Source organism: Bradyrhizobium sp. RP6 (assembly GCF_003837805.1).
Lineage (GTDB): Bacteria > Pseudomonadota > Alphaproteobacteria > Rhizobiales > Xanthobacteraceae > Bradyrhizobium.
This window is the reverse complement of record NZ_RQIT01000016.1, coordinates 1-55,983: the sequence shown is the minus strand read 5'-3', so window position 1 is coordinate 55,983 and position 55,983 is coordinate 1. Positions and strand designations below refer to the sequence as shown.

Annotated in this window: 56 protein-coding genes and 1 pseudogene (1 of these 57 only partly in view); 25 read left to right on the top strand and 32 right to left on the bottom strand. The window is 64.8% G+C overall.

The genetic code is table 11. The features are described 5' to 3' along the window. Window positions 1-134, top strand: the final stretch of a protein-coding gene (locus EHH60_RS25245) for a DUF1272 domain-containing protein (protein WP_124162119.1). 178 nt of this gene lie to the left of the window's left edge; only the last 134 of its 312 coding nucleotides appear in the window; its start codon lies off the left edge, out of view; the stop codon is at window positions 132-134. A 9-nt stretch (window positions 135-143) separates the two neighbouring features. Here EHH60_RS25245 and fahA read toward each other — a convergent pair whose 3' ends face one another. The 5 genes from fahA to EHH60_RS25220 form a co-directional block, all read right to left on the bottom strand. After that, the gene (fahA, locus tag EHH60_RS25240; RefSeq protein WP_124162118.1) at window positions 144-1,415 is read right to left on the bottom strand and encodes a fumarylacetoacetase; all 1,272 of its coding nucleotides are present in this window, start codon (window positions 1,413-1,415) and stop codon (window positions 144-146) included. 109 nt (window positions 1,416-1,524) lie between these two features. Then, on the bottom strand, window positions 1,525-2,871 hold the full coding sequence (gene hmgA, locus EHH60_RS25235; protein WP_199751981.1) for a homogentisate 1,2-dioxygenase: 1,347 nt from the start codon (window positions 2,869-2,871) through the stop codon (window positions 1,525-1,527). 2 nt (window positions 2,872-2,873) lie between these two features. Then, window positions 2,874-3,830 (bottom strand): MBL fold metallo-hydrolase, encoded by a 957-nt coding sequence (locus EHH60_RS25230; RefSeq protein ID WP_124162116.1) that lies wholly within the window; start codon window positions 3,828-3,830, stop codon window positions 2,874-2,876. Window positions 3,831-3,848: 18 nt separating this feature from the next. Further along, window positions 3,849-4,073 carry a DUF2783 domain-containing protein gene (locus EHH60_RS25225; RefSeq protein ID WP_124162115.1) on the bottom strand — a complete coding sequence of 75 codons (225 nt, stop codon included), beginning with the start codon at window positions 4,071-4,073 and terminating at the stop codon, window positions 3,849-3,851. A gap of 8 nt (window positions 4,074-4,081) precedes the next feature. Then, entirely contained in the window at window positions 4,082-5,695 is a 1,614-nt protein-coding gene (locus tag EHH60_RS25220) for an FAD-dependent oxidoreductase (protein ID WP_124162114.1), read from the bottom strand. 110 nt (window positions 5,696-5,805) lie between these two features. Here EHH60_RS25220 and EHH60_RS25215 point away from each other — a divergent pair, with 110 nt between their 5' ends. Beyond that, a complete protein-coding gene (locus EHH60_RS25215) occupies window positions 5,806-6,348 on the top strand; it encodes a MarR family winged helix-turn-helix transcriptional regulator (RefSeq protein ID WP_124162113.1) in 543 nt (180 codons plus the stop codon). Window positions 6,349-6,456: 108 nt separating this feature from the next. On the opposite strand, the gene EHH60_RS25210 is transcribed toward EHH60_RS25215, so the two are convergent. Beyond that, window positions 6,457-7,263, bottom strand: a complete 807-nt coding sequence (locus tag EHH60_RS25210) for an N-acyl homoserine lactonase family protein (protein ID WP_124162112.1) — start codon at window positions 7,261-7,263, stop codon at window positions 6,457-6,459. Window positions 7,264-7,629: 366 nt separating this feature from the next. Between EHH60_RS25210 and EHH60_RS25205 the strand changes: the two genes are divergently transcribed. The 4 genes from EHH60_RS25205 (at window position 7,630) to EHH60_RS25190 (ending at window position 14,201) form a co-directional block, all read left to right on the top strand. Beyond that, complete coding sequence (locus EHH60_RS25205) at window positions 7,630-9,156, top strand: caspase family protein (protein ID WP_124162111.1); 1,527 nt, start codon at window positions 7,630-7,632, stop codon at window positions 9,154-9,156. Window positions 9,157-9,300: 144 nt separating this feature from the next. Then, complete coding sequence (locus EHH60_RS25200; RefSeq protein WP_199751978.1) at window positions 9,301-9,966, top strand: OmpA family protein; 666 nt, start codon at window positions 9,301-9,303, stop codon at window positions 9,964-9,966. 156 nt (window positions 9,967-10,122) lie between these two features. Further along, window positions 10,123-11,052 carry an RND family efflux transporter gene (locus tag EHH60_RS25195; protein WP_124162109.1) on the top strand — a complete coding sequence of 310 codons (930 nt, stop codon included), beginning with the start codon at window positions 10,123-10,125 and terminating at the stop codon, window positions 11,050-11,052. Further along, entirely contained in the window at window positions 11,052-14,201 is a 3,150-nt protein-coding gene (locus tag EHH60_RS25190; protein WP_124162108.1) for an efflux RND transporter permease subunit, read from the top strand. The genes EHH60_RS25195 and EHH60_RS25190 overlap by 1 nt, the downstream gene beginning before the upstream one ends. 95 nt (window positions 14,202-14,296) lie before the next feature. Here the strand turns inward: EHH60_RS25190 and EHH60_RS25185 are convergent, their stop codons facing one another. Further along, window positions 14,297-14,971 carry a Crp/Fnr family transcriptional regulator gene (locus EHH60_RS25185; RefSeq protein ID WP_124162107.1) on the bottom strand — a complete coding sequence of 225 codons (675 nt, stop codon included), beginning with the start codon at window positions 14,969-14,971 and terminating at the stop codon, window positions 14,297-14,299. A 234-nt stretch (window positions 14,972-15,205) separates the two neighbouring features. On the opposite strand from EHH60_RS25185, the gene EHH60_RS25180 reads away from it, so the two are divergent. The 10 genes from EHH60_RS25180 (at window position 15,206) to EHH60_RS25135 (ending at window position 27,003) form a co-directional block, all read left to right on the top strand. Next, window positions 15,206-17,269: an AsmA family protein gene (locus tag EHH60_RS25180; RefSeq protein WP_124162106.1), complete on the top strand. Its 2,064-nt coding sequence runs from the start codon at window positions 15,206-15,208 to the stop codon at window positions 17,267-17,269. Window positions 17,270-17,517: 248 nt separating this feature from the next. Further along, entirely contained in the window at window positions 17,518-19,965 is a 2,448-nt protein-coding gene (locus tag EHH60_RS25175) for an adenylate/guanylate cyclase domain-containing protein (RefSeq protein ID WP_124162105.1), read from the top strand. Window positions 19,966-20,283: 318 nt separating this feature from the next. Then, window positions 20,284-20,991 (top strand): GntR family transcriptional regulator, encoded by a 708-nt coding sequence (locus EHH60_RS25170; protein WP_245454584.1) that lies wholly within the window; start codon window positions 20,284-20,286, stop codon window positions 20,989-20,991. Between the two features lie 48 nt (window positions 20,992-21,039). Continuing rightward, a complete protein-coding gene (locus tag EHH60_RS25165; protein ID WP_124162103.1) occupies window positions 21,040-22,002 on the top strand; it encodes an ABC transporter substrate-binding protein in 963 nt (320 codons plus the stop codon). 6 nt (window positions 22,003-22,008) lie between these two features. Further along, the gene (locus EHH60_RS25160; RefSeq protein ID WP_124162102.1) at window positions 22,009-22,764 is read left to right on the top strand and encodes an ABC transporter permease; all 756 of its coding nucleotides are present in this window, start codon (window positions 22,009-22,011) and stop codon (window positions 22,762-22,764) included. After that, window positions 22,743-23,549, top strand: coding sequence for an ABC transporter ATP-binding protein (locus EHH60_RS25155; RefSeq protein ID WP_245454583.1), 807 nt, complete (start codon window positions 22,743-22,745; stop codon window positions 23,547-23,549). The genes EHH60_RS25160 and EHH60_RS25155 overlap by 22 nt, the downstream gene beginning before the upstream one ends. Window positions 23,550-23,556: 7 nt before the next feature. Next, window positions 23,557-24,366 carry an ABC transporter permease gene (locus tag EHH60_RS25150; protein ID WP_124162100.1) on the top strand — a complete coding sequence of 270 codons (810 nt, stop codon included), beginning with the start codon at window positions 23,557-23,559 and terminating at the stop codon, window positions 24,364-24,366. 9 nt (window positions 24,367-24,375) lie between these two features. Next, window positions 24,376-25,035: a polysaccharide deacetylase family protein gene (locus EHH60_RS25145; RefSeq protein WP_124162099.1), complete on the top strand. Its 660-nt coding sequence runs from the start codon at window positions 24,376-24,378 to the stop codon at window positions 25,033-25,035. A 3-nt stretch (window positions 25,036-25,038) separates the two neighbouring features. Beyond that, window positions 25,039-25,908: a fumarylacetoacetate hydrolase family protein gene (locus EHH60_RS25140; protein ID WP_124162098.1), complete on the top strand. Its 870-nt coding sequence runs from the start codon at window positions 25,039-25,041 to the stop codon at window positions 25,906-25,908. 51 nt (window positions 25,909-25,959) lie between these two features. Beyond that, a complete protein-coding gene (locus EHH60_RS25135; RefSeq protein WP_199751975.1) occupies window positions 25,960-27,003 on the top strand; it encodes a uroporphyrinogen decarboxylase family protein in 1,044 nt (347 codons plus the stop codon). Window positions 27,004-27,135: 132 nt separating this feature from the next. Here the strand turns inward: EHH60_RS25135 and EHH60_RS25130 are convergent, their stop codons facing one another. Both EHH60_RS25130 and EHH60_RS25125 read right to left on the bottom strand, forming a co-directional pair. Further along, entirely contained in the window at window positions 27,136-28,404 is a 1,269-nt protein-coding gene (locus tag EHH60_RS25130; RefSeq protein WP_124162097.1) for a Spy/CpxP family protein refolding chaperone, read from the bottom strand. A gap of 190 nt (window positions 28,405-28,594) precedes the next feature. Further along, window positions 28,595-29,623 carry a LysM peptidoglycan-binding domain-containing protein gene (locus EHH60_RS25125; protein ID WP_124162096.1) on the bottom strand — a complete coding sequence of 343 codons (1,029 nt, stop codon included), beginning with the start codon at window positions 29,621-29,623 and terminating at the stop codon, window positions 28,595-28,597. Between the two features lie 360 nt (window positions 29,624-29,983). Here EHH60_RS25125 and EHH60_RS25120 point away from each other — a divergent pair, with 360 nt between their 5' ends. Then, a complete protein-coding gene (locus EHH60_RS25120) occupies window positions 29,984-32,647 on the top strand; it encodes a bifunctional diguanylate cyclase/phosphodiesterase (protein WP_124162095.1) in 2,664 nt (887 codons plus the stop codon). Between the two features lie 335 nt (window positions 32,648-32,982). Here EHH60_RS25120 and EHH60_RS25115 read toward each other — a convergent pair whose 3' ends face one another. Continuing rightward, on the bottom strand, window positions 32,983-34,029 hold the full coding sequence (locus EHH60_RS25115; protein WP_124162094.1) for a class I SAM-dependent methyltransferase: 1,047 nt from the start codon (window positions 34,027-34,029) through the stop codon (window positions 32,983-32,985). Between the two features lie 139 nt (window positions 34,030-34,168). Here EHH60_RS25115 and EHH60_RS25110 point away from each other — a divergent pair, with 139 nt between their 5' ends. Together EHH60_RS25110 and EHH60_RS25105 are read left to right on the top strand one after the other, a co-directional pair. Continuing rightward, window positions 34,169-35,218, top strand: a complete 1,050-nt coding sequence (locus tag EHH60_RS25110) for a GlxA family transcriptional regulator (RefSeq protein ID WP_245454582.1) — start codon at window positions 34,169-34,171, stop codon at window positions 35,216-35,218. 191 nt (window positions 35,219-35,409) lie between these two features. Further along, a complete protein-coding gene (locus tag EHH60_RS25105) occupies window positions 35,410-35,781 on the top strand; it encodes a hypothetical protein (protein ID WP_124162092.1) in 372 nt (123 codons plus the stop codon). 30 nt (window positions 35,782-35,811) lie between these two features. Here the strand turns inward: EHH60_RS25105 and EHH60_RS38590 are convergent, their stop codons facing one another. The 3 genes from EHH60_RS38590 to EHH60_RS25100 all read right to left on the bottom strand — a co-directional run bounded on the left by EHH60_RS38590 (window position 35,812) and on the right by EHH60_RS25100 (window position 37,133). Then, a complete protein-coding gene (locus tag EHH60_RS38590; RefSeq protein ID WP_283811846.1) occupies window positions 35,812-35,934 on the bottom strand; it encodes a hypothetical protein in 123 nt (40 codons plus the stop codon). A 111-nt stretch (window positions 35,935-36,045) separates the two neighbouring features. Beyond that, on the bottom strand, window positions 36,046-36,222 hold the full coding sequence (locus EHH60_RS37200; RefSeq protein ID WP_158626767.1) for a hypothetical protein: 177 nt from the start codon (window positions 36,220-36,222) through the stop codon (window positions 36,046-36,048). A gap of 299 nt (window positions 36,223-36,521) precedes the next feature. Further along, the gene (locus EHH60_RS25100; RefSeq protein ID WP_124162091.1) at window positions 36,522-37,133 is read right to left on the bottom strand and encodes a PAS domain-containing protein; all 612 of its coding nucleotides are present in this window, start codon (window positions 37,131-37,133) and stop codon (window positions 36,522-36,524) included. A 286-nt stretch (window positions 37,134-37,419) separates the two neighbouring features. On the opposite strand from EHH60_RS25100, the gene EHH60_RS25095 reads away from it, so the two are divergent. Next, window positions 37,420-38,313 (top strand): efflux RND transporter periplasmic adaptor subunit, encoded by an 894-nt coding sequence (locus EHH60_RS25095; RefSeq protein WP_199751972.1) that lies wholly within the window; start codon window positions 37,420-37,422, stop codon window positions 38,311-38,313. Between the two features lie 159 nt (window positions 38,314-38,472). On the opposite strand, the gene EHH60_RS25090 is transcribed toward EHH60_RS25095, so the two are convergent. Next, window positions 38,473-39,321, bottom strand: coding sequence for a caspase family protein (locus EHH60_RS25090; RefSeq protein WP_124162089.1), 849 nt, complete (start codon window positions 39,319-39,321; stop codon window positions 38,473-38,475). A 420-nt stretch (window positions 39,322-39,741) separates the two neighbouring features. On the opposite strand from EHH60_RS25090, the gene EHH60_RS25085 reads away from it, so the two are divergent. From EHH60_RS25085 to EHH60_RS25075, 3 genes are all read left to right on the top strand, one after another. Beyond that, on the top strand, window positions 39,742-41,472 hold the full coding sequence (locus EHH60_RS25085) for a hypothetical protein (RefSeq protein ID WP_124162088.1): 1,731 nt from the start codon (window positions 39,742-39,744) through the stop codon (window positions 41,470-41,472). Window positions 41,473-41,732: 260 nt separating this feature from the next. Continuing rightward, window positions 41,733-42,458 carry a thermonuclease family protein gene (locus EHH60_RS25080; RefSeq protein WP_124162087.1) on the top strand — a complete coding sequence of 242 codons (726 nt, stop codon included), beginning with the start codon at window positions 41,733-41,735 and terminating at the stop codon, window positions 42,456-42,458. A gap of 102 nt (window positions 42,459-42,560) precedes the next feature. Beyond that, window positions 42,561-43,748, top strand: coding sequence for a pyridoxal-phosphate-dependent aminotransferase family protein (locus tag EHH60_RS25075; protein WP_124162086.1), 1,188 nt, complete (start codon window positions 42,561-42,563; stop codon window positions 43,746-43,748). A gap of 169 nt (window positions 43,749-43,917) precedes the next feature. Here EHH60_RS25075 and EHH60_RS25070 read toward each other — a convergent pair whose 3' ends face one another. Together EHH60_RS25070 and EHH60_RS25065 are read right to left on the bottom strand one after the other, a co-directional pair. Further along, window positions 43,918-44,439 (bottom strand): hypothetical protein, encoded by a 522-nt coding sequence (locus tag EHH60_RS25070; protein ID WP_124162085.1) that lies wholly within the window; start codon window positions 44,437-44,439, stop codon window positions 43,918-43,920. 56 nt (window positions 44,440-44,495) lie between these two features. Beyond that, window positions 44,496-44,882 carry a hypothetical protein gene (locus EHH60_RS25065; protein ID WP_124162084.1) on the bottom strand — a complete coding sequence of 129 codons (387 nt, stop codon included), beginning with the start codon at window positions 44,880-44,882 and terminating at the stop codon, window positions 44,496-44,498. Between the two features lie 358 nt (window positions 44,883-45,240). On the opposite strand from EHH60_RS25065, the gene EHH60_RS25060 reads away from it, so the two are divergent. Next, window positions 45,241-45,423, top strand: coding sequence for a hypothetical protein (locus EHH60_RS25060; protein WP_027575685.1), 183 nt, complete (start codon window positions 45,241-45,243; stop codon window positions 45,421-45,423). Window positions 45,424-45,467: 44 nt separating this feature from the next. On the opposite strand, the pseudogene EHH60_RS25055 reads toward EHH60_RS25060, so the two are convergent. The 3 genes and pseudogenes from EHH60_RS25055 to EHH60_RS25045 all read right to left on the bottom strand — a co-directional run. Next, window positions 45,468-45,884: pseudogene (locus EHH60_RS25055) on the bottom strand (helix-turn-helix domain-containing protein); the annotation flags it as partial. 340 nt (window positions 45,885-46,224) lie between these two features. After that, entirely contained in the window at window positions 46,225-46,602 is a 378-nt protein-coding gene (locus EHH60_RS25050) for a hypothetical protein (RefSeq protein ID WP_124162083.1), read from the bottom strand. Beyond that, window positions 46,595-46,999 (bottom strand): P27 family phage terminase small subunit, encoded by a 405-nt coding sequence (locus EHH60_RS25045; protein WP_124162082.1) that lies wholly within the window; start codon window positions 46,997-46,999, stop codon window positions 46,595-46,597. The genes EHH60_RS25050 and EHH60_RS25045 overlap by 8 nt, the downstream gene beginning before the upstream one ends. Window positions 47,000-47,481: 482 nt before the next feature. On the opposite strand from EHH60_RS25045, the gene EHH60_RS25040 reads away from it, so the two are divergent. Then, window positions 47,482-47,931: a MaoC/PaaZ C-terminal domain-containing protein gene (locus EHH60_RS25040; RefSeq protein ID WP_124162081.1), complete on the top strand. Its 450-nt coding sequence runs from the start codon at window positions 47,482-47,484 to the stop codon at window positions 47,929-47,931. Between the two features lie 54 nt (window positions 47,932-47,985). On the opposite strand, the gene EHH60_RS25035 is transcribed toward EHH60_RS25040, so the two are convergent. From EHH60_RS25035 to EHH60_RS24980, 13 genes are all read right to left on the bottom strand, one after another. After that, window positions 47,986-48,216 carry a hypothetical protein gene (locus tag EHH60_RS25035; protein ID WP_124162080.1) on the bottom strand — a complete coding sequence of 77 codons (231 nt, stop codon included), beginning with the start codon at window positions 48,214-48,216 and terminating at the stop codon, window positions 47,986-47,988. After that, entirely contained in the window at window positions 48,209-48,682 is a 474-nt protein-coding gene (locus EHH60_RS25030; RefSeq protein ID WP_124162079.1) for a hypothetical protein, read from the bottom strand. The genes EHH60_RS25035 and EHH60_RS25030 overlap by 8 nt, the downstream gene beginning before the upstream one ends. Next, window positions 48,679-49,695, bottom strand: a complete 1,017-nt coding sequence (locus tag EHH60_RS25025; protein ID WP_124162078.1) for a hypothetical protein — start codon at window positions 49,693-49,695, stop codon at window positions 48,679-48,681. Before EHH60_RS25025 ends, EHH60_RS25030 begins: the two co-directional genes overlap by 4 nt. Before the next feature lie 67 nt (window positions 49,696-49,762). Then, window positions 49,763-49,936 (bottom strand): hypothetical protein, encoded by a 174-nt coding sequence (locus EHH60_RS37190; protein ID WP_158626765.1) that lies wholly within the window; start codon window positions 49,934-49,936, stop codon window positions 49,763-49,765. A gap of 100 nt (window positions 49,937-50,036) precedes the next feature. Then, a complete protein-coding gene (locus EHH60_RS25020; protein ID WP_245454580.1) occupies window positions 50,037-50,690 on the bottom strand; it encodes a hypothetical protein in 654 nt (217 codons plus the stop codon). 28 nt (window positions 50,691-50,718) lie between these two features. After that, the gene (locus EHH60_RS25015; RefSeq protein WP_124162077.1) at window positions 50,719-50,997 is read right to left on the bottom strand and encodes a hypothetical protein; all 279 of its coding nucleotides are present in this window, start codon (window positions 50,995-50,997) and stop codon (window positions 50,719-50,721) included. Window positions 50,998-51,014: 17 nt separating this feature from the next. Next, on the bottom strand, window positions 51,015-51,293 hold the full coding sequence (locus EHH60_RS25010) for a hypothetical protein (RefSeq protein ID WP_124162076.1): 279 nt from the start codon (window positions 51,291-51,293) through the stop codon (window positions 51,015-51,017). Further along, window positions 51,290-51,571 (bottom strand): hypothetical protein, encoded by a 282-nt coding sequence (locus tag EHH60_RS25005; protein WP_124162075.1) that lies wholly within the window; start codon window positions 51,569-51,571, stop codon window positions 51,290-51,292. The genes EHH60_RS25010 and EHH60_RS25005 overlap by 4 nt, the downstream gene beginning before the upstream one ends. Beyond that, complete coding sequence (locus EHH60_RS25000) at window positions 51,552-52,367, bottom strand: hypothetical protein (RefSeq protein ID WP_124162074.1); 816 nt, start codon at window positions 52,365-52,367, stop codon at window positions 51,552-51,554. The genes EHH60_RS25005 and EHH60_RS25000 overlap by 20 nt, the downstream gene beginning before the upstream one ends. Further along, window positions 52,364-53,302, bottom strand: coding sequence for a helix-turn-helix domain-containing protein (locus EHH60_RS24995; protein ID WP_124162073.1), 939 nt, complete (start codon window positions 53,300-53,302; stop codon window positions 52,364-52,366). The genes EHH60_RS25000 and EHH60_RS24995 overlap by 4 nt, the downstream gene beginning before the upstream one ends. Window positions 53,303-53,418: 116 nt before the next feature. Beyond that, a complete protein-coding gene (locus tag EHH60_RS24990; RefSeq protein ID WP_124162072.1) occupies window positions 53,419-53,673 on the bottom strand; it encodes a hypothetical protein in 255 nt (84 codons plus the stop codon). Window positions 53,674-53,814: 141 nt separating this feature from the next. Then, a complete protein-coding gene (locus tag EHH60_RS24985; RefSeq protein ID WP_124162071.1) occupies window positions 53,815-54,261 on the bottom strand; it encodes a hypothetical protein in 447 nt (148 codons plus the stop codon). A 67-nt stretch (window positions 54,262-54,328) separates the two neighbouring features. After that, window positions 54,329-55,561, bottom strand: a complete 1,233-nt coding sequence (locus EHH60_RS24980) for a site-specific integrase (RefSeq protein ID WP_124162070.1) — start codon at window positions 55,559-55,561, stop codon at window positions 54,329-54,331. Window positions 55,562-55,983 lie beyond the last annotated feature (422 nt).

Here is a 55,983-nt window from a genome sequence, read left to right as displayed (position 1 = left end):
CGCAGGAGTGGCGCCCCGGCGTTTGCACAGCGAAGCAGGCGCCGTCCGACAATCGGGTGCATCTGAAGTACAGTATGGAGGATATCGCGGCGCATTGTGCGCGGGTGCGCGACGTGCCGCCGGAGAGACGGTGATTTGGCCCGTCATTCCGCCGCCACGATCGTCCCCTCGACCTCGCCGAAGCCGACACGATAACCATTGCCCTGGCACCAGCCGCGCATCACGAGACTGTCGCCGTCTTCGAGGAACGAGCGCTTGGCGCCGCCGGGCAATTCCACCGGCTCGGTGCCGTTCCAACTGATCTCGAGCAAGCTGCCGCGCTGGTTCTTCTCCGGCCCAGAGATCGTGCCGCTGCCCAGGAGATCCCCGACATTCATGGCGCAGCCGCTGGAGGCGTGGTGCATCAGCTGCTGCACCGAGGACCAGTACATGTACTTGAAATTGGTGCGGCTGATGCTGGCGGGTGCATTGGCACCGGCAGCACGTAAGGAGACGTCCAGCGCGACATCGTAGTTCTGCGGCTTCGTCTGCTTGAGATAGTCGAGCGGCACCGGCTCCTGCTCCGGCCCCTTCAGCCGGAACGGCTCCAGCGCCTCGCGCGTCACCACCCAGGGGCTGATCGAGGTCGCAAACGCCTTGGCGAGAAACGGCCCGAGCGGCACATATTCCCATTGCTGGATGTCGCGCGCACTCCAGTCGTTGAGCAGCACGAAGCCGAAGATCATCTCCTCGGCCTGTTGCTCTGTGAGCATTCCGCCCATCGGCGAGGGCTGGCCGATGACGACGCCCATCTCCAGCTCGAAATCGAGCCGCTTGCACGGCCCGAAGCTCGGCACATCCACATTCGGTGGCTTCAGTTGCCCGCGAGGCCGCTTCACCTGCGTGCCGGAGACCACGACGGTCGATGCGCGGCCGTTATATGCGATGGGCATATGCAGCCAGTTCGGCTGCAGCGCATTGTCCTTGCCGCGGAACATCACGCCTACATTGGTGGCGTGCTCTTTCGAGGAATAGAAGTCGGTGTAGCCGGAGACGGTGAAGGGCAGATGCAGTTTGGCATAGCCCATCGGCACCAGCACGCGGCTGCGCAGCTCCTCGTTGTCGCGCAGCTCCGGATGATCGTGACGCAGCAATTCGCTGATGCGCGCGCGGGTCTTGCTCCAGACCTTCGGTCCCAGCGCCATGAAGGGATTGAGCGAGGCGCCGGAGAACACGCCGAGCGGGCCGACGTCGAGCCGGGAATCCTGCTCGAGCTCCCAGAGATCAAGCACATAGCTTCCAATCGCAACGCCAACGCGCGGCGTCGGATTGGAAGCGGTCGAGAACACACCATAAGGCAGGTTCTGGATCGGGAAGTCGGAAGAAGGATCGACCTCGATGAACGAGCGGAGGCTGGGGTCGTTGGAGTGGGGCACGCGAATTCTCCGATTGAAAAATTCGTCATGCCCGGGCTTGACCCGGGCATCCATCATCTCAAGGGGATGGATCGCCGGGTCAAGCCCGGCGATGACGAGCGACAAGGACTTACGGCCTGCTCGGATCGAACCGCTTCTCCAACCCTTTCCAACAATCCGCGTAATTGTCCTGCAGCGTCGAGGAGTTCGCGGCGTGCGCGGTAACGCGCTGCGGGTAGCGGGTCTCGAACATGAAGGCCATGGTGCCGGTCAGCTTCACCGGCTTCAGCTCGCCATTACTCGCGTGCTCGAAGGCGTCGCGGTCCGGACCGTGCGGCAGCATGCAATTGTGCAGGCTCATGCCGCCGGGGACGAAGCCTTGCGGCTTGGCGTCATAGACGCCGTAGATCAGCCCCATGAACTCGCTCATGATGTTCATGTGGTACCAGGGCGGACGGAAGGTGTTCTCGGCGACCATCCAGCGCTCGGGGAAGATCACGAAGTCGATATTCGCGGTGCCCGCGGTCTCCGACGGCGAGGTCAGCACCGTGAAGATCGAGGGATCGGGATGGTCGAAGCCGATCGCGCCGACGGGAGAGAAGGTGCGCAGATCGTACTTATACGGCGCGTAATTGCCGTGCCAGGCGACGACGTCGATCGGCGAATGCGGCAAGGTCGTCTTGAACAGCGAGCCGCCCCACTTCACCAACAGTTCGGTCGGCGTGTCCTTGTCCTCGTAGCTTGCGACCGGCGTGAGGAAGTCGCGGGCGTTGGCGAGACAATTGGCGCCGATCGGGCCGCGCTCCGGCAGGGTGAAGGCACCGCCGTAATTTTCGCACAGATAGCCGCGCGCCGGGCCGTTCGGAATCTCGACGCGGAACTTGACGCCGCGCGGGATCACCACGATCTCGCCGGGCTCGGCATCGATGCGGCCGAACTCGGTGAGGAGGCGAAGATTGCCCTGCTGAAGCACGAACATCAGCTCGCCGTCGGCATTGTAGAAATGCTGGTCCACCATCGATTTGGTGATGAGGTAGACATGCGCGGCCATGCCGGCCTGCGTGTTGACGTCCCCGGCCGTGGTCATGGTCTGCACGCCCTCAACGAAGGTGACATCCTCCTTGGGGAGCGGCGTCGGATCCCAGCGCAGCTGCGCGATCGGCAGATCGTATTCATGGCACGGCGCCGAGCGCCACAGGCCGGCATCGACCTTCTCGAAGCGGCCGGAGTGCTTCACCGAGGGACGGATGCGGTAGAGCCAGGAGCGCTCATTGCTGCCGCGCGGCGCCGTGAAGGGCGAGCCCGAGAGCTGCTCGGCATAGAGCCCGTAGGCGCAGCGCTGCGGCGAGTTGCGCCCGATCGGCAGCGCGCCCGGCAGCGCTTCCGTCTCAAAGCTGTTGCCGAAGCCGGACATGTAGCCCGGCGTCACCTGAGCCGAGCTGCGGATGATCTGGTCAGGCGAGGTATTGATGTTCATGACTATCCTCCTCCTTGCAGGGCGGCCCACATTTCCTGATCGCGCTTGTCGGTCCAGATCACGGGGTCGTCGATCCCGGACGCTTCGTCGTAGGCGCGCGACACGTTGAATGGCAGGCAGTGCTCGTAGATGGCGAAGCTGGAAAATTTGGGATCCATCACCTCGCGGGTGGCCGCCATCGATTCCTTCAGCGTACGTCCCCGGGCAACGGAGATCTCGGCCGCGCCATAGAGTGAGGTGACGAAATCGCGCGTCATCGCGATGGCCTCGCGCACCGTGGCAGTGCCCTTCAGCGCATCGCCCCGGCCCGGCGCGATCGCCTTGGGATTGAAGTTGCGGATCTCGTTCAGCGTCATCGGCCATTCGCGCAAATGCGCATCGCCGCAATAGCAGGCCGAGTGATATTCGATGAGGTCCCCGGAGAACATCACCTCCGCGTCCGGCACCCAGGCAACGATGTCGCCGGAGGTATGGCCGGCGCCCAGCTGCATCAGGCGAACCTCGCGCTTGCCGAGGTAGATCGTCATCTCGCCTTCAAAGGTCAGCGTCGGCCAGGTCAGGCCGGGAATGCTCTGCGCGTCCTGGAACAGCCGCGGGAAGCGGCCGTATTCGGAATCCCAGTCCTGCTTGCCGCGCTCCGCGATCAGCCGATGCGTCTCCTGCGACGCGACGATGCCTTGCGCCTTGTAGGCGGAGGCCCCGAGCACGCGCACGGCGTGATAGTGCGACAGCACGACATACTTGATTGGCTTGTCGGTGACGGCACGCACGCGCTCGATCACCTTGTTCGCCATCGCGGGCGTCGCCTGCGCGTCGAACACGAGGCAGCCGTCGTCGCCGACGATGACGGCGGTGTTCGGATCGCCCTCGGCGGTGAAAGCATAGAGATCGGTACCGATCTCGGAGAAGGTGATCTTCTTCTCGGAGAGATCGCCGGTGGATGCGAAGTTCTTCGCCATCAATTCGTCCTTACAGGTTTATTGCTGTTGCTGTTGTTGCTGCTGACCGTCGACCATGCGGCGCTTCGCCAGCCCGATCGCCTCGCGCAGCACGTCGATATCGCCGATATGGTTGGCGAGGATCAGCACCAGCGCCGAATCGAGATCGGCGCTCTGCTCCTCGGTGAGACCGCGATGCGCCTCGACAATGGCGCGGAAGGCGTCGTCGGGGCGTGCGAAGTTGGAGCTGGTGGAAAGCGGCATGCGAAACCTCAATACAAGCCTTCGGCACGCACCAGCGCTGCCGCGATCGCCGCACGCGCCGGATGGCGGAAGCGCGCCGCGACATAACCATCCGGCCTCAGCAGATAGGCCGCGCCCGGTTCAGCGCCGTAGCGCTTTGCGATGGAGCCCGAGGGATCGGCAAACCCGCCCTCACCGCCGATGCGGATGCCCTTGACCCCATCGGGCGCATCGATGGGCGCACCATTGCTGAACGACAGCAAGGTGAAGTCCGTTCCACCCTGGCGGAAGGCATCCGTCAGATAGATCTGCTCGCCGGTGGGCGTGGTCGCGGGGGCGTCGAGCATGGAACAGCCGGGCGACGGTCCACCGTGCCACGTATCCGCGTCGAGCGAGGACAAAGGCGTGTCATAGCTGCATGGCACCGACAGCCGGCCGCCATTGACCATACGCTTGCCGAACTCGGTCTCCTTGGCCAGCGACAGCACCGCCTTGCGCAGCCGCGCCTCCTGGTGCGAGTTCGGTGCCATGAAGTCGGTCGAGCGGGTGGATTCGCGGATGTTCTCGTCGGCTGCTGCGCTGCGCTCGATGTGATAGCTCTCGAGCAGGCTCGCTGGCGAAGTGCCGCGCAGCACGCGATCGAGCTTCCAGGACAGGTTTTCGGCGTCTTCGAGCCCGGAATTGGCGCCGCGTGCGCCGAAGGGCGAGACCTGATGCGCGGAATCGCCGGCAAAGATGACGCGGCCATGGATGAAGCGATCCATCCGCCGGCACTGGAATTTGTACAGCGAGATCCACTCGAACGCGAACTTGTCGTGACCGAGCATGCGCGCGATCCGCGGCCGCACGTTCTCGGGCTTCTTCTCGAGAACAGGATCGGCATAGCGATTGAGCTGGAGATCGATGCGCCAGACGTCGTCGGGCTGCCGGTGCAGCAGCGCGGAACGGCCGGCATGGAACGGCGGATCGAACCAGAACCAGCGCTCGGTCGGGAATTCCGCGGTCATCTTGACGTCGGCGATCAGGAACTGGTCCTCGAACACCTGGCCGGCAAACTCGGCCCCGACCATCTGCCGCAGCGAGGAGCGCGCGCCGTCGCAAGCGATGACATACTGCGCATGCAGCCGATAGGCGCCCTCGGGCGTCTCGATCGTCAACGCGACAGAATCGTTGCGCTGCTCGAGCGCCGTCACCTTGTTGCGCCAGCGCAGATCTATCTCAGGCAGATCGTTGATGCGATCGACCAGATAGGCCTCGGCGTAATATTGCTGGAGATTGATGAAGGCCGGCCGCTTGTGGCCCTCCTCCGGCAGCAGGTTGAACTGGTAAAGCTGGGATTCGCCGTGGAAGATGCGGCCGACGCTCCACACCACACCCTTGTCGACCATGCGGTCGCCGACGCCGAGCCGGTCCCAATATTCCAGCGAGCGCTTCGAGAAGCAGATCGCGCGCGAGCCCTCGCCGATGCGGTCGGCATCGTCCAGCAGGACGACACGCTGGCCGCGCTGAGCAAGATCGATCGCGAGCGACAGCCCGACCGGGCCCGCACCGACGACCACGACCGCGTGCTCAGCCGGGCTCTGGCCGGAGCGATCCTGATCGGGGTGGCGTCGATAGCCGAACTGGGACTTGGCCTGCGCCATACACTAATCTCGGCTCTGGTCAGGAGAGGACTGATCTGCTAGATAGTCTCACGTGCAACTATTTTGGACCGGAGCCGGCCGGCCGTCAACTGGAATTCGGAGCGCTTTGCTTGGCGAGGACATCCAGCGACATCGCGCTGAAGGCGCGTGAGGCCGGCGAGGCTTCAGCGCGGCCAAAGCCACGGCTCGACCTGTTCAAGTTCGTGCCGTTCCGCCTCAACCGGCTCGCAGCGGAAGTCAGTTCCGCGCTTTCGGTCGAATATCAGGAACGACATGGCCTCGACATTCCGGCCTGGCGCGTGATCGCCACCCTCGGCTTCCGCAACGACGCCTGCAGCGCGCAGTACGTCGCGCAATGCACGCGCACGCATAAATCCACCATCAGCCGCGCGGTGACCACGCTGCTCAATGACGACCTGATCGAACGGGTCGAGAACGAGGCCGACCGCCGCGAATTCCGCCTGCAACTGACGCAGAAGGGCCGCGCGCTGTACGAAGAGCTTTTCCCGCAATTGCTGCGGCGGGAAGACGAGATCCTCGCCTGCCTCTCGGCGCAGGAGCGCAAGCAACTCTCGGCCCTGCTCGGCAAGATCGAGCAGAGCCTCGACCTGATCCAGACCAGCGAAGAAGCCGACGCCAAGCAGGCCTATTAGCTCCTCCGTCATTCCGGGGCGCCGCAGAGCGGCGAACCCGGAATCTCGCGCCACAACTTCTGGATTCCGGGTTCGCGCGCCGCGCGCCCCGGAATGACGGCTACACCGTCACTTCGCAAACGACCGCGTCGGTGGCAAATGCAGTGCCCAGGCGTCGACCTTGTCGCTGGCGCGCGGATAGATCTCGGTCACGATCGGATCGTGGCCGGGGATGAATCTATCGGGGTGCCCAGCGAGACGCTCGATCGTCTCCCAACCCTGCGCCATGTCGCCGACATTGTAGACGATGGGGAACGGGCTCCTGCGCTGCAGATTGGCGTAGTAATGCGCGGCATCGGATGCCAGCACGACCGGACCGCGCGCGGTTTCGACCCTGACCACCTGCAAGCCGTCAGAATGCCCGCCGACGCGGTGCACGGTCATGCCTGGAGCAACCTCGCCGTCACCGGAATAGAAATTGACACGCTCGCCATAGACATGGCGCACCATCTGCGTGACGTGCTCGACCGAGAACGGATGTCGCAGCAGTCCGTTGCACATGCAGCGTCCCGTCGCGTAAGCCATCTCGCGCTCCTGCAGATGGAAACGCGCGTTCGGGAAGCGGTCGAGATTGCCGGCATGGTCGTAATGCAGATGCGTCACGATGACGTCGCGGATGCTCGAAGCCGCGACGCCGAAACGCTCCAGCGCATCGACGGGATTGAGCGTGAGTTTGCGCGCCCTCGCGCTCGCTTCCTCGGCATTGAAGCCGGTATCGACCAGAATGTCGCGGCCACCGCCGCGGATCAGCCAGACGAAATAGTCGAGGTCCTGCGCCGCACTGTCATGTGGATCGGGCGCCAGGAAGTTCATGCTGGGGGTGCGCGGCGACATCGTCGCATAGCGAAGGGCGTAGATTTCGTAGACGTTTCCCATGGTCTTGCTTTTCTGAGTTGGATCTTCCGGGACGATCGAGCACACCAAGCCATCGTCGGCAGGAAAGGTCAAACGGGGCATTGCGCCGGGAGCCGGTCCCGCAATGTGAGACCAATCACATTTTTCATCGCAACGGTTGCCCTAACATGCTGCCGATAGGATCGAACCAGGCCGCGCCGAGTACCGTCATGACAGCCCGTCTATCCCCTCGCGGCACGCCCATACGTTGCGGTCAATCGCTACGATAGTGCCGAATCTCCAAGCGGTTGACGCCCCCCGTCCCCGGTTTGATAATGCAGGAAGCGTAAGTTAAGGTCGCCGCGGCGCAAGCTGGAACGGCGCCTTTTTGGCTGGACCGCGCTGATTATGAGAATTCGCTTCTTTGTTCTTCTGCTCTTGCTCGTCTCGCTTGTCCCGACTGCCCCATCGCTTGCGGCCGGCGACCGTTTTGCGCTTGTCATCGGCAACGCCAAATATCCGGACGCGGATGCTCCGCTGAAGGAACCGATCAACGATGCGCGCGACGTAGCCGATGAGCTCAAGCGGGACGGCTTCTCGGTCGAGATCGGCGAGAACCTGACCGGCGACGCGATGCGCCGCGCCTTCGACAAGCTCTACGGCAAGATCAAGCCGGGATCGGTGGCGCTGGTGTTCTTCAGCGGTTTCGGCGTCCAGTCGGCGCGCCAGAGCTACTTGCTGCCGGTCGATGCGCAGATCTGGACGGAGTCCGACGTGCGCCGCGATGGTTTCAGCCTCGAGACCGTGCTCGGCGAGCTCAACAGCCGCGGCGCCGGCGTCAAGATCGCGCTGATCGATGCGTCCAGGCGCAACCCGTTCGAGCGCCGGTTCCGCAGCTTCTCGGCCGGCCTGACCCCGGTCATCGCGCCCAACGGCACGCTGGTAATGTACTCGGCGGCGCTGGCCTCGGTGGTCTCGGACGCCGGTGGCGATCACAGCCTGTTCGTCCAGGAGTTGCTGAAGGAGATCCGCGTCCCCGACCTGATGGCCGAGGAGACGCTGAACCGCACCAAGATGGGCGTTACCCGCGCCTCGCGCGGCGAGCAGGTGCCGTGGATTTCCTCCTCCTTGGCCGAAGACTTCTCGTTCATTCCGGGCGCCGGCGGATCGCGTCCCGCAACGACGCCGCCGCCTGCGCCTCCGGCTGCGCCGGCCGTCGTCGCCAACAACCCGGCGCCGGCTCCGCCCGCCCCACCGACGCCACCTCCGCCGCCGAAGCCGGCCGACACCGCTGCAGCACCGGCTCCTCCCGCGCCGCCTGCGCCCGCGCCGAAGCCGCAGATCGAGGCTGCTTTGCCGCCACCACCGCCGCCGGTGAAACCGATTGATCCCGGTCCGGCGCCGAGCACAGAGAGCGGCCCAAGTGCCGCCGTCCTGGCCGATGATCCCACGATCAAGGGCCTGACCGCCAAGATTGCCGCCAATCCAGACGACGTGAACGCGCTGTACCGGCGCGGCCAGGTCTATGCCAGCAAGGGCGCCTACAACCTCGCCATCAAGGATTTCGACGACACCCTCCGGATCAACTCGAAGGACGTCGAAGCGCTGAACAACCGTTGCTGGACCCGCACCGTGGTCGGCGACCTTCAGGGGGCGCTGAAGGATTGCAACGAGGCACTGCGGCTGCGGCCGAACTTCGTCGATGCACTGGACAGCCGGGGACTCGTCAACCTCAAGTCGGGCGCCGTGAAGAACGCCATCGCCGATTTCGACGCGGCCCTGAAGATCAACCCGCGCCTGACCTCTTCGCTCTACGGACGGGGCCTTGCCAAGCAACGCAACGGCTCCGCCCAGGAAGGAGCGCTGGACATCGCCAATGCAAAGGCGATGGATCCGAACATCGTTCAGGAATTCGCAAGCTACGGAGTGCGTTGATATTTTTTCGAGTTGAGGCAGTCGAAGCCTCGAACCTTGAACGGGCCAAGAAAGACTAATGGGCGGATGCCGCAAGAGGCCTTTTCCGAGGCTTATTGCTGAAACTTGGAAGCACGCAAGCTGGCTGAGCAGGAGGGACTGGCAATGAGATTGGCTGCAAAGGGACTTACGGCGATCCTGTCCATCATCGTCGTCGGCGCCGCTCTGTCATTGCCGCGCGCATACGCAGCAGATGACAGCAACAGCAAGAATATCACCGAGGACGAGATCGTCCGCGCACTCGCACCGCCAGCCAAGAAGCCCCTGACCCGCGGCCTCTCGATCGCCCCGCCGACCGAGGCCACGCCGAACGCGGCGGAGACCAAGCTGCTGCAGTCCGTGCGCGGCCGCTCAACGCGTTCGCTGTCCTCGACCGAGCGCGAGGAAATTGCTTCAGTCGCCAAGGACAAGCCGAACATCGATCTCGAAATCACGTTCGACTACAACTCCGCCAACATCAGCGCCAAATCGATGCCGTCGGTGCAGGCGCTCGGCCGGGCGCTGACCAGTCCCGACCTGAAGGGCTCGACCTTCGTGGTCGCCGGCCACACCGATGCCGCCGGCGGCGAAGCCTACAACCAGGACCTGTCGGAGCGTCGCGCCGATTCGATCAAACGCTACCTCATCGAGAAATACAACATCTCCGCGACCGATCTCGTCACCGTCGGCTATGGCAAGAGCAAGCTCAAGAATCCGAGCCAGCCGCTGGCAGAGGTCAATCGCCGCGTGCAGGTCGTCAACATGGAAAACAAGACCACCGCGTCGAAGTGAGCTCGACTTAAATCCTTTGCAGTCACGAGTCGTGATGTGGTGTAAGGTCTCGCTTCCAAAGCGCGTCCCGCAACCTTGCGGGACGCTTTGTTTCAGGGAAACGCTCTGTTTGGGCCTCGTGCGGATGGCCGTGAGCCAGGCCAGGATGATCCGGCGATGAATTTGACCGAATATCTCAAGCCAGTCGGAACCGTGGTGTTCGTCGCCGCGCTCGGTGTCGGCTATTATCTGTTCGAGCATCGGCATCGCCCCGAAGCGAAGGAGACGCCGGGCGAGGCGCTCGTCATCGTGACGAAGTCGACCAACGCCTGCTTCTCCGACCTGGTGCGGGTGACCGGTTTCTTCGTGCCGCGCCGCGAGGCGGTGGTCGTTGCCGACCAGGAAGGCTCCAGGGTCACCGATCTCTTTGTCGCCGAGGGCGCCGTCGTCGCCGACAACCAGGAGCTGGCGCGCCTGACTGCGCCGCCGCAGATCCCTGGCCAGCCGCAGCGACCCGGCCCACAAGGCCCGATCTCGCTGAAAGCAACCGCGCCGGGGCTCATCACCGAGGTCCGCACCATCGTCGGAGCGCCGGCCTCGCCGCAGGCCGGTCCGATGTTCCGCATCGCCGTCAACAACGAGATCGAGCTCGACGCCCAGGTGCCGGCCGTGCACATGTCCAAGCTCAGCCCCGGCGCGACCGTGCGCATCAGCCGCGACGACGCGCCCGATCTGATCGGACGCGTCCGGCTGGTCGCCCCCGAAATCGACCGCACGACCCAGCTCGGGCGCGTCCGCATCAGCGTCGCCAACAATCCATCACTCAAGGTCGGCGTGTTCGCCCGCGCCTCGATCGACGCCAAGCGCAGCTGCGGCGTCTCGATCCCCAAGACCGCGATCGACCATCTCATGGTGCAGGTCGTCAAAGGCAATGTCGTCGAGACGCGCAAAGTGCGGGTCGGACTGTCGTCCGACACCTCGACGGAAATCCTGGAAGGCCTCGAGGTCGGCGAAATCGTCGTGGCCGACGCCGGCTCTTCGCTCCATGACGGCGACCAGATCAAGACCATGTTCGCCGATGAACTCGATCGCACGCGGGTACGCTGATGGCTCTCAATATCTCGGCATGGTCTATACGTCATCCGCTGCCGTCTGTCGTCTTTTCGATCATCCTCCTGGTTCTCGGCTGGACCTCCTTCACCAAGCTTGCGGTGACGCGGCTGCCCTCGGCCGACATCCCCGTGATCTCGGTTGCGGTCTCGCAGTTTGGCGCAGCGCCAGCCGAGCTCGAATCCCAGGTCACCAAGACGGTTGAAGACGCGGTCTCCGGCGTCGAGGGCGTCAGGCACATCACTTCCTCGATCACCGACGGACTGTCGGTCACCACGATCCAGTTCGCACTCGAGACCAACACCGACCGCGCGCTCAACGACGTCAAGGACGCGGTGACGCGCGTGCGCTCCAACCTGCCGCAGAACGTCACCGAGCCGCTGATCCAGCGCGTCGACGTCATCGGCCTGCCGATCGTCACCTATGCCGCGATCTCGCCCGGCAAGACGCCGGAGCAGCTCTCTTATTTCGTCGACGACGTGGTCAAGCGCGCGCTGCAGGGCGTGCGCGGCGTCGCGCAGGTCGAGCGCATCGGCGGTGTCGAGCGCGAGATCCTGGTCTCGCTCGATCCCGATCGCTTGCAGGCCATGGGCCTGACTGCCGTCAATGTCAGCCAGAGCCTGCGCGGCACCAATGTCGACGTCGCCGGCGGCCGCGCCGAGATCGGCAAGAACGACCAGGCGATCCGCACGCTCGCGGGCGCCAAGACGCTGGGCGATCTCGCCGGCACCATGATCCCGCTGTTCGGCGGCGGCGAGGTCCGGCTCGATGATCTCGGCACCGTCACCGACACCATCGCCGACCGCCGCACCTTCGCCCGCTTCAATGGCGAGCCCGTGGTCGCGCTCGGCATCAAGCGTTCCAAGGGCGCCAGCGACGTGAAGGTCGCCGAAGCCGTGCAGAAGCGGATCAACGCGCTGAAAGCCGCCTATCCCGACGTCGATCTGAAGGTGATCGACACCTCGGTCGAATACACCAACGGCAATTACCACGCGGCGATCTCGACCCTGTTCGAAGGCGCCATCCTCGCCGTCGTCATCGTGCTGCTGTTCCTGCGCGACCTGCGCGCGACCGTCATCGCCGCGATCTCGCTGCCGCTGTCGATCTTCCCGGCGTTCTGGGCGATGGACCTGCTCGGCTTCTCGCTGAACCTCGTCAGCTTTCTCGCCATCACGCTGTCGACCGGCATTCTCGTCGACGATGCCATCGTCGAGATCGAGAACATCGTCCGGCACATGAACATGGGCAAGTCGCCCTACCGCGCCGCGCTGGAGGCCGCCGACGAGATCGGCCTCGCGGTCATCGCGATCTCGCTGACCATCATCGCGATCTTCGCACCCGCGAGCTTCATGTCGGGCATCGCCGGACAGTTCTTCAAGCAGTTCGGCATCACCGTCTCGGTGCAGGTGTTCTTCTCGCTGCTCGCGGCCCGCTTCGTCACCCCAGTTTTGGCAGCCTACTTCCTCAAGCACCATACGCATGTGGAACCGCCGCCCGGCCGCATATTGCGGTCCTATCATCGAATCGTGGCCTGGTCGGTGAGACACTATTTCATCACGGTGCTGATCGGCCTCGGCGTCTTCGCCGCCTCGATCTGGAGCATCACGCTGCTGCCGCAGGGTTTCCTGCCGGCGCAGGACAGCGCCCGCTCGCTGCTTGCCCTCGAGCTGCCGCCGGGCACCCAGCTCGCCTACACCGAAAAGGTCACCGAGGACATCGTCGCGCGCCTACGCAAGCGGCCCGAGGTCAAGAGCATCTTCGTCGACGGCGGGCGCGTCCCGCCGGGGACCCAGGAAGTCCGGCGCGCCGCCCTGATCATCAATTACACGCCCAAGAACAGCCGCGACATCACCCAGCGCGAGCTTGAATTCTCGATCAGCCAGGAGCTGGAGAACGTTCCCGATATCCGCTTCTGGTTCCTGGACGAGAACGGCCTGCGCGCGATCTCGCTGGTGGTGACCGGTGTCGATCCCAACATCGTCAACAACGTCGCGAGCGAGCTTGCGACGCAGATGAAGCGCATTCCCACCATCTCCAATGTGATCTCGGAGACCTCGCTGGAGCGTCCCGAGCTGCGTATCGAACCGCGCGCCGATCTCGCCGCACGGCTCGGCGTGTCCACCGAAAGCCTGTCGCAGACCATCCGTGTGGCCACCATCGGCGACGTCGGCCCTGCCCTGGCCAAATTCGACGTCGGCGATCGCCTGGTCCCGATCCGGGTACAGCTCGAAGATGCCGCGCGCGGCAATCTGAAGACGCTCGAGCAGCTCCGCGTGCCGCTCGGCGAGCGCGGCGAGAAGGGCGGCGTGCCGCTCTCGGTTATCGCCGACGTCAAGCTCGACCAGGGTCCGACCAGCATCAACCGCTACGACCGTGAGCGGCAGGCAACCGTCGCGGCCGACCTCGTCGGCTCCGCCGCGCTCGGCGATGCCACCAAGAAGATCTACGACCTGCCCGTCATGAAGACCCTGCCGAAAGGCGTGAAGGTCTCACCGTCCGGCGATGCCGAAAGCCTGAACGAACTATCCGACGGCTTCGCCACCGCGATCACGGCGGGCCTGATGATGGTCTACGCCGTGCTGGTGCTGCTGTTCGGCACCTTCCTGCAGCCGATCACCATCCTGTTCTCGCTGCCGCTCTCGATCGGCGGCGCCATTGCCGCACTGCTCGTCACCGGCAAGCAGCTCACCACGCCGGTGTGGATCGGCATCCTGATGCTGATGGGTATCGTCACCAAGAACGCGATCATGCTGGTGGAATTCGCGATCGAAGCCATTCGAGCCGGCAAGCCGCGCGAGGAAGCCATGATCGACGCCGGCATGAAGCGCGCCCGGCCGATCGTGATGACCACGATCGCGATGGCCGCCGGCATGATGCCGAGCGCGCTCGCGGTCGGCGCCGGCGGCGAATTCCGCTCGCCGATGGCGCTCGCGGTGATCGGTGGCCTGATCTTCTCGACCATCCTGTCGCTGGTGTTCGTGCCCGCGATGTTCATGGTGATGGATGATTTCGGCGCCCTGATCTGGCGCTTCGGCAAGCGGCTGATCGTGCACAGCGAGGACGCCGAGACGGACGATCATCACGGAGCGGCACCAGCGGAGGCGCCCCGCGTACCGAAGAACTTCGTGCACCCCGCGGCGGAGTAAGATCGCGTCGCCCAAACTGACGACGTCGGCCTTTTGGGTGCGATGATGAGTGCGCGGCGAGCCAGAAGATCGGACGCCGCGAGCAACCGCTTCCCCTACTCGTTCCGCGCGATCGCCGTCAGCTTGGTCATGTTCCGCAGCAATATCCGGCCGCGCTGGAGATCGAGGATCGCCTCCTTGCGCCAGGTCTGAAGCTGGCGATTGACGCTCTCGCGGGCCGCACCGACGAAGACGCCGAGCTGCTCCTGCGAAATGTGGACCTCGGAGCCGAAATCGGCGGCGAGCGCGCAGAGCCGCCGCGCCAGTCGAACCGGCAGCGGCTGCAGCATGGATTCCTCCATGCGCTCGCTCTGCCAGCGGATGCGCTGGCACAGCAGCGCGATGATCTTGATCGCGACCTTTGGCTCGCGCTCGAGGAAGCCGAGGAAATCTTCGCGCCGCAGCACGAACAGCTCGCTGGTCTCGCCCGCGGTGGCGTCCGCCGTGCGGTTCTGGCCGTCCAGCACCGCGACCTCGCCGAACAGGTCGCCCGGCCCCATGAAATTCAACGTCAACCGGCTGCCGTCGGAGGCGCCGGTCTCGATGCGGACCTGGCCGCGGCGCACGCCGAACAGCGCATCGCCGGGATCGCCCTTCTGGAACAGCACCTCGCCGTTCCCCAAATGCTGGGTGTGACAAAGATTGGACAGCCGCTGGAGCTCGTCTGCGCCGAGATCGGCGAACATCGGGTTCATCTTCAGGATGACCGCAAATTCGGCCTGCTTGCTCATTTCAATGTCCCTGTGAACGTCCTGGTCATTGTTCCTGGCAATCGCTTGAACCATGAACTTCAGGATCGCGTAAAACCGCGCCGGAGAAGTGTGTCATAAGTCACATAACTTTGCAGCACCCCCTGTCTATTTTTACGCGCTTGGAGCCGCTTCCCGTCCGGGGATAAACTGAAGGCGCAAAGGACGGGTCATCTGCCGGATTCGACGCCGATCGTCCGTCGTTGGAAAGTCGACATGAGAGCATTGAAATTCGTCGGCGGTGCTTTGGCCGCCGTCATCATCGTGATCGCACTCCTGCTGATGGTAGGAATCCCCTCGGGCTTCCTGACCTCCACGATCGCCTCGCGCGTCGAGAGCGCGACCGGCTATCGCCTGTCGATCGACGGCACCACGAAGATCAGCCTGTGGCCGACGCTGAACGTCACCCTGAACGACCTCACGCTTGCCGACCCCAAGGACCGCAGCGGCATCAAGCGCCTGACGGTCGACAGCGTGCAGGCCGACGTGTCGCTCGCAAGCATATGGTCCGGCCGCCCTGAGATCGGCGAGCTCGTCGTCACCCATCCCGTGCTCTACCAGCCGCTGCTGCGTGAGCGCCTGCCGAGTGCCGGCGCCCCGTCGAGGCCGCTCGCGCTCGATACCAATGGCGCCATCATCGACCACATCAAGGTCACTGACGGCGAAGTTGCATTCTCGCGCCTGCGCGATCGTGTCGAGGGCCGCATCAGCGCGATCAACGCCGACGCGACCGTCGATCGCGACCGCAAGGTCAATATCACCGGCACCGCGCGCGTCGGCGATCATCCCACCAAGTTCGATATCAAGACAGCCACGCCGGCGTCGCCGGCCGAGCGGCCAACTGTGCCGGTAGATTTCGCCATCGACATGCCTGACGTGCTGAAGTCCCAGCTCACCGGTCACGCCGAGATGCGGCTCAATGGCGATGTCGTGATGATCAACGGCCTGAACGGCAGGCTCGGCGACGGCGCATTCAACGGCTGGGCTTCGGTCGACATTGCGAGCAAGCCTCTGGTCAAGGTCGACCTCGACTTCCAGCGGCTCGCGATGCCGCTGGCGAAATCGCCGGAGGGCACGGCCGGGCAGCCCTGGAGCAATGCGCCGATCAACCTGTCCGGGCTCAACTATGTCGATGCGCAGTTGCGGATTTCCGCGAACGAAGCCTTGATCGGCGATGCGCGCATCGCGCCGCTGGCGCTCGACGCCAAGCTCGCCGGCGGCGTGCTGAAGGCCGGCACCGCCAATCTCGGCGCCTATGGCGGCCAGGTCTCGGGCGAAGTAATCCTGGATGCGACCAGCGGTGCGCCGAGCTTTGCCATGCATTCCGATCTCGTCGGCGTGCGCGCGCTGCCGCTGCTGCAGGGCCTTGCCGAATTCGACCGCATTGACGGCAAGCTGCAGGCCAAGCTCGCCCTGCGCAGCGCCGGCAACAGTCAGCGCGCGCTGATGGCGAACATGCAGGGCACGGCCTTCGTCAATTTCCAGGACGGCGCCATCCGCGGCATCAACGTCGCGCAGATGATCCGCTCGCTGACGACGGGCATGCTGTCCGGCTGGCAGGCAAATCAGGACCCCGCCCAGGAGCAGAGCACGGATCTGTCGCAGCTCTCGGCCTCCTTCCGCATCGACAAGGGCCAGGCGGTGACGACCGATCTCAATCTGATTGGGCCGCTGGTGCGCGTGACCGGCGCCGGCACCATCGCGCTCGACACCAAGATGATGGGCTTTCGCGTCGAGCCGAAGCTCGTGATGACGACCGAAGGCCAGGGCCGCACCTCGGAGCCGGTCGGCTTCGGCATCCCCGTGATGATCCAGGGCAGCTGGTCGCAGCCGCGGATCTATCCTGACATGGCCGGCATGCTGGACAATCCGGATGCCGCCTATGCCAAGCTGCGCGAAATGGGCAAGGGCCTGTTCGGCCCCGACGGCGCCGGGCTCGGCAACATTCTGGGCAGCTTCGGCAGCAACCTGGGCCTGGGTGGCACCACCGCGCCAGGCGGCAATTCTCCTGGCAACGCCAATCCGCAAGCCCAGCAGCCGGGGCCGAACAATCTGCTCGGCGGCCCGCTTGGGGAGGCGATCGGCAATCTGATTCAGCAGGGGCTTTCAAATGGCGCCGCAACGGGCAGCGGCTCCGGCCGCAGCCGCAGCGTGCCGGCAACACCCTCCACCCCGGCGCCGCAGGCCTCGCCTGAGGCCCCCGCTGTGGAGGACCCGCCGGTCGCGCAGCAGGACAGTCAGCCAATGAACGACGTGCTGCGGCAGCTCTTCAACCGGTGATCGGCGGACTGACGGGCTGGGCTTCACTGGCAAATCCTTGCATCCGCTTGCACGCCTGCGGCTTCCTCCGAACGCATGAGGCTGCGACAATTCACCGCCCTTCCACCTGACCGGAAGTCCGCAAGGGGTAACCACACCGGCCGGTCCCCGGCCGCGCGACGGCCCTTCGGCCCAAATTGTGGTAGAACGGCCGGAGGGGCCTGCACGGCCCGTAGCGCCGGCGTCGATGGCGGCGCGAGAGGATCGGGATGGCAGGAGCGAGCGACAAGACACGGTTTCTGCGCGAGGGCCTGTTCGCCAAATACGTCGTCTCCCTCGTCGGCCTCGTCGTGTTCGTCCTCGCCGTCAACGGCGCGATGGAGACCTGGATCTCCTATCGCGCAACCAGAACACAGCTGACCGACGGGCTGGAGGACAAGGCGCAGGCAGCCGCCCGGCGGATCGAGCAGTCGATCTCCGAGCTCGATCGCCAGATCAGCTGGGTGACGCGGGCGAGCCAGGACACGCTGGAGAAGCGCCGTGCCGACTATGCGTCGCTGCTGCACCAGGTCTCCGACGTCAACCAGCTGTTCCAACTCAACGGCGACGGCCGCGAGGTGTTGCGTGTCTCCAGGCAGTCGACCACGACCGGCGGCAACGCCGACCTCTCCCGCGACATGCGCTTCACCGACGCCGTCGCCCGCGGCGTCAGCTATGCACCGGCTTGGTTCGCCGACCGTACCCCGATGATGTCGATCTCGGTGGCGCATTCCGGCTTCAACGCCGGCGTCACCGTGGCCGAGATCGATCTCAGCTTCCTCTCCGACTTCCTGTCGGACGCGCAGGTCGGCAAGGCGGCCTTTGCGTATGTGGTCGATCCGCGCGGCCGGGTGCTGGCGACGTCTTCGAAAGGGCCCGAAATCGGCAAGGACCTCTCCAGGCTGCCGCAGGTCGCCGCCGCGATCGCACCCGGCCACGAGCCGGACACGTCGGGCACCGACTTCAACGGCCATGCGGTGATGAGCGCCGCGAGCCTCGTGCCGAAGCTCGGCTGGAGCGTGCTGTTCGAGCAGCCCACGACGCAGGCCCTGATGCCGATCCGCGACCAGCTGGTGCGCATCGCGCTTCTGATCGGCATGGGCCTGATGGTCGCGATCCTCGCCAGCACGCTGCTGGCACGCCGCATGATCATCCCGATCACGGCGCTGCGCGACGGCGCCTACAGGCTCGGCGAAGGCGATTTCAGCCACCGTATCGACGTGCACACCTCCGACGAGCTGGAGGACCTCGCCGGGCAGTTCAACCGCATGGCCGACCAGATCCAGGAGACCTATTCGAACCTGGAGACCAAGGTCGAGGAGCGCACCCGCGATCTCGCGCAGTCGATCCACGAGCTCAAGGTGCTGGAGGAGGTCGGGCGCGCGGTGGCCTCCTCGCTCGATCTCAACGCGGTGCTTGCGACGATCGCCGCCCGCGCGATCGAGATCACCCATGCCGACGCGGTGCTGATCTACGGCTTCGACGCCGAGACGCGGCGCTTCAACCTGGTCGAGGCGGGCGGCATCGACACATCCGCCGACGGCGCGCACGTCACCATCGCGCAAGGCGAGAACATCCTGAGCGATGCCGCCGCCGGCGGCGAGCCGATCGCGCTTGCCGAGCTCGGCCTAGCCGCCGAGCAGCCGCTGCGCGAGGTCGCGCTCGCGGCCGGCTTCAACTCGGTGCTGGTGGTGCCGCTGATCGACCAGCAGGGCACGCTCGGCTCGCTGGTGGTGCTGCGGCGCGCCGGCGGCGAGTTTGCCGGCAGCGTCATCGGCCTGATGCGCACCTTCGCCAACCAGGCCGTGCTGGCGATGCGCAATGCGCGGCTGTTCACCGAGGTCGACCACAAGAGCCACGCGCTGGAGGCGGCGAACACGACCGTGCGCGCCCAGGCCGACAAGCTCAAGCAGCAGACCGAGCAGCTCAAGGACTGGAACAAGTCGCTGGAGGCACGCGTCAGGACCCAGCTCGGCGAGATCGAGCGCATCCGCAAGCTCGAGCGTTTCCTGGCGCCGCAGGTGGCGCAGCTGATCGCCTCCTCCGACAGCCCGGAAGGGTTGCTCACCAGCCAGCGCCGCGAGGTCACGGTCGTGTTCTGCGACCTGCGCGGCTTCACCGCGTTCACGGAAGCGACCGAGCCGGAAGAGGCGATGAACGTGCTGCGCGAATATCACGCAGCGCTCGGCAAGCTGATCTTCAAGTATGAGGGCACGCTGGACAAATATGCCGGCGACGGCGTGATGATCCTGTTCAACGCGCCGATCCAGTTCGAGGATCACACCAGGCGCGCGGTGAAGATGGCGGTGGAGATGCGCGACACCATCGGCCCCTTGACCGAGCGCTGGCGCAACCGCGGGCATAGCCTGGGCTTCGGCATCGGCGTCGCACTCGGCTATGCCACGCTCGGCCAGGTCGGCTTCGAGCAGCGGCTGGAATATGCCGCGATTGGCAGCGTCACCAACCTCGCCTCCCGCCTCTGCGGCGAAGCCAAGCCGAACCAGATCGTGGTCAGCCGCCGCGTCTACGGCATGGTCGAGCCCTGGGTGGAGGCCCGCGCCCTCGACGATCTCCAGCTCAAGGGCTTCAACCACCCCGTGCTGGCGATGGAGATCCTGAGCTGGCGCGAGGAGGTGGAGAACGTGGTGGATGCGTCGGCGGTGCGGATGCGGGGGTAGCCGCAAACAAAAAATGCGAAAACAACCCCATGCACAGTAGGCAGAGGCTTTGAGATCAATGACTTACGCGGGCATTCGGGGTAGGCGGCGACGACGGCGTGAGCTGGACGGAATTTTGAGTTTGGCGGGTCCTGAATCTTGCTCTGCGCCTTCAGGAAGATCGCGCCGGTGATGCCGCCCCGGTTTGAGAGCTTCTCCAGCAGCTTGGCGTAGATCTCACTCAGCCCTCAACATTCCAATAAATCGATTTTCGATTTTTTGTTGACCGCACGGGTACCGCCTTGCAATCATCCCGCAATGGGTCCGCTTCAGTTCGATATGTCCGGAAACCCCGGCGACGGTCCGCGCAGCCTGACGTCGGCGCTGCATGAGCGGTTGCGCGCAGACATCCTGGCAGCTCGGCTTCTGCCGGGTCAGAAGCTGCATATCGCCGGCCTTGCCAAGACGTTCTCGGTGAGCCTTGCCGCCGTTCGCGAGGCTCTGTCACGTCTCGTCGCCGACGGCCTCGTGCAGGCGTCCGACCAGCGCGGCTTCCGCGTGAGCCCGGTGTCGCTCGCCGATCTCGCTGACGTCACGCAGACCCGGATCGACATCGAAGGCCTCGCGCTGCGCCGTTCGATCGAGCGGGGCGACGATGCCTGGCTCGCGTCGGTGGAGTCGACGTGGAGGGACCTGAAGGCCGTCCCCTATCACTACCCTGATGATCCGACCGTGCATTACGAGGAATGGGTGATCCGTCACCGCATTTTCCACCGCGCGCTGGTCAACGCCTGCGGCTCGCCATGGCTGCTCGGCTTCCGCGACGTGTTGCATGAGCAAAGCGAGAGATATCGCCGTCTCTCGATCCGACGCGAGCCCGGCGTCAAGCCGCGCAACGTCGAGGCTGAACACGAGGCGATCGTCGCCGCCGTGGTGAAGCGCGACGCGGATGCGGCAGTTCGCGCGTTGTCAAAGCATTTCGGCACCACCAAGGAGTTCGTCGAGCTCGCCGCCTCACGCATTGCGGAGGTGAGCCGCACGACCTGACGATCCGGAAGAATCCGGCAAACAAAAAAGAGAGACCGGGAGGAAACAATGAAGATCAATCGCCGTCACGCGTTCATGTCGCTCGTTGCCGCCGCAATTTTCGTCGGCCCTGCGAACGCCGCCGACACCATTCGCGTCGGCCTGCCCACGAAAACATACTGGCCGACGACGATCGCCGAGACGGCGGTGCGGCAAAAGCTGTTCGAGAAGGAAGGCATCAAGGCCGAGCTGACCATCTATCGCAGCGGCGCGGAAACGTTCGAAGGCATGGCTGCGGGCGCCGCCGACATCATCCTCGACCCACCCTCGCTGGTCTCCGCCGGGCGCAAGAAGGGCGTGATGTCGCGCATCGTTGCCAATGCCGCGATGGGCAATTTCGGCTGGCAGCTGATGGTGCCGGCCAAATCGACGCTCGACGTCAAGGACCTCAACGGCAAGAAGGTGGCGATCACCGCGGCCGGCTCAGGCTCGGACCTGCTTGCGCTGTGGACCATCCAGGACAAGAAGATCGACTTCACGCGCGTCCCGGTCGGCGGCGGCGGCCTTGTGCCGAACCTTCTGGCCGGCAATGTCGACGCCGCCGTGGTCTATTCGCCGCTGAGCTTCCAGATCTCGAAGTCCGGCGAGGCCAAGTCCATACTCGACTACGCGACCGCGGTTCCGCCGAACCTGACCGCGGGCTGGATCGTGCTCGACAAGTTCGCCGAGGCCAAGCCTCAGCTGGTGCAGAAGGCCGTGAACGCTCTCTACGGCGCGGTCGCGTTCATGCGCGCCAATCGCGACGTCACCGTCAAGCTGATCGCCGAGCTCTATGAGATGCCGCCGGAGATCGCCGGTCTCGAATACGACAACACGATCATGAAGCTCGAGACCAGCGGCGACATGGGCGCAGCCAACGTGAGCGCGGCGGTGCAGCTTTCGCTCGACCTCGCCAAGCTCGGCGGGCTCAAGGACATCGTGCCGGTCGAGGACGTGATCTCGACCAAGTTCAAACCCGTCCCGACCAAGTAGTTGGCGATGCAGAGCACGCTCGCCATCAACCTTGCGCGGATCGCGATCATCGTCGCCATCCTGGCGCTGTGGGAGGTGCTGTCGCGCACCGGCATCGTCAATCCGCGCCTGCTGCCCTCGGCGTCCGACACATTCGTGACGCTCGGCGATCTCCTGCAGCGCGCGGCCGTGCAGAAGGACCTGATGGTCACCGCGACCGAGGTGCTGACGGCATTCGCGCTCGCCGTGCCGTTCGGCGCGGTGATCGGCTTCCTGATCGCGGAGAACTGCTACTTCGCCGATGTCGCCAAGCCGCTGCTGTTCTTCGCCTTCAGCATCCCGAAATCGATCTTCCTGCCGATGTTCATCCTGGTGTTCGGGGTCGGCTTTGCCCAGAAGGTCGGCTTCGGCTTCTTCTCCACGATCTTCATCGTGATCATGTCGACCACGACGGCGGTCGAGTCCGTCAAGGTCGAGCATCTGACGGTGGCGCGCTCCTATGGCGCCACGCCATGGCAGACGGCATTCCGGGTCTATTTGCCGAGCATGCTGCCGGTTCTGCTGGAGGCGCTGCGGATCTCCATGATCTTCAACCTCACCGGCGTGATCCTCGCCGAGATGTACGCCTCACGCGACGGGATCGGCCATCAGATCGCAATCTGGGGCGAGAATTTCCAGATGAAGCAGCTTCTCGCCGGCGTCGTGATGGTGGCCGCGATCGCCATGACCTTCAACGAACTTGTCAGATGGGTGGAAACGCGATGCAGCCATTGGCGAACGTGACGCCGCTCAAGCCCGCCGCGCGCGCCGGCGCGATCGAGGTGAAGAATGTCGGCCAGGTGTTCAAGACCCGGTCGCAAGACGTCGTCGCGCTGGAGGACGTCTCGCTCGAGGTCAAGCCCGGCCGCTTCGTCGTGCTGGTCGGCCCGAGCGGCTGCGGCAAGTCGACTCTCTTGATGATGATGGCGGGGCTGCGTCAGCAGACCGCGGGCACCGTCACGATCAGCGGCGCGCCGATCCTGCAGCCCGACCCCGACAGGGTCGGCGTGGTGTTCCAGGAGCCGAGCCTGTTCCCCTGGCTGACGGCGGAGGACAATGTCGAATTTCCGCTGGCGCTTCGCGGCGTTCCCAAGGCCGAGCGGCGAGCCAAGGCGCAGGATGCATTGAAGCTGGTCGGGCTCGAAGGCTTCGGCAGACGTCATCCGCATGAACTCTCGGGCGGAATGAAGCAGCGCGTCTCGATCGCGCGCGGGCTGGTGCAGGACCCACCGGTGCTGCTGATGGATGAGCCGTTCGCGGCGCTCGACGAGCAGACGCGCATGACCATGGGCGACGAGCTGCTGCGCATCTGGGCCGCCACCGGCAAGACGGTCGTGTTCGTCACGCACAGCCTGACCGAAGCCGTCTATCTCGCCGACGAGGTGATCGTGATGTCGGCGCGGCCCGGCCGGATCGTGGACCATCTCCAGGTCCAGTTGCCGCGGCCGCGCACCTACGAGATGCTGAGCGGCGATACCTTCGGCAGCCTGCGCGATCGCATCTGGCGGCACATCCGCAAATCGGCGTGAGGCGGAGATGAGTGCCAGGATCAGTGCGAAGACGCTGCGACATCTGATCGTGATCGGCCTGATTGCGCTGTGGGAGCTGCTGCCGCGCACCGGCCTCATTCCCGAGCTATTCCTGCCGTCGCTGTCGTCGACGCTGATGGCGGGGTGGACCGACGCCGGTGAATACGGTCATGCGCTCGGGGTGACACTTTACGAGGTCGTGGTCTCCATGGCGTTTGCCTGCGGCGGCGGCATCCTGCTCGGCGCCATCGTCGGCAGCTTGCCGCGTCCGCGCGTGCTGATCATGCCGATGGTGTCGAGCCTCTATGCGGTGCCGCTTGTGATCCTCTATCCCGTTTTCACGGTGTGGCTCGGCATCGGCTCCGAATCCAAGATCGCGTTCGCCTCGATTTACGGGTTCCTGCCGACGATGCTCGCCACTGCGGCCGGCATCCAGACCATCGATCCGCAACTTCTGCTCGCCGCGCGGAGCATGGGCGCGACGCTGAGCCAGCGGCTGGTCCGTGTCATTATCCCGGCGGCAATCCCGACAGTGCTGTCGGGTCTGCGCGTCGGCGGTGCGCTGGTCATCGTCGGCGTCGTCGTCTCGGAGATGCTGATCTCCTCCGCCGGAATCGGCTACCTGATCTCGCGCTACCGGACGATCCTCGACAGCCCGCACGTGTTCGCAGGCGTGCTGCTCGTGCTGTTCCTCGCCATCGCCTTCAACGCCGCCATCCGCTGGATCGAGCGCAAGGCCGCGATCTGGCAGACCGGCACCCGCGCCGGTCAGGCCAACGACGACATCGCCTCGGGCGCGATGCAGCCGGCGACCTGAGGTACGCGCGTGTACGACCTGACCCTGACATTCGACAACGGCCCCGATCCCGACGTGACGCCGCGCGTGCTCGACATTCTCGGCCAGCGCGGCATCAAGACTACCTTCTTCGTCATCGGCGAGAAGCTTGTCGATCCCGAGCGGCGCGGCCTTGCGGAGCGCGCGCACCGCGAGGGACACTGGATCGGCAATCACACCTTTACGCACAGCATTCCGCTTGGCGAGCAATCCGGACGCGATACCGCGGAGAGCGAGATCGGCCGTACGCAGGACGCCATTGGCGATCTCGCGCATCCGCAGCGCTGGTTCCGGCCGTTCGGTGGCGGCGGCAATCTGGACAAGCGGCTGCTCAAGCCATCCGTTGTCGACTATCTCGCGCGCAAGAAGCACAGCTGCGTGCTCTGGAATTCCATTCCGCGCGACTGGGACGACCCCGACGGCTGGACCGAGCGCGCACTCGACCAGTGCAGCCGGCAGCCCTGGACGCTGATGGTGCTGCACGATCTGCCGACCGGCGCGATGGATCATCTGGAACGCTTTTTCGATCGCGCCACTGCGGCCGGCGCCCGCTTCCGCCAAGACTTTCCGCCGCCTTGCGTTCCCATCCGCGACGGGGAGATCGCGCTTCCCATCGACGATTATGTTTCCTCCATCGAAGAGAGTGTTTGACCGATGAAAGTTGCAAGCTTCACGATATCAGGCGCGGCGAGCTATGGCATCGTCACCGACAAGGGTGTCATCGACGCCGGCAAGCGCGTGAAGGCCTATCCGACGCTGAAGGCGCTGCTCGCGAAGGGCTCGCTGGACGAGTTGAAGAAGCTCGCCGGCGAGAAGCCCGATTACGCGCTCGAGGACGTCGCGCTGCTGCCGACCATTCCCGATCCAGACAAGATCTTCTGCATCGGCGTCAACTATGCCACCCATCTGGCGGAGAGCGGCCACCCGACGCCGGCGCATCCGATGATCTTCACCCGCTTCGCCAACAGCCAGGTCGGCCATGGCCAGCCGATGATCCGGCCGCTGGAGTCCGAGCGTTTCGACTATGAAGGCGAAATGGCCGTCATCATCGGCAAGGCCGGCCGCCGCATCTCGCGCGAGGCTGCGCTCAGCCATGTCGCCGGCTATGCCTGCTACAATGACGGCAGCATCCGCGATTGGCAGCGCCACACCTCGCAATTCGCGCCGGGCAAGAATTTCGTCGGCACCGGCGGCTTCGGGCCGTGGATGGTCACGACCGACGAATTGACCGATGTCACCAGGCAGACGCTGATCACCCGGCTCAACGGCGTCGAGGTGCAAAAGGCTCCGATCTCCGATCTCGTCTTCGACGTGCCGGCCCTGATCGCCTATTGCTCGACCTTCACGGAGCTGGTGCCCGGCGACGTGATCGTGACAGGCACGACCGGCGGCGTCGGCGCCTATCGCACGCCGCCGCTGTGGATGAAGGGCGGCGACGTCGTCGAGATCGAGATCTCCGGCATCGGCATCCTGCGCAATCCCGTCAAGGACGAGAAATCGGCCGCGGCAGCGCGCGCGGCCTGACAGCCGCGCTCATCAACGACAAGCCACAACAACAAGAAGAAGGAGAACCCCATGCCCATGCCAGCGCACATCCTGCCGACCACGGTGGTCGGCAGCTATCCGCAGCCGGAATGGCTGGTGAATCGCGCGATGCTGTCGAAGGTGGTGCCGCGCACCCGCCTGCACGACATGTGGCGGTTGCCGCCGGAACACCTGGAAGAAGCCCAGGACGACGCCACCATCGTCGCGATCCGCGACATGGAGCGCGCCGGCATCGATATCGTGACCGACGGCGAAATCCGCCGCGAGAGTTACTCCAATCGCTTCGCCACCGCGCTCGACGGCATCGACGGAGACAATCCGGCGATGATCGTGGCGCGCACCGGCAACACCCAGACGCCGGTGCCGCGCGTCGTCGGCCCTGTGAGGCGCAAAGGCCCGGTCGAGCTGCATGACATGCGGTTCCTGCGAGAGAACACCGAGCGCGCGGCGAAGATCACCCTTCCTGGCCCATTCACGATGAGCCAGCAGGCCAAGAACGAGTTCTACAAGGACGAGGAAGAGCTCGCGATGGCGCTCGCCGAGGCCGTCAATGCCGAGGCGCTCGACCTGCAGAAAGCCGGCGCCGACGTGATCCAGCTCGACGAGCCCTGGGTGCGCAACAATCCGGAGCTCGCCAAGCGCTATGCCGTCAAGGCGATCAATCGCGCGCTGCAGGGCATCACGGTGCCGACCGTGGTGCATCTCTGCTTTGGCTATGCCGCCGTCGTGCCCGGCTCGAACAAGCCCGCCGGCTATTCCTTCCTTGCCGAGCTGGACGACACCATTGCCGACCAGATCTCGATCGAGGCGGCCCAGCCGAAGCTCGACCTCGGCGTGCTCAAGGACCTCTCGTCGAAGAAGATCATGCTCGGCGTGCTTGACCTCGCGGATCCCGCCATCGAGAGCGTCGATACCGTCGCCGACCGCATCCGCAACGGCCTGAAATATGTCTCGCCGGATCGTCTCGTCCCGGCGCCGGATTGCGGCATGAAATACATGCCGCGCGCAACAGCGTTCGGGAAGCTGAAGGCCATGTGCGACGCAGCGGCGAAGGTCCGGCGGGAAATCGGCTAAAGCGCGATGCGATTAGAATGAATCGTCATCGCGCTTGAGGTTGTTGTTTCGGCATGATCGTTCGGAGAACGGCTGCGCATTTTTCCGGATCATGCTTTAGCGACCTTCACGAGGGGCATTGCGGCTTCGGTCTCACGCCCCCCGCTTCGGCCCGATCGCCTCGAACCCGGCCTTCTGCTCGTCGCTCAGATCTGCCTGGAAGTCGTCGAGTGCATCAGTCACGCCGCCGACTTCCTGCAGCATCGTCTGCAGCCGCGCCTTCACGGCCGCGAGGCGGGCCTGCGGTGTCGCGGCGGGCTCGGCCGGGCAGGCGCTGAGCGTCTGCATGGTGCGCAGGGTGGTGTCCTGGAGCACCTCGAGGCGGGCGCGGCCGACCTCGTCGAGGCGGAGCGTCGAGGCGATCTCGGCGGCGGGCCATTGCTGTTGCACGAGCTGCTCATATTGGCGCTGCGCCTTTTCGTCATAGCGGGGATCGTAGTCGGGCTGGCAGGCGGCGGCGGCCTGCGTGTCCTTGCCCTGAACCGCGGCAAGCGCGGCGCGACGCTCGTTGGCGAGGGCATTGAGCCTGGCTTTCTGGTCGTCATTGAGGAGATCGACGAACTTCGAAAGCGGCGCTTCGATTGCGTCAATTGCCCTGATCATGGCCTCGATGCGCCCGCGCATCAGGCCGAGGCGCTCCGACGCATTGGCGGGCGCCTGCGCCGGGCAGGCGGTGCCGATGGTGTCGCGCGCCGCATTCCAGGCGGATGCGAGCTCGTCGAGCGCAGTGCGCTGCAACTCGTTCGGTGTTACGGCCGCGGCGATGCGGTCGACCGGCAGACCGCCGGTGTCGCTGGCCTCGCAGAGCGTCTCAGCCGTCGGGACCCTTCGTCCGCGCCGGCTTTGCGGCGCGGTGTAGGCGGCGAGCTCGGACACCGCATAGGGCGAGAAGATCGCGGCATAGATGTCGCCATAGCCGTACAATGACAGGCTGGTGGTGTCGCCGAACATGATCGCTGTGGTGAGATCGTCATGCGCGAACGGCCAGAACACCGGGCCGGTCCATCCGTAGCTGCCGTCGGGATGACGCCACCAGCCCTGCGGGCGGCGCCCGCCATGCCAGCCCGACAGCGCGGCCTGCGCCGTGAGGGCCGCACGCAGGACGTATGGGTTGGTCAGCCGGCCGCGCTCGGCCCCGCGCGGATCCTGCGCCCTCAGCGCGGCGGAGCGGTATCGGCTGCCGCGCACGGCCATGCGGGAGTGGCGCAGGCGCGACAGGCCGAGCATATGGCCGAAGGCGAAACGTGCGACCCCAAGCGGACCGCCGCGCAATCCGAACTGCGCCTCGGCTCTGTCAGGCAGCAGCATTGCCGCAATCGCGAGAGCGGCGCCAGCCAGCGCCAGCTTCATGCGTCTCGCCATGATCGCGGACCTGAGCACCTCGGCCCCTCCTCCCAGCGCCAAGCGCAATGCGCCGCATCACAATGACGCGCGAGGGAACCGATTGTTCCGGAGAGACACAGGGCAAAGCGTCGCGGGCGACCGCGCGCTCTGCTCGCGGACAGCGACTTTCAAGTCGCCCGCCTGGGTGGGGAGAGGACGGACCGCGCCCTCACTCCGCCTTTTGCGGCATCACGAAAGTCTGGCCGGGATAGATCAGGTTAGGGTTGTTGATCTTGTCGCGGTTGGCCTTGAAGATCACCGCGTAACGGGCGCCGTCACCGTAGGCGAGCCGGCTCAGAGCCCACAGACTGTCGCCACGGGCGATGACCCGGCTGCCGCCGGGCTGCGCCGGTGCGGCGGTGAGCACGTCTGCCGGCGAGGCCGATGCGACCGCGGTGTCCGCCGGCGCACGCGCGAGGACCTTGGGTTTCGGCGCGCCGGTCAATCGCGGCCGGCCCGCCTGCCTGTCAGGCGCTGAAGCCAGACGCGGCGAGGCCGATGGCAGGGCGGCCACGACATCCGGCTTGTCGTCGGGCTTCTCGGCCTGCTTCGGCTCCTGTCCCGCGTCTTGCTTCGCTGCCGGTGCGGGCCGCGCGGGCGGCGGCGCCGCCTCGGCGATGGTCACCGGCATAGTCCGGCCGGACTCGGTCACGGTGCCGTCCGGTGCCTTGGCCCGGAGCGTCAGTTCATAAGAACCGGGCGGAAGCTGCGGCGGAGTCATCACGAACTGGCCTGAGGCGTCCGCGACCACGCTATCGAGCGGCTTGCCGTCGCGCAGCAGCTCGACCCTTGCGCCCGGCGCGGCGCGGCCCGCAATCACCGCCGCCTCGCCGTGATCGTCGACGCGGGCGACGTCGAAACGAGGACCGCTATCCGCAACCGGCGGCAGCGGCTTGACCGGCGCGAGATCGGCGAGCGCGGCCGTGACCTGGCTCTGGGTCTCGGCCAGCGCGCCCGCCTTCGGCTCGGCGGGCGGCGCCGCAGACGGCGCGCCGGCGGCGAGCTTTGGCTGTTCCGGCCTGAGCGCCGATTTGGGCTGTTCCGCCTTGGGCTCGACTTTGGCCTCCGGCCTGGCGGCAACGGCGGTCTTGGTCCCGTCCGGCAGCAGGCGGCGCAGCTCGGTCGGGCCGACCACCAATGCGGTGCCGACCAGTGCGAGCAGACAGAGGGCAATAAAGGCCTTGGATGCGGTCATCATCGGAAAAGGACCTTGAGTGGCAAATCAGCCGAAGGCGGCAAAGTGCGCCGATTTGGCTGCGGCAGCAAGACGGTCGATGGGATGACAAGCCTTCGTCCCAGCGCCCGGGATGAACCGGCGCTACCCGCCGCCGCCCCTCATTCGCGAAGGGACGGGCCGACTGGCGCTACCGCTACGATCGCGAGACCGGCAACTTCGACGTGCCGGCGATGGTCGCCAAGGCGAATGCGGAAGCGCGGCGTCTCCAACGAAAATTTCCAAACCATCCGCTGAATCCGCTCCGATTCATATTTTCCTAACCCTCAATGGTAACGGGGTCTTGTCGGTTTTGCTGCATCTTGCATCCCACGGGAGGGCTGGATGGGCGCATCGATCCGATGGACCGCGCGGATGCGCGCGTTGCTCCGCCGTTGGCACGGGGCGCCGCTGACGTGGCTGATCATCGGCGGCTTCGTGCTGATGCTTGCGACCGCCATCGGCACCGCGCTCACCGTCGACCGCTTCCGGCAGAACGCGATCGAGAGCGGCCGCGACAGCCTGGAAAATGCCGTCCGCATGCTGGCCCGGCATTTCGACCGCGAGTTCGAGGACTTTGCGGTGCTCCAGAAGAGCATCATCGCCGAACTCGAGAGCCACGGCATCGAATCCGCTGACATCTTCCGCAGCGAGATGGGCACGCTCGCCGTGCACGAGGTGCTGCGTGCCAAGGCCAGCGGCTGGTCCGACGTCGCCGGCGCCAATCTGTTCGATTCCCGGGGCGTGCTGATCAACTCGTCGCGGCAATGGCCGGTCGCCGATATCTCGGTCGCCGACCGCGGCTATTTCGACCGGCTCAAGAACGATCCCGCCTCGCAGGAAGAGGTGGATGTCGTGCCCGGACGGCTCGGCAGCGGACCGGCGATCGTGTTCGCGCGGCGTGTCTCCGGCCCGCATGGCGAATTCCTCGGACTGGTCTCGCGCGCGATCGCGCCGGAGCAGCTCGAATCCTTCTTCGCCTCGACCGGGCTCGGCGAGGAATCCTCGATCGCGATGCACCACCAGAACGGCCAGCTGCTCGCGCGCATTCCGCATGTGGATGCGATGATCGGGCAGAATTTCCGCAAGGGCACGCCGGAGCAGATGGCGGTGTTCGAGCGCACCTTCGTCACAACCCAGCTCGCAAGCCCGATCGACGGCAAGGACCGCATCGTCGCCTCGCGCCTGCTCGCGGGCGAGCCGCTGGTCGTGCTGGCGACCAGGTCGCTGGATGCGACGCTGGCGACCTGGCGCACGCAGACGAAATTCTTCGTCACCATTGCCGTGCTGTCGATGGGCCTGCTGGTGCTCACGCTCTATCTGATCTTCCGCCAGATGACGAACCGGCTCTCGCTCGAGAAGCAGCGGCTTGACACCGCGATGAACACGATGACGCAGGGGCTCCTGATGTTCGATCAGGACGAGCGCCTGATCGTCTGCAACCGGCGCTACGTCGAGATGTACGGGCTGTCGGCCGAGGTGGTGAAGCCCGGCGTTCATTTCCGCGACGTGATCCGGCATCGCCGGGACACCGGCTCGTTCGAGGGCGACGTCGAGGCTTATTGCGACGGCATCCTGAACAATATAGGCCGGACCCAGAGCACCATCGTCCAGACCGCCGAGGGCCGCCTGATCGAGATCAAGAGCCAGCCCGCCGCCGCCGGCGGCTGGCTCGCCACCCATGACGACGTCACCGAGCGCATCCGCGCCGACGAGCGCATCGCCCATATGGCGCATTACGACGCGCTGACCGACCTTCCCAACCGCGTGCTGCTGCGCGGGCATCTGGAGCGTCGCATCACCGAGCTCGGCCAGGGCAAGCCGTTCGCGATCCTCTACATCGACGTCGACGAGTTCAAGGGCATCAACGATTCGCTGGGTCACGAGGTCGGTGACGAATTGCTGCGCCAGGTGGCGAACCGCCTGCGCGCCTGCGTGAGCGGCAACGACATGGTCGCGCGGCTCGGCGGCGACGAGTTCGCCATCGTCAAGGCCGGAACGAACGACGCCGGCGAACTGACGGCGCTGGCGGAAACGATCCTCGGGGCGTTGCGCGCGCCGGTGAACTGCAAGGGCCAGGACATCCCGACCGATGTCAGCATCGGCATCGCCATCGCGCCCGATCACGGCGACAATCTCGACGATCTGCTCAAGCGCGCCGATCTTGCGATGTATGCGGCGAAGTCGGAAGGGCGCCGCACCTTTCGCCTCTTCGCACCCGAATACGACGCCAAGGCACGGCAGCGCCGGCAGCTCGAGCTCGATCTGCGTCAGGCACTCGGGCGCGGCGAGTTCGAGGTGCATTATCAACCGCTGGTCGACCTCGCGGCCAATGTGGTCACCGGCTGCGAGGCGCTGCTGCGCTGGCGTCACCCCGAGCGCGGCATGGTCTCGCCCGCCGACTTCATTCCCGTTGCGGAAGACACCGGCCTGATCGGCGAGATCGGCGAATGGGTGCTGAAGCAGGCCTGCCTCGAGGCCGCCTCATGGCCCGGCCAGATCCACGTCGCGGTCAATGTCTCCCCGGTCCAGTTCCGCTCGCGGACACTGGCGCTCAAGGTTGCGGCCGCGCTCGCGGAGTCGGGGCTCGCACCGGGGCGGCTCGAGCTCGAGATCACCGAAACCGTGCTGATCCGCGACGACGAGGAAGCGCTGACGATCCTGCAGCAGCTGCGCGAGCTCGGCGTGCGCATCGCGCTCGACGATTTCGGCACCGGCTATTCCTCGCTGAGCTATCTGCACCGCTTCCCGTTCGACAAGATCAAGATCGACCGCAGCTTCATCAGCGACATCGGCGAGCCCGAGGACTCATCGCCGATCGTGCAGGCCGTGGTGCACATGGCCGCCGCCCGCCGCATGGCGACGACGGCGGAAGGCGTCGAGACCGAGGCTCAGCGCGAGGTGCTGCGTCAGCTCGGATGCAGCCAGATGCAGGGCTGGCTGTTCAGCCCTGCGGTGCCCGCGGCGAAGCTGAAGCAGCTGCTGGCGGCGCAGGCGGTGGCGGCCTAGAGCCTTTTCCGTTCCGACGGAATCGGAACGGGGCTCTGGATTCCTGTCTTGACGCGTTTTCTTGGCGCGAACCGGCGTCCACTTCGCTCGAAAACGCTCTCGCACGCCGGCATCATTCACGCCCCCGCCGTGACCGTCCAGAACGCGCGCCACCTGCGGCGGCCGAGCGCAGCCAACCGCCTCCAGGACAGACGGGAGAGGCCGGCCACCAGCGAGGCACGAGCGAGAAGGAGGTGGGAGACGATGTCAATCACGGCCGTTCTCGCCTCGCATCCGCAGCGTGCGGCTGGACTGCCATCGCGCTGATGCGCCTCGCGCGAGGATGTGCGCGGCCCTCATGGCCGCGCCTCCAGGATCATGTTGAAGGGCGACGCGGCCGCCTTGCCGATCTGCGAGAAGCCGCCCTGCCGCAACACCTGCGCGATACGCTTTTCGCCGGCCTGCGCTCCTAGTCCCAGACCGACGTCCTGGCTCAGCGACGTCGGAAGGCAGATGTGGGTGGAGCCGGCGTAATAGACCCGCCCGACCGAATTGAGATTGTCAGCCAGGCTGTCCCCCGCCGCCGGTTCGACCAGCATCAACGTGCCGTCGTCCTTCATCGCTGAACGAATGTGACGGGCAGCGCCGACGGGGTCGCCCATGTCGTGCAGCGCATCGAACATCGTCACGAGATCGAAGCCAGATCCGGCGAAATCCTGCGCCTTGGCGACCTCGAATCGCAAATTGCGCACGCCGGCGATTTCGGCGCGTGCGCAGTCGATCGAGGCCTCGTCGTAGTCGATGCCGGTGAAATCCGAGTTCGGGAATGCTTCGGCCATGAGCCTTGTCGAATAGCCGTGGCCACAGCCGACGTCCGCGACCTTGGCACCCCGCTCCAGCTTCTCGACGACGCCACCCAGCGCAGGCAGCCATTCGGCGATCAGATGCGCGCGATAGCCGGGCCGGAAGAAGCGGTCGACGCCGCAGGACATGCAATTGCAGTGATCGCTCCAGCGCAGGCCCTTGCCGGTTTTGAACGCTTCGGCCAATCGCGGCTCGTCGTGATAGACCGCCGGCAACAGGCTGAAGCCGCCAACCATCGCGACCGGACTGTTTTCATCCGCGAAGACCGCCCTCTGCTCCGGCGTCATGCTGAACGCATCGCTCGTCGCATCGTAGCTCACGAAGCTCGAGGCCGCCTGTGCCGACAGCCATTCACGAACGTAGCGCTCGTGAGTCCCGGTTCGGTCGGCCAGTTGGGCTGACGTCATCGGGCTTTCCGCCAGCGCGCGGAATAGACCCAGCCGGTCGCCGAGCACGACGAGCGCCGCATTGGAGGCCGCGCCGAGTTCGTTGACCACGAGTCCGAGCAACTGCTCGAGCTTTCTCTCATCCAAGTTCATGACCTGCTCCTTCGAAGGCACGGACAATGCGCCGTTGAGGTGCGACATACGGGGTCTGGACTTGCGGATGCAGAGGCAGAATAGTCAGTTTCGAGCCAATCGAGCCAGAGGCTGCAGAATGTCACGTGGACGTGTACGCGTGAGTATTCCGGTGTTTGCCGAATGCGATCCGTCGATCATTTACGGCGTATTCGACACATTGTGGGGCGCAGGGCGCATATGGGACGGCGTCAAAGGCGGCACGCCGGACGGCTTGTTCGAGCCGCGGCTGATCGGCGCCGAGCCCGGCCCGATCACGTTGGTCACCGGCGTCAGCATCATGCCGCAGGACATCGCCGATCACGTCGTAGCGACCGACATCGTGTTCGTGCCGAATGTGATCGTCACCACAGAGACGGGCACCGCCGTGCTCGATCGCCGGCTCATCGCATGGATCAGGCAGATGCACGAGGCAGGCGCGCAGATGTACGGATCCTGCGGCGGGTCGCTCGTGCTCGCCGAAGCCGGTTTGCTCGACGGGTACGAGGCGACCACACACTGGGTCTACGAGCCGGTGTTTCGAAAGCATTTCCCGGAGGTCAAGCTCCGCATGGACCGCGTCCTGGTGCAGAACGGCCCCGGACACAATCTCGTCTGCGGAGGCGGCGCATCGTCCTGGCAGGATCTCGCGCTGCTGATCGTCGCGAAATACGGCGGCACGGAAGAGGCGATCCGTATCTCGAAGCTGTTTCTCTACCAATGGCATCGCGAAGGACAATTACCGTTCGCCTCGATGGTGCAGAACGTGGATCACGGCGACGGCGTGATCACGCGATGCCAGGACTACATCGCACAGAACTATCAGCGGCAGGACCTCATTGCGGCGCTGGTGCATCACTCCGGATTGCCGAAACGCTCATTCGATCGCCGCTTTCGCGCAGCGACCGGCTATTCGCCGCTCGCCTATGTGCAGACGCTGCGCATCGAGGAAGCCAAGCAACTGCTCGAGACGACGGAAACGGGCATCGAGGACATCTGCCGCGAGGTCGGCTACGAGGACGTGGCGTCCTTTCGTCGTTTGTTTCGAAAGCAGGCCGGCGTGTCACCCAAGGATTACCGGCGCAAGTTTCAGCTTCCCGACTACGTGACGGGATCGCGCCCCCCGACCTCCGGCAAACCGGTCAGGCCGCGGCGGGCTGCCGGGGGATAGCGGCTGCTCCGCCCCCGTCTTCTCTGCCCTCCGGTTGGAAAATAGGATCAAACCCCGGACCCCGCGGTTATCGCCTCGCTGAGACGGCCGGGAACTCCGGCCGGCGGGTATCGGCCAACATTGCATCACGCGCATCTCAGGCGAATTCTGCCTGCGCCTTGATGCGCGCGTGCGAGATCGAACGAGGTGACATGGCGATCGTGGCTTTCAGAATGATCCCTCTCCCCGCGGCTCTCCTGGCAGTTGCTGCCGTGATCGGCCTCCCCGCGGAAGCCCGCGACGACGGGCGCTACGCAAACTCCCCCCTCAAGGACTGGTTCGAGAGCCTGCGCAGCAAGGGCGGCGCTCCCTGCTGTGCCGACGCCGACGGCACTGCGCTGGCCGATGTCGACTGGCAGACGCGGGACGGACATTACCTGGTGCGGCTCCTCGGCAACTGGATCGAGGTGCCCGACGACGCGGTGATCACCGCGCCCAACCGCGCCGGGCGCACCATGGTCTGGCCTTATTACGTCAACGGCCGTCCCATGATCCGCTGCTTCATGCCCGGCAGCATGACCTAAACCGAGACGAATCCAGCAGCAGCGGAAAGCTCACATCGATCGTCGGGACGCCTGCACTTCGGCGAATTCGGCGTCGGGGTGGCTGACGATGGTGGCGACCATGATGCCGCTGATGATCAGCGACCAGGCGGTGTTCCAGTAGATCCAACACACGAGCCAGCCTCCGTTTCCATCTCTCACGCCCGCCGCACCATGCTAACGGCGTGGCGATGCCGCCGTTCCCCGGCGCGACGACCGTCCAGCAGCACGCGGGCGGACAAGGCGCTATTCTGGTTTGGTCGGTGGCGGCGCGCGATCGGTTTGGCCGGTGTGGCGCTTTGCCACGACGTCCTCGTCGCGCTCGCCCTCGTGCGGGCGCGGCGGAAGCTTGGGCTGGCCGGCTTGACGGCCATGCTTGCCGCCCATGTCGGGCTTGCCTTCGAGATCGTTTTCACGGGGCATGCCGGTTCAATGCGTTCGCGCGGCATTGGTTCACTACAGCATTGGACCTGTCGTGAGAGACCGCGGCCGACCTACGTAAACATCCGTAATTTCGCAAGGTCCGGCTTGGCGGCATATCTCCGGCCATGGATCGACAGATTGTCTTCAAATGCCCCCAGACCGGCTTGAACGTGCAGCACCGGCTTACCGATGAGCCCTCTGATCGCACACACGTGTCCGTGTCATGCCCGGCCTGCACGCGGCTACACCTGATCGATCGGGCCTCCGGCAAGCTGCTGGGTGATCGACGCGGCTGACGGTTAACGCCGCGCCGCAACCTGCGCCGTGACGTCTTCGACGTGGTGCAGCAGGAAGACCAGATGGCCCGCCGTATCATGGATCGGCGAGTTGATCGGCTGCCAATGACGCTCCACGAAGGAGCCGTCGGGATCCCGGATGTCGTAGCGCTGGACCGCCATGGCATGGGCCTGCCCCGTCTCGCCGACGATCCGCAAGCTGCCGTAGAGATTGCTGACGCCATCGGCGAGCGGATCGTCGGGATTGTCGGGAAATATCTCGAATAGGGACCGGCCGACCACGTCGGCCCGGCTGATGAAGGTCGCCGCCGCATAGGCGTCGTTGATGTCGACGATCGACAGGCCCGGGCCGGGGTCCAGCAACATGTAGGGGTGCGGCGAGCCATCGAACTCCGGCTGGAATTGCCGCCGGATCGTTGCGGGGTCGATGTGCTGCCGCCGGCGCTGTTCGAACGGCGTCGTATCGGCACCGGACGCAGCCGAGTTCAGCAACGCCAGCTGGCGCTTCGCCGATGCCAGCAGCGCGCGCACGGTACTCTGGACGGTCGGGTCGCTCGTCTCATTGAGCAGCCGCTCGAAATGGACGATATTCTGCTCGCAAACGAACTGCTGCATTCCGTTCGACCATGAGCTGTACGGCGGCAACGCCGCATCGTTCCTGATCCTAATTCCATACAGGTGGCTCTGGCAGATGAGAAGATCGTGATCCGCCGCGCCCGGGAGGCCGGACGGCCCACGGCGAAGGAGCCCAGAGGAGCGAACCTGTTCGCCAATCCCGCGACTAATCAAAGGCTTGCCGCGACCGCCTGCGGCGCGCCATCCCGTTTTGGGACGACGCGGCCATAGTGCGGGCGGCGGCCATCTGCTATCGATTGGAGACATAGCCCCTGTGGAATTTCCGATGCGTCATTTGCCTCGTGCCGTTGTTCGAAGCCTGTGTCCCGCAGCCGTCGCCGGCCTGCTCGTCTTCAGCCCCTGTCCGGCCGGAGCCGCCGATGACGACGCGCCCAAGGGGCCGGCGGTCACGGTCCTGAAGGTCGCGAAATCCTGCTTCTCGGATATCGTCGAGGCGACCGGCACGATCGTCGCGCGGGAGCAAACCTCGGTGCGGCCCGAGCGGCCCGGCCTGAAGGTCACGGACGTGCTGGCGGAAGCGGGCGATACCACCACCGCCGGCCAGGTGCTGGCGCGGCTGGCGCTGCCCGAAGGCGGCACGCTTCAGGTCACCGCACCGGTGGCGGGCGTGATCGCGACATCGACTGCGCAGATCGGCAACTTCGCCTCGGCCAAGGGCGAGGCGCTGTTCACGATCGTGGCGCGCAGCGAATACGATCTCGTCGGCCTCGTCGCCACCACCGATGTGCGCAAGCTCGCGGCCAATCAGCAGGCGACCGTGTGGATCGCAGGCGCCGACGACATCAGCGGCAAGGTGCGCCGCATCGGCGCGACCGTCGAGCCGAACATCCAGCAGGGGATGGTCTATATCGGCATCTCTTCGCAGAAGCGTCTGCTCCTGAACGCGAGCGGGCGCGCGCTGATCAAGACCGGGCAGAGCTGCAACGTCGCGGTGCCGCTGACCGCCGTGCAGTATTCATCCGCGGGCACCGTGGTGCAGGTGATCCGCCGCAACCGCGTCGAGACCAAGCGCGTCGAGGTCGGCTTGATGTCGGCCGGCAACATCGAGGTCCGCGACGGCCTCAACGAAGGCGACGTCGTCGTCGCCCGCGCCGGCGCACTGCTGCGCGAAGGCGATCCGGTGCGCCCGGTGATGGCGAGCGCGGAAGCCGCGAAGTAGATCTCGAAGATTTGGCCGGTGTCCCGGACGCGCTGCAGCGTGTAACGCTGCTGCGCAGAGCCGGGACCCATCTCATCGCGAAGTGACAGCCTGAGAGACCCGGGCCCCGGCTCATTACATGATGCGCCGCGTCCGGGGCACGGGACTTCGCTAGAAAAACTAGCCGCCGGCTTCGCCGAACTGGACGTCTTCGAGCAGCGAGGAGGAAACCGTCGGGACCTGGTCGCCTTCGCTGGCGCGGGAGATGGCGAGGCGGGTCTTGTTGAAGACGCTCTCGGCGCTGCCCTGCTTGCCGAGATTGTTGAGGAACTCGCTGACCAGAACGCTGTGCTCGCCCTTGCCGTCGTCGACGACCTTGCCGGGCGAAGCCGAAGTGAGGATCAGCGCGTTGTCCGACGCGCTGATCGGCGCGAGGCCGTGGCTGTAGGAGCGGAAGCGGCGCTCGTAGGGATTACGGCGGGAGGCGTCGACCACGACGAGCTTGGCCTTGGCGCCCTGCTCCTTCATCATCTCGAGCACGCCCTCGATGGAGACGCCATGGCGGCGGACATCGCTTTCCTTCCAGATCACGGCATCGACCGGCAGCATGTAACTCTCGCGGCCGGCCTGCACGCCGAAGCCGCCGAAGAACAGCATGACGACGCTGTCGTGCTTGATCCGGGACTTCAGGCGGTTGACGGCGCGGACCATGTCGTCCTTGGTCGCGTCCTCCACCATGTCGACGTCAAAGCCGTTCTTGCGCAGCGACGAGGACAGCGCGCGGGCGTCGTTGATCGACTGCGTCAGCGGCGCGCTGGCGTCGGGATAATGTCCATTGCCGATGACCAGCGCGAGGCGCGAGGTCTGGCCCGTCGAACCGGTGATCTGGTCGGTCGAGACCGCCTTGGCGGCATCGATCGCACGCATGTTGAGAGCAGCATGGGCGCCGATCACCAGCGACACCGTGCCGATGAGGGCCGCGGCGAGGGCGATCGTGCGTCTGGAAAGGTCGAGCTGCTTTACATTCATCTCGGTTCGTTTCCTGTGCCAAAGACCAGCCACGCGCGCGCACACTGTTTGAGTAGCGCGATAGCGTCTTTAGGTTTGAGGGATTGGCCGGGGGAGTGCCCCCGAATTGCGCGCAATTTGCGGCGCCGCACCAAACAAACCCTTAACCGCATATAGGCCTTCCGGCAATAGATTGCTCGGAATTTGGGATAAGTGACTGAAGATATTAATTAATTCCCCGGTCCAGATTGCTACATTTTTGCCTCCCCCGTAGCATTCCGGAGGCCGATCATGCAGGCCCCGTGCCGGCTTTTTCTGTGACGCTCATCACGTTTGTTTTTCCTGCGAATCCGGGTAGCCTTTTCAAAGACTTGCAGGGGGTGGTGTGCGGACGGCTGCGCGCTCGCCGGCCCCGACGAGCCCCCCGCGACCAGGTACTTCATGAGCTTTCATTATTTTGCCGGCGCCGCCTGCCGGGCGCTGACGGCGCGGAAGGACGGCCCCTCGCTTTACGACGTCTGCGATCCCATCTTGTCCGACACGGCCAGGGGCGATCTGCATCTGGCCAAATTCTACAAGACCGCGCTCGGCAATCCCGCGCTGCGGATCCTGCTCCGCCGTGCCGGCCTGCCCGAGCTGCGCGACGAGGCCAAGCTGACCCAGCTGCGCGAGGCGCTCGTCCACGCCCGCGACGAGGTCGAGCCCGACTGGGCGGCGGTCGGGCGGCCGATCGCCGATCTCGTCGACAGCATCGCACTCGACCATCCCAAGCCGCCGCCGGCGCCCTTCACCGCCGCCATGCCGCAAAGCGCGCAGATCGACGGCGCGATCCGCGACTGCGCACAGCATCTGCTCGGCTCGTATGGCCGAAACGGCTTCCTGCCGACCTATGCCGCCTTCAACCTGATCGGCGATCCCGATTTCCGCGGACGCGAGCTGATCATGGCCCTGACGGGCCTCAACGCGCGCGGCTACAAGAACTCCTCGCTGCTGTTCAACCTCGCCCGCGTCTTCATCGCGCGCTCGTCGGCGCGCGCCATGGTCAATCCGCCCTGGAAAGGCATTGCCGAGCCGATGTGGGAGCCGGTGCAGATCCGCCACCGCTCGGCCTATTACGATGCGTTCTTCATCGAGGCGCTGCTGAGCTACGTCGAGACCGGGCTCGCCTCGGTCGCCGACAAGATCGCGGCGGAGCGCGCGATCGCCGACATGGTCGATTTCTGTGTCAACATCAGCCGCGAGGAGGTCGAGGGCATCGACGGCGCACGGTTCAACGTCGTCACCGCACTCGCGCCGGCGCCGCATCCGCGCTTCTCCCGGTTCTTCGCCCAGATCAAGCAGGATCTCGGCTTCGGCATCTACGTGCCGGATTGCGACACCACGGCGTGCTCGATCTCCGCGGCCACGCAGGCCGGCTGCACCGATCCGATCATCGACCAGCCATTGCTGGATTTCTACGCGGGCTATCAGGTGCGCGCCGGCGTCAACGCGCCGCGCGTGACCGTGCCGCTCAACGACAATATCGACTATGAGGGCGGGGTCGCGACCTGGATCGACAATCTCGCGGGCGAGCGTCCCTACGGCAACGATCTCGATCCGACGCTCAATCTCGACATTCTCGAGGTCAGCTTCCGCAACCTGGCGCGCTGGAAAATCCTCGAGACGCCGGCGCGGCTCGCGACCGTGCATCGGATCATCGGCTTCCAGAAGCGTCTGGCGGCCAGCGGCGCCTTCGCCAATCCGCGCTCGCACATCTATTACCTGCCGGAGCTCTACAGCGCCTATTTCGGCCGCTGCTATGCCGCCTTCCTGGCACTGCCGCTGGCGGCGCAGGCCGCGATCGATCCCGACGGCGATTTCGATTTCATCCGCCACCGCGTGCTGTCCTACGTCAAGGGCGAGCTGATGGCGGCCGAGATGAACGTGTTCGACGCCGCGCTGGCACTGATCGCGCTCGGCCATCTCGGCGCCGACCCGCGAGCCTTTGCGCCGGCCTTGAACGTCATCATCGCAAGCCTGGGCGAAGGCGGCCGCCGCGGCCCGTTCCGCGCCTATGAATGGAACAAGATGAAGACGCCGACGCGGATTCTGGTGGGCGGTCCCGAGGTGACGTCGGCGTTCGTGTTGATGGGACTGGCGGTGGCGAAGCGGGCGATGGCAGGCCGAGGATAGAGACACTCTCGTGCCCCGGACGCAGCCCAGCGCCTCCTCGGCGGTGCGCTGCAGAGCCGGGGCCCATGCCACCGCGAGACGTGCCCTTGAATCTCCGGGTCCCGGCTCTGCGGAGCGGCGTTGCACGCCGCGCCGCGTCCGGGACACGAGAGCGAATGACAGGAAGTTGAAAGCCAATCTGCTCGGCATGCTGGCCCGGCGGACAAAAGCCGACCACAATCGCGCGGCTTATCGACGTTTTCCTGAACACCCGGATCGGCATGTTGCGAAAAGTCCTGATTGCGCTGTCCTTGTTCGCTCTCCCTTCGCTGGCCGAGGCCGCCGACATCACCGGCGTCGCAAAAGTGCGCGCCGGCGATGCCGTCGTGATCGGCAACACGCGGATTCGTCTCGGCGGCATCGACGCGCCCGCGGTCGACCAGCTCTGCCTCAACACCAAGACCGAGCGCTGGACCTGCGGCGTCGCCGCTCGCGACGAGCTTGCCAAATACACCGAGGGCAAAAGCTGGGCTTGCCACACGAGGTCTATCGACCGGCGCGGCCGCACGGTGGCGCGCTGCGAGGTCGGCGGCGAGGACATCCAGAAATGGCTGGTGCGCAACGGCTGGGCCCTGGCCTACACCCGCATGTCGCACGACTATGAAGCGGATGAAAAGGCCGCGCGCGAGGCCAAGGCCGGAATGTGGCAGGGCGCCTTCATCGCGCCCTGGGACTGGCGCGTCCGCAACAAGAAGACCAACATCCTCGGCGCGACCAAGCCACCCGACGGCGCGCATGCGGTGCTGCTCGCCTCGGCCTCGGGGCCGGTGGCGCCGTCCCCGGACTGCACGATCAAGGGCAACGTTAACAGCGCCGGCGAGTGCATCTTCCACCAGCCGACCAGCCGCTGGTACACCCAGATCAAGATGAAGATCAGCAAGGGCACCCGCTGGTTCTGCTCGGTGGAAGAGGCCGAAGCTGCCGGCTGCCGCGAGACCAAGCGATAACCCAGCTCTGCATTTTGCGTGCTTTTCTTGGCTTCCAGCAGCGCGTAAGAGTGTGACTCAGCGACCCATCAACCTGTGCTCCAGCAACAAGGACCAAGAGCAATGACCGTTCGCGCGGGCCGGGAATTTCTGGCCATCCCCGGGCCCACCACGATGCCCGACGAGGTGCTGCGGGCGATGCATCGTCCGGCGATCGACATCTACTCGAAAGAGATGCTCGACCTGACCGAGAGCCTGCTCGGCGACATCTCGAAACTGTTCGCGACCAAGGGCAAATCCTACATCTACATCGCCAACGGCCACGGCGCCTGGGAAGCGGCGCTCAGCAACGTGCTGTCGCGCGGCGACAAGGTGCTGGTGCTGGAGAGCGGGCGCTTTGCGATCGGCTGGGGCAATGCTGCCGCGCTGATGGGCGCCGAGGTCGAGGTGCTCAAGGGCGACTGGCGCCGCGCGGTGCGGCCGCACGAGGTCGAGGAGCGGCTGCGCCGCGACAAGGAGCACAGCATCAAGGCCGTCGTCGTGGTCCAGGTCGACACCGCCTCGGGCGTGCAGAACGACATCGAGGCGATCGGCAAGGCGATCAAGGCGAGCGGCCATCCCGCGCTGTACATGGTCGACACCGTGGCCTCGCTCGGCTGCATGCCGTTCGAGATGGACAAATGGGGCGTGGACGTCGCGATGTCCGGCTCGCAAAAGGGCCTGATGACCCCGCCCGGCCTCGGCTTCGTCGCCGCCAATGCGCGTGCACTCGAGGTGCACAAGAAGGCGGGCATGTCGACACCCTATTGGAGCTGGAGCGAGCGCGAGGGCACCGAGAATTATCGCAAATATGCCGGCACCGCGCCGGTGCATCTGTTGTTCGCTTTGCGCAAGGCGATCGACATGCTGCACGAGGAAGGCCTGGAGAACGCCTTCCGCCGCCACAGCCTGCTCGGCGAAGCCGCGCGGCGCGCGGTCTCGCTCTGGGCGGAAGGCCAGGTGCTCGGCTTCAACGTCGCGGAGGCGAGCGAGCGCTCCAACACCGTGACCACGGTGACCATGAGCAACGGACACGATCCGGCCGTGCTGCAGCGCTATTGCAAGGACAAATGCGGCGTGGTGCTCGGCACCGGCATCGGCGACCTCTCCGGCCAGGCCTTCCGCATCGCCCATATGGGCCATGTCAACGCGCCGATGCTGCTGGGTACGCTAGGGGTGATCGAGGTCGGCCTCAACGCACTGAAGATCCCGCACGGCAAGGGCGGGCTGGAAGCGGCGGTGTCGTATCTCGGGGACGAGGTGGCGGTGTAGGACGCGGGCCACAATCACGGCTGTCGTCCCGGACAAGCGCAAGGCTTCTTTCTTCCTTCTCCCCTTGTGGGAGAATGAGGTTCTATCTACCCGCTTGAAGTGGCTGGAGAAACCCGAATTCGCGTCCGTCCTGCGTCCCTTGCAGCCGGTTCCGGCGCGTCCCCAGATTTTAGTGCGGCGGCAGCGGCGGTTCGATGCCGAATTTCTGCAACTCGCGGCGGGCCCTAAGCCACTCGAACAGGCGCGGAAGGTCCGTCAATGCGTTCGGACCTTCGGTCTCCCGACGCTCCCGTAGCCACGTCAAATGTTCGGGGTCATCAATCTGCTCGTGCTCGACGATGGCTAGCAGGCGATCAACGGCTTTCGGGTTCAGCTTCGCCCATTTGAGGAATGCATCGTACTCGGCCTGCTCGCGCTCTCGCCCGCTTTCCAGCGCAGCCAATTCCCGTTCATCCTCTTGCTTCAGTTTGCGTTCGTTGCGCTCCCAACTGACGATGTCATAACAGCCGCCAGCGACGCGGATCAGCGAGAACAGGTAAAGCAATAGCAGGATGTTGAGAGCCCAGCTCGTCGCCGTCTGGCCAATGTGCGGCTCGAACTCGCTGCGAAACCAAAACAGAGCGGCGATCAAAGCCCCTTGCCATAGCGCACCGAGCAGCTCTTTCTTGAGATCAGTTCTGGAAAGGATCATCGCGGTTCAGTCTTCGAAACTTCGCGCTTCTCGTGCCGTGCGGCACGGGCCATGAGCTACGTGACGATGTCGTCCGGCAATGCGGTCGCGTGCCTATAGACGGCCTTCCATGCAGCCGAGCACATCGAGCGCACGTCGTCGGTTGGACGGATAGCCCTGATCGACGAGGAGAGTTGCGAGAGCACGTCTTCGGGTGGGTGCTCAGGGATCATGCGCCAGCCTCGAAGCGCCGGGCGGCTTGCGGTCTTTTGTGCGGCCACTATGCCATCAACGATCCGGTTGGCGAGATCATTGGCATCGCCGGGGTTCATCTTCTCGCGCAAGTAACGCGCGACCAGTCGCTGCGCATCATCCTTGCGAATGCGCAGATCGTCCGTTTTGTCGCTTCGGTAACTGGGACTCGTGACTTGTACCGGACGGCCTTTGTCTGCCTCGTCAGCCATGCGAATCACCTCGTGATGGAAAGCCGCAGCATATACGGGCCCGTGCCAATCAGCGCGAGTTTATGAAAGCCCTCGCTGCCGTGCGCGAGTTGATTCGCGCCGAGTCAATCGGTTGTGGATTGGTCGAATAACTGCGCCATCTTGCGCGCGGACTCACCGTGGAGCGCGAATCTCTTGTAGGTTGGCGGGGTCAGGCGAGCTTGATTCGTCTGGTGATGAAAAAACCGGGTCACGCCTGCCACGGATGCCCGGCTTTCATGATGTTCACTCCCGTGCGGCCTTTTGGCCGTCTCTTATAAGTTCAGTAATACTGAACGTATGAGTCCGGTCAAGGGGTCCAACACAAAGGACCTCTAATTTGAGAAAGACCAAGTTTACGTTCGACGAAGCTGTGGATGTTTGGTTGCGTTATTGGAGTGGCCAGCTTCAGCACGAGATCGCTGCCGACTACCGCATTAATGCGGGGCGGGTCAGCGAGATTCTAACGGAGAAGGACCACGTCGGCAGCAAGCAGGTCGCGGCGTCTAAGCGTTCTGCGTAAACTGAACATGGCGGGCGGCATTCGTGCCGCCCGTTTTATTCGCATCAGTCCCACTTGCCGACCACGTTGTGCCCGGTGCGCGGCGCGAGGTGCCGGCGCTGGATGTCACGCACAACGCGGCCGATGATGCCGGGGCCGATCACCTCGTGCTTGGCCAGCTCGCCGAACACCTCGCGCAGGAAGGCATCGCGGGCGCGGCGGTCGATGGGAGCGGCGGCATCCATCACGGCGGCCATTTCGGAATCCGACAGCGAGATCGGCATCGGGTTATGTAACGCCCCTATATTGCGCCAGCTCGCCAACCGCTCGGCGGCGTCGGCGATCTCGACAGGATCGCTCACTCCTAGTTTTTGCAGCAACCGGGCGCGCTGTTCAGCGACACGCTTCACACCACCTCCAAATTTTGCTGCTATGTCAGCATCCGTTTTGCCCGCCGCAATGCGCCTTAGAAGCTGCTTCTCGCGCGGAGATAGTCATTGCCAGACGTGCTCATCTTCGCTGGACGCCGCGCGTGTTCATGGTACACTTTTGAACCGAGCCGGCTCCACCAGAGGTATACCATCAAATATAATCCGGGGCTCGAATAGCGGGCATGCCGATGAACCAAGAAGACTCTGGCGGCGCGGTTCAGATGTTGGTCTGGGCCATCGAAGAGATTCAGAAGACCGGAAACAAGCAGGCGGAATGCTTCGCGCGTCAGGCGCTAAACTGCCTCCGGCCATCGGATGGCGATCTCGCTGAAGCCGAAGTTAGCCCGCCTCGCGTCGTTCGGTTTCGGCGCGGTCGCATTCGCGCGCCGGATCAGGATGTCAGCGATTGATGCTCAGCCTCGGCGAGCGCGGCCATGGGATCGGGTTCGAACCTGCTGACACCGGCATCGAGCATCTGCTGCAACAACGTGGCGGCAGCGTTCCGGCCGCGCCGGGGTTCGTCGTCGCTGGCGGCGAGCGCGGCCTCGATGTTCGCGATCTGGCACGGCGGCGGTTGCCACGGCATCAGACCGAGATTGCCGGTCTGGACGCAACTGGCTGCGAACTTGGCAACCTCGTCCCACGAGCGCGAAGAGTCCCGCAGCATCGCATCGATCTGCTTGGCGCGGGCCGGGCTCTCGCGGCGGGCGGCATTGAGCGCGCGCTTGAGCGCGTCGCGGTCGGCCTCGCTGAGATCGGCTCTAGCCATTGCGCTTCTCCAGCGCCATGCGGTCGTACTCATTGGGCACGATGTAGTCGCGCTCGGCGGTGACCGGCTTGGCGTGGCGCCCGGCCGGGTTGAGCTTCAGCATGCGGGCCAGCGAGCGCACGGTGCGATCACGGGCTTGCCAGATCGCCAGCCACGGGCTCGGCTTCAGGTCAACTATGGGATTCTCGCGCAGCCGTTCGTCGGCTTCCTGTTCGGCGAGCAGCGCCCGCGCGTAGCGGGCCAAAAGATGCACGTCGGTGGGCTCGAAGAAGTCGGGCCGGGCCTCCAGCACGATCTGGACGAACAGCTTGCGGGCCTCGCCCGTGAGATCGTCGGGCGGGCGCAGCCTCGCCGCCACCGGGGCGAAGTCGAGGGCGGTCGAGCTGATGCGAGGCATGGCGGGCTCCCCGTCGGTTCCTCATGGTTACAATGTCATGATGAGGAACAAAACTACCGGTTGCGCTGCGGTAACGTGGTAAGCGAAGCAGGTTTCAGGCGTTTGTAGCACAATTTTCCCCTAGCAGCGCTGAGCTCCTTGCCGATAAGTTCCGAACCACAAACTGTAGTTGGTCCGATGGAACTTTTTCGAGCGCCGCCGCGATGGAATGTGCTGTCGCCTCCTTTTTGCGACCCCGCCCCCCGGCCCCTTTCATTCAGAAGGCCTCTACCAGCCGCCCACAGGCGTTTTCCCAGTCGCCGGACGTCCCGCAAGGCCGAGGTTGAGACAAAGCACGGGCGGGCTTCCTATTGAACTCGCCTTCGGCGCGAGTAAGCTCTTGATGGGCGGCGCTTTATGGCGATCAGCCACGCCGCTGGCGCTGCGCATATCTCTGGCAGTTTGCTGGCTCAAAGCCAGATTTGCAGCGGAGGGGCTTACCAATGAGCAGCGGGTATTTTGAAGACGTTGAGATCGGTGACGGCCAGAAGGCTGGCCCGTATTCCGTCACCAAGGACGAGATCATTCAGTTCGCCAAGCAGTTCGACCCAAGGCCCTTCCACATTGATGAGGCGGCGGCGGCTCGCTCCGTTTTTGGCGGGCTGTCGGCGTCTGCTGCCCACACCTTCGCGATCTTCATCTTCCTGAGCAATGAATTGCAGCCTCGGGTTCGTGCCGTTGCCGGGCTGGGTTATGACGAGCTGCGGCTGCCCCATGCAGTGCGACCCGGCGACGACCTCTATCTCGAAGCGACCACGCTGGAAAAGCGCGAGTCGAAGTCGCGGCCCGACAGTGGGATTGTTCGCGGTCAGTTTCGCTTGCACAACCAAAATGGCGACACGGTGCTGCAATGTATCGGCAGCGGTCTCGTTGCAAGGCGACCCAACAGCTAATGGTTCGTGAAATTCTCGCCCAGAGATCAAAGGCCCGAACTTCAGGATGTCGTCCTAACCGAGCAGCGCGCGCAAGCGAGCCTGCAAGCGGCAGCAGCGCTGATGCTCCGACATCAGCCGCCGGTAGGTCGTCATCGCGCTGGCGGAGCCGAACGGCGGCAACGGTGCAGATTCCGCGAGCAGCTCGACCAACTCGGCGGCGTCATCGCGCAGGACGTTGATCGTGGCTCTTTCGCTCAAGTCTTGGGCGAGCGCGCGGGCCAGTTCGTCGTCATCATCACGCACGGCGGCGCTCCAGAAACTGCGGTACCTCGACGACCGCGCCGCGATCATCAGCAGCAGCCTTGGCAATGGTCAGATCGGCGCGCAGCTCGGCCAGTTCAGCGCGGAGCTTCTCGATCTCATCTCCGACTTCGGCCCGGCGACGTTTGCGCTCCTCAGCAATCGCCGCTCCGAAGACATCGAGCCATAGTCCCTCGTGCTCGGCTTGGTGCTCTGCCTTCGCGGTGGTGATTGCGCGCCTCACGAAGGTCTGTAGCTCGGTCGCCCGCTTATCGAGTTCATCAGCGATCTTCGCCTCGACCTCGGCCATGGTCGGCGGCGCTGGCTTCGGCGGCATACCGCGCGCCCAGTCAGTCGAAAAGCCGTCGTCGCGATGAACGCGGCGCTCGACCTTGACGTCGGCGATACGCGCCAGAGTCTCGCGGGCATCATCGAGGATTGCTTGGGCTCGTTCATCCATCACAATCACCACACCGTGCCGTTGACAACTTGAACCGCGCCGGGTGCCGCACTCCACGTCACGCGAGCGATGCAGCGAAGCGCGAATGCATCGATCTGAAACATGCTCACAGCCGGCGTCGCGATCACGTTCGGGTCGGGTGCTACAGCGGGCAGCCCGATGTCGGTCGGCGTGTCGCTCATGTGGAGCACCGCGTTCTTGCTCACATCGACGACCGGGATTCCGTCGCCCGCAACAGCGAGGCCATCCGTCGCGATGGCAATGATGGTGCCGGGCGCAATCGGCGCACCAATCACGCGATAGGAGAACAGCGGGCCAGCCGCGAGCCGGACCGCGACAGCCTGCTCGGCGGCCATGACGAACACGACGCTCTCGGCATCGACCCCGGCCGCAGTAATCGCCGCGACCAGTGCCGCAACATCCTCCGACATCGACGCGCCAGCGGTGAGGGGCGTGACGCCGTAAAGCAGCCCGGCGGGCGCGGCTTCGGTGGCCGCGTCGGCGCTGAACAGCACCTTGGCGAGCCCCTTATCGACCGCGACCTTGAGAACGTGGCCGATGATGACGCTGGCGACGGGAGCCGACAGGTTTTCCAGCTCGCCCGTCAGCGCGCCGATCAGAGCGACCTTGCGCACGGGCCCCAACAGCATCCCGGCGAACGCGCCCATGCCGACACTGATCGGCGCGCCTTCGGCGACGAATTTCGCTTCCGTGAAGTTCGACGGCAGCGGAAACGAGAAGCTGGAAATGCCGGCGAGATCAACGTTGACGGCGAGGCCGAACAGTTTGGCGGCGGCACTCTGCGGTGCCAGCAGCATCAATGCGGCAACGCTGTCGCCCGGAACGTCACCTTGCTTCAGCGGCTCGACAGGAGCGCGCAACTCCAGACGGACTTCGTCGGCGCCGGTCTTGCGCATCCGCGACAGCACGGTGACGGTCGCATCGTCGATGAACGACGCTCGCCATTCGCGTGCGACGGCGTTGGGATCGGGCCGGAGCGGAATTGGTCTGGCGTTGCTCATGCCCGGCAAGATGGCACGGCTTCCGGGCAGCCTGTGAAGTAGGATCACGGATTTTTTTTTGGATTCCTCACCGCTTCGCCGCGTCTGCTTCCGCCGCTTCCATCAGTCCTCGCGTGATGGCCTCGCCGATCTTGCGCGCATCCTTGGCATCGGCCTCGTCGAGCCAGCGGACGACGCGCACCAGATAGTCCAGCAACGAGGGACCGACCTTCACGGGCACAATGACGGCATGATCCGCCACGTTCTGTCGATAGCGTCGCTGCGCCAGCCGTCGCCGCTCGCGCCGCCGCTGCCGCTTCGATGCGGACGATGGTGGCGACAATGGCGGACGGCGGAGCATGTCAGGCTGTAACGCTAGATGTAACGCTAAGGCGTTCGCGGCAGGCGCGCGTCCTGCAAGCTCCGGAGCAAAACCGCGACGTGGAGCGATGGGGTGTGTAGGCCTTACCGCACTGCTCGCACGTCCTGCGCTGCTCTGGCATCAAAGCGCCGTTACCTCGCCCATGAAAGGCGGGCCCGCTCCGGTGCGCCGCATCGAACTTGCACCATCCAAAATTCTCCTTGCCGGTATGCTTCGATCCCGCGATCCATTTGACACGCCCGATAGCAACGATATCCGAGCAGTATGGGATGAACGGCGCGGCCTGTTTGGTCTGCGCCCAATCGGATTCGAGCAATAGCCACGTCGGTGCGATGCGCGAGAAGTGGGTGATCATCCGGTGCATCACTTCGCGCGTATAGGGCGGGTTGGTGATGATCGCATCGGCATTGCCATACTGATCGAACGCCAGCGCATCCCGCCCGGTGCGGATGTCACCGGCATAGACGCAGCGCAACCCGAAAGACTCCAGATGCCGGACCAGATCGCCGTCGCCATCGCAAGGCTCGGCAAAAGTCCGGATGCCGCGCAAATACGGGATGAGCGGGACCACGGCTGCGCGCGGTGTCGCGTAGAAGTCCGCCTCCCGACGCTCAAAGTTCGAACGCTTACCCATTCTTGGGCTCCGCCATGCTCGACACGGATCACCCGCCGCGCCTTTCGGGTTTCAGCCCTTCGACATCCGGTCGGCGCGGGTTCAGCGCCGGCACCGCCACGAATAGCTCGTCAATCGAGAGCGGCCGATTCTTCATCGCATCGGGCACCGGGTGCGGAATCAGACGAGCGACCCCGTGCAAGACGTAGTCAGGGCCGACGATGCGCCGCGCGATCTGCGGTGCCGGCTGCCCGTGAGCATCAACGATGATGTTGATCATGACGCGGCTTTCGGTGCGCTTGCGACCCCAAACGTGATAGCTCGCCATTGATCGTATCCCTCGGTTTAAGCCCGTCCCATCGTCCGCGTGCGCCGCACGAACTCGGCGAGCTTGGGATTGCGCCGGGCCCGTTTGATTTGGTCGGCGGCGCTCGGCATGACGATAGCGATGGCCCCGGAGAGTGCCGAGGAGGCCACCGTTACTCGCTTGCAGGATGATCTCGGGGCTCGCGTGGTTTCGGCGACCCGCACTGCCGCGACATCGTCGCCGATCATGGAGGCTTGCCTGATCGCGGCACCGATGGCGACGTAGACTCGCTGCTCGAACGCGGGGTCATAGGTCATGTTATCCTCCCGGTCCGTGGCTTGCTCGCGGGCCTGAGCTGTAGCCGGGCCACCATCTGCTTGCGCAAGTACGGGCGCACCGTGATCATTCCCAGCTCCTGCTTCATCAGCTCCAGATCGACGCGCTCGGTCGCCATCTCGGTGAGCGTCGCCTCGTTGTCGTCGCCGATCATGTCGCCCGTCCGAAGTATCTCCGCGCGCAGTTGCTGCTCGCGCTCGCGGAGCAACTTGATCTCGGCGCGGACATCGGCGAGCTGGTCAACGGGATGGCGGTTCATTGCCGGCCCCAATCATCGCTTGCAGCGCCGCCCAGCGCGGCGACGGCGGCACGTACTCGCCGTCGTCATCCTCGTAACCTTCTTCGTCGGAGTCCTGCATCACGCGCGCCACGTCGGCTCCGACCCGCGCGTAAGCTGCGTCCCACGCGACGCGATCATGTTCGAAGACGCAGCGGTCGCAATTGCGAAGCAGTCCACTCCAGCTCTCGGTGTCGCTGACGAGATGCAGGATCGTGCCTCGCGCCGCCAGCATCGCTTTGCGGAATTCCTCGGCCGACGTGAACACCGACCCGTAGATCAACTTGCGCACCGCGAGCGCGAGGATCACCGGATGCTTGCTGATTGGCACCCACATGCCGGTCGCCTTGCCGACGACGTCGGATGTCGGATCAAACATCCCGATGCACTCTGCGAGCAGCGCTTCGGTCTCGACGTTCTTAACCTTCCCAACCGAGCGCAACAGCACCGAAAGCATCATGTGCGCGATATGGACCGTGACGACGGGCGTCGCCACCATGTGCGGATGCGCGACCGTCCAGAGCGCGGTGTGCGCGGCATTGACGGCGGCGGCGCGTCTCAGCATCCGGGCGTGATTTACCTTGGCGTCCGCGAGATTGCCGCGACGTAGTTGGGCGGCGCTGGTGAGCCGCAGCTCGCGCAGCTCCTCGCTGCAACGGCCAGCCACTTCGAACGGCGAAGCCAATGCACGCAGCGTCGAACCGATCAGCGCGTGGCCTTGCGTCTGCATTTCGCGGAGCGCGACCGCGTTGCGGGGAAATTGAATCAGCGCGGTCATGTGCCGTACCAGTTTTTGTGAGGGCCGACGAGCTGCGTCAGATAGTCATCGACGCTTTGCTCCTGATCAGCTTCGGCGACGACGTTGCCGGTGCCGCTGTTGTCGAGGGTGACCGCGCCCGTGCTGGACGGTTCGTCGTTCCAGCATTCGCCCTTGATCCACTTCGCTGGATGCTTCGTGAACTTCGGGTCCTGCCCGGAGCGCTCGGCGGCGTAGCGCGCGGCTCCAGCGTTCATGATGGCGGTGGCGGTCCCGGCCTTGGCTTTGGCGAGGTAGGCCTTCTCGGCGTCGAGCTTGCCGACCTTTAGCGGATAGAGGGCCCAGAATTCGGCGAAGGCGGCGGCGGCATCGCTGATGCTACTATTATCAGCATCATCACTGGCTTTTTGTGCGTGCTTTTGATCCGGCTTCGACCGCGCGTCGTCACCGGAACTCAGCGGAGCAACAACATCGAGGGGCGGCTGAGATATATATCTTCCCTCTCTCTCTTTCTTCGCTTGTCGCTCTTTATGTGCTGCCACCGTATGGCACCCTAAAGTGCCCTTTCTGGCACCCTTGAGAGTGTCACTGGAGACAGGGTAAGCGGGGTATAACCCTGCCACAGCTTTGACACCCTTAAGGGTGTCAAAGCTGACAGGGTAAGACAGGATGTATTGATTGCGCTGGCCCGGTCCTCGGCCGCCGCGCTGAGGCGTGATCCAACCCGCTTGCTCCAGCAGCGCGATCTGACGATAGACGGAACGCTTCGGGACGTTGCTGGAGGCTTTGATGTCGTCGACGGATGGGTCGCAGCGGCCGGACTTCACATGGAGATGGGCTCCAATGGCCAGCGCGACCCGTACAGCCGCGTGCGGCAAATCGGACGCTAGGACCGCGCGCAGCCAGTCGTCGCGCTCTAGGAAGGTGCGGGGCTGCTTGGCTTCGGCGTCCGGCATTGCGTGCCTCTCGGCTTCGCGCTACCGTCACCTTCGCCAGCCAAGGCATAGATGACGATCAGCGACAGAGAGTGAATGCACCGCCCCGGTTGCCCCCTTTCCGGGGCGGTCGCTCGTTAGGCCTCCGCCTTCGTCTTGCTGGCGGCATTCTTCTGGAGCTTCTGCAACCATGCCGCCTCGTCCTCGACGGTGATCACGAAGCGGTCGAGTATCTGGGTCTCGCGCGGACCTAGTCCGAGACGTTGCAGTTTTTTGTAGAACTCCGGTGAGATGTCGTTGCGCGCGCACAGCTCGGCTCGTGAAAACGACTTGCGCTGAATGCCGGCTTTCCTCAGTGCGGCGGCGTTCTCTGCCTTCGATAGCGTGGCCATTGCGTGGGCTCCCGTCTGATGACGCGGAGAAGCATGGAGCGACACCGAAAAAATGCGAGTGTGGATTTGTGCATCCACAAAATAGCCAGCGGACCTATCCGACTGCGGATTTGTGCATCCACAAAATCCACACCAGCACTATCAGCGCGGCGGGCGCAGGCGACCGATGGTCTGGCTTCGGAGGATGGTAGTGCGGTCTACCGTTTGCCCGTCGTGTCGCCGCTGGTAGACGTCACCGACCTTTTTGACGATCTCGACATTCAGGAGCTTTGCCGGGGGCTTACCGCTGGGCGGCCAGAGGTCGCGCGCAATCGCATTGACACGGCGTTCCTTCGGCCCTTCCTTTTTCGGCGCCCGCGTCTTCTTCTTCTTCTGCTTGCCGTCTCTGCGTGCGCGGTTTTGAACCGGCGCAGATGCGCCAGTCGATTTAGGCACAAGACTCGTTTTGCGGACTTTAGCCGAAAGAGGTGGCTTGAGATCGATGCGCTTGATCCTGAGCGCGGCCCGCTCCTCTGGCGTGAAGTTGCGCACGAACTTTTTCAGCAGGGCGCGCTGCTCTGGTGTATACGGGTCGTCGATCTTACCCATGGCTGCGATCCATCGGGTGAGAGGTCAGTCGGGCCGGGGTGTTGAGAGCACCACCGGCCCGACGTCATTATCGGGCCAGTCTGACGACGTTGTCCAGCACCGGGACGTCGTCGGCGAGCAGTCCCTTGCGCGCGTCTTCGGCCACCGGATTAAGGTATCGCGCATAGGTGCGTTCGATCTCCTGCACGGACGTATCGTGGTTGAAGGCGATGATGCGCAGATGGGTGCCCCTGCGGATTTGCCGGATGATCGATGAATGCCGCAGCGTGTACGGGGTCAGCGTCAGATCGAGACCGAGACGCTCCAGCACGATGCGGAAACGGGCCGACATATTCCAGATGCGGTCGAACAGCAGACGGTTTGACTTGCGTGCAATCGCCCGCGCCCGCAGCATCTGCGCCAGCTTCGGCGTGATCGGCAGCGCGCGCTGTTCGGGATCGCGGTCCCGGCCCTTGGCGGAGCACCACATCATCAGGCGCGGCGCTTCGGGGTCGTCGTCCTGTAGATCATCAGGCCAGAGCTTCAACGCCTGCGACTCGCGCACCCCAGTCCCCGCCAGCGTCTCGATCATCGCGCCGAACTCGGCGTCCTCGACGTAGCACTCGCGCACGATAGCGAGAATGGTAGCGTCCGGCAGATAGTAGTTGTCACGCGGCGGGGCGTTGGTGCCCTTGGCCTTGAGCGGCTTCAGGCCTTCCTTCCATGCCCCGACGTTTGTGATGCGCTTGCGGTCGCGCTTGGCAGCCAGCGCAAGCGCGGCCTTGAGCGATTTGCCGATGCGGTTGGCGGACGAAACCTTGAGGCCCTTGGCGATCAGCCCGTTGCGCCAGTCGCGCAGCTCGGTCTCGGTCAGCAGCATCACCACCTTGGACAGCATCGCCGATGTCATGTGGTTGCGGACCGATGTCGCGTTGTACTTGGCACCGCCGCGCGCCGCGAGATCGGTCGCATAGGCATCGATGGCCTCGGCGACCGTGACAGGCTTGTCGCTGTCGGCATCGCTGCCGCGCGCCAGCTTCAGCGCGCGCGCCATGGCCTGATGATAGCTCATCACGCTGGTGCCGTTGGCGTCCTCGTAATCGTCGGCGAGCGCGAAGCGCTTCAACCATTGGCACTCGACCGACCATGTGCCCGGCGCGTCGCGACGTCTGTCGTCGCCTTCAACGCGGCGACCTGCATTGCGCCGGTAGGCCAGAAAGATGCCCGGCGCGATCAGAACCTTGTATGGTTTGCGTTTCGGTGGGAGCTTGAGCCGGTTGGTTCGGTTCTTCAGTTTTTCAGAATAGATGCTGCGTGCCATGTGTCCTCGTATCCGCCGAAATGTCCCTAAACTGTGTGTTTCCCCGCTCGGGGCTCTGCGTCAGAGTATGGGGCATAGATGAGCGATAACAAGGAGTTAGAAATTCTCTATGGGGCTCCGTGGGGGTCTATGGGGCTCAATTTTTCCCCTTGTGGGAGAAGGTGGCGCGAAGCGCCGGATGAGGGGTGTCTCTCCTCTTGCAAGATTGTTCGTGAGGAAAGAGACCCCTCACCCGTCTCGCCGCTTCGCGGCGATGTCCAGCGGATGGATGGGTAACAAAACAGACCGGATGGAAAGGTAACAGTCGTTCATGGTTCGGTCTGCTGCGGCGCTGCGCTAGCGCAGCGCCGCAGCGTCGATGTTTTCTGGTCGATGATGCCGATCGGCACGTTGAAGAAGCACACCTGCCATTGCCCGTCGGC

Bases quoted from the DNA above. Each gene is read 5' to 3' on its own strand.
- EHH60_RS25125 (WP_124162096.1), bottom strand. From the start codon at position 29,623: ATGATGACCGCATCCAAGGCCTTTATTGCCCTCTGTCTGCTCGCACTG.
- EHH60_RS25170 (WP_245454584.1), top strand. From the start codon at position 20,284: ATGTCCGGAAACCCCGGCGACGGTCCGCGCAGCCTGACGTCGGCGCTG.
- EHH60_RS25165 (WP_124162103.1), top strand. From the start codon at position 21,040: ATGAAGATCAATCGCCGTCACGCGTTCATGTCGCTCGTTGCCGCCGCA.
- EHH60_RS25010 (WP_124162076.1), bottom strand. From the start codon at position 51,293: ATGACCTATGACCCCGCGTTCGAGCAGCGAGTCTACGTCGCCATCGGT.
- EHH60_RS25140 (WP_124162098.1), top strand. From the start codon at position 25,039: ATGAAAGTTGCAAGCTTCACGATATCAGGCGCGGCGAGCTATGGCATC.
- EHH60_RS25205 (WP_124162111.1), top strand. From the start codon at position 7,630: ATGAGAATTCGCTTCTTTGTTCTTCTGCTCTTGCTCGTCTCGCTTGTC.
- EHH60_RS25225 (WP_124162115.1), bottom strand. From the start codon at position 4,073: ATGCCGCTTTCCACCAGCTCCAACTTCGCACGCCCCGACGACGCCTTC.
- EHH60_RS25050 (WP_124162083.1), bottom strand. From the start codon at position 46,602: ATGGCTAGAGCCGATCTCAGCGAGGCCGACCGCGACGCGCTCAAGCGC.
- EHH60_RS25135 (WP_199751975.1), top strand. From the start codon at position 25,960: ATGCCCATGCCAGCGCACATCCTGCCGACCACGGTGGTCGGCAGCTAT.
- EHH60_RS37200 (WP_158626767.1), bottom strand. From the start codon at position 36,222: ATGCCCCGTGAAAACGATCTCGAAGGCAAGCCCGACATGGGCGGCAAG.
- EHH60_RS24990 (WP_124162072.1), bottom strand. From the start codon at position 53,673: ATGGCCACGCTATCGAAGGCAGAGAACGCCGCCGCACTGAGGAAAGCC.
- EHH60_RS25155 (WP_245454583.1), top strand. From the start codon at position 22,743: ATGCAGCCATTGGCGAACGTGACGCCGCTCAAGCCCGCCGCGCGCGCC.
- EHH60_RS25095 (WP_199751972.1), top strand. From the start codon at position 37,420: ATGCGTCATTTGCCTCGTGCCGTTGTTCGAAGCCTGTGTCCCGCAGCC.
- EHH60_RS25070 (WP_124162085.1), bottom strand. From the start codon at position 44,439: ATGATCCTTTCCAGAACTGATCTCAAGAAAGAGCTGCTCGGTGCGCTA.
- EHH60_RS25075 (WP_124162086.1), top strand. From the start codon at position 42,561: ATGACCGTTCGCGCGGGCCGGGAATTTCTGGCCATCCCCGGGCCCACC.
- EHH60_RS25180 (WP_124162106.1), top strand. From the start codon at position 15,206: ATGAGAGCATTGAAATTCGTCGGCGGTGCTTTGGCCGCCGTCATCATC.
- EHH60_RS25160 (WP_124162102.1), top strand. From the start codon at position 22,009: ATGCAGAGCACGCTCGCCATCAACCTTGCGCGGATCGCGATCATCGTC.
- EHH60_RS25080 (WP_124162087.1), top strand. From the start codon at position 41,733: ATGTTGCGAAAAGTCCTGATTGCGCTGTCCTTGTTCGCTCTCCCTTCG.
- EHH60_RS25210 (WP_124162112.1), bottom strand. From the start codon at position 7,263: ATGGGAAACGTCTACGAAATCTACGCCCTTCGCTATGCGACGATGTCG.
- EHH60_RS25085 (WP_124162088.1), top strand. From the start codon at position 39,742: ATGAGCTTTCATTATTTTGCCGGCGCCGCCTGCCGGGCGCTGACGGCG.
- EHH60_RS24995 (WP_124162073.1), bottom strand. From the start codon at position 53,302: ATGCCGGACGCCGAAGCCAAGCAGCCCCGCACCTTCCTAGAGCGCGAC.
- EHH60_RS25025 (WP_124162078.1), bottom strand. From the start codon at position 49,695: ATGAGCAACGCCAGACCAATTCCGCTCCGGCCCGATCCCAACGCCGTC.
- EHH60_RS25130 (WP_124162097.1), bottom strand. From the start codon at position 28,404: ATGGCGAGACGCATGAAGCTGGCGCTGGCTGGCGCCGCTCTCGCGATT.
- EHH60_RS24980 (WP_124162070.1), bottom strand. From the start codon at position 55,561: ATGGCACGCAGCATCTATTCTGAAAAACTGAAGAACCGAACCAACCGG.
- EHH60_RS25065 (WP_124162084.1), bottom strand. From the start codon at position 44,882: ATGGCTGACGAGGCAGACAAAGGCCGTCCGGTACAAGTCACGAGTCCC.
- EHH60_RS25100 (WP_124162091.1), bottom strand. From the start codon at position 37,133: ATGCAGCAGTTCGTTTGCGAGCAGAATATCGTCCATTTCGAGCGGCTG.
- EHH60_RS24985 (WP_124162071.1), bottom strand. From the start codon at position 54,261: ATGGGTAAGATCGACGACCCGTATACACCAGAGCAGCGCGCCCTGCTG.
- EHH60_RS25230 (WP_124162116.1), bottom strand. From the start codon at position 3,830: ATGGCGAAGAACTTCGCATCCACCGGCGATCTCTCCGAGAAGAAGATC.
- EHH60_RS25220 (WP_124162114.1), bottom strand. From the start codon at position 5,695: ATGGCGCAGGCCAAGTCCCAGTTCGGCTATCGACGCCACCCCGATCAG.
- hmgA (WP_199751981.1), bottom strand. From the start codon at position 2,871: ATGAACATCAATACCTCGCCTGACCAGATCATCCGCAGCTCGGCTCAG.
- EHH60_RS25045 (WP_124162082.1), bottom strand. From the start codon at position 46,999: ATGCCTCGCATCAGCTCGACCGCCCTCGACTTCGCCCCGGTGGCGGCG.
- EHH60_RS25000 (WP_124162074.1), bottom strand. From the start codon at position 52,367: ATGACCGCGCTGATTCAATTTCCCCGCAACGCGGTCGCGCTCCGCGAA.
- EHH60_RS25005 (WP_124162075.1), bottom strand. From the start codon at position 51,571: ATGAACCGCCATCCCGTTGACCAGCTCGCCGATGTCCGCGCCGAGATC.
- EHH60_RS25105 (WP_124162092.1), top strand. From the start codon at position 35,410: ATGGCGATCGTGGCTTTCAGAATGATCCCTCTCCCCGCGGCTCTCCTG.
- EHH60_RS25195 (WP_124162109.1), top strand. From the start codon at position 10,123: ATGAATTTGACCGAATATCTCAAGCCAGTCGGAACCGTGGTGTTCGTC.
- EHH60_RS25120 (WP_124162095.1), top strand. From the start codon at position 29,984: ATGGGCGCATCGATCCGATGGACCGCGCGGATGCGCGCGTTGCTCCGC.
- EHH60_RS25150 (WP_124162100.1), top strand. From the start codon at position 23,557: ATGAGTGCCAGGATCAGTGCGAAGACGCTGCGACATCTGATCGTGATC.
- EHH60_RS25190 (WP_124162108.1), top strand. From the start codon at position 11,052: ATGGCTCTCAATATCTCGGCATGGTCTATACGTCATCCGCTGCCGTCT.
- EHH60_RS25115 (WP_124162094.1), bottom strand. From the start codon at position 34,029: ATGAACTTGGATGAGAGAAAGCTCGAGCAGTTGCTCGGACTCGTGGTC.
- EHH60_RS25020 (WP_245454580.1), bottom strand. From the start codon at position 50,690: ATGGGTAAGCGTTCGAACTTTGAGCGTCGGGAGGCGGACTTCTACGCG.
- EHH60_RS25200 (WP_199751978.1), top strand. From the start codon at position 9,301: ATGAGATTGGCTGCAAAGGGACTTACGGCGATCCTGTCCATCATCGTC.
- EHH60_RS25185 (WP_124162107.1), bottom strand. From the start codon at position 14,971: ATGAGCAAGCAGGCCGAATTTGCGGTCATCCTGAAGATGAACCCGATG.
- EHH60_RS25175 (WP_124162105.1), top strand. From the start codon at position 17,518: ATGGCAGGAGCGAGCGACAAGACACGGTTTCTGCGCGAGGGCCTGTTC.
- EHH60_RS25090 (WP_124162089.1), bottom strand. From the start codon at position 39,321: ATGAATGTAAAGCAGCTCGACCTTTCCAGACGCACGATCGCCCTCGCC.
- EHH60_RS25040 (WP_124162081.1), top strand. From the start codon at position 47,482: ATGAGCAGCGGGTATTTTGAAGACGTTGAGATCGGTGACGGCCAGAAG.
- EHH60_RS25015 (WP_124162077.1), bottom strand. From the start codon at position 50,997: ATGGCGAGCTATCACGTTTGGGGTCGCAAGCGCACCGAAAGCCGCGTC.